The sequence below is a fragment of the Streptomyces sp. R-07 genome, assembly GCF_049913175.1.
Lineage (GTDB): Bacteria > Actinomycetota > Actinomycetes > Streptomycetales > Streptomycetaceae > Streptomyces.
The window spans coordinates 3,906,821-3,962,038 of record NZ_CP183978.1 but is presented as its reverse complement, the minus strand read 5'-3'; the positions used below and the strand labels follow the sequence as shown (position 1 = coordinate 3,962,038).

Sequence of the window (55,218 nt, the reverse complement as noted above, 5' to 3'; positions counted from 1 at the left end):
GCGGTCGGCGACGAACGCCGCGTATCCGAAGAGGGAGAGTCCGATCGCCATGTACAGCGGCCAGGCCACCCGGGCCGGGAGGAGCAGGAGGACGGAGCCGGCCAGGAAACCGCACATCGCTCCCCATGTCAGGTGGAACAGCGTGAGCGGTAGGTAGCAGCACACGGCCTGCAGGGCGAGGGTGGTGACGCGGAATCCGTACGAGCTCTGCCGGGCGTGCGGCCGGGAGTGCACGAGCTGGAGGCCGAATATCACGAGCAGGGCGAGGAATCCGACGCCGCTCTGGAGGGGTGAGGTTCCGGCGTCGAGGATGTTCACGGCGGTGACCAGGGAGTATCCGGCCATGGTGGCCAGCAGGACCGAGCGGGCCAGGCGGGGGGCCGGCACGGCGGAGCCGTCGTGAGAGAGGTGTGGCGCGGCTTCGTTCGGATCGTCCGACTGCTGTTCCGTCGAGTGCATCAGAGGTGACGACCTCTCTGTGGGGGAAGAGACATACCGGAAGGTATCGCGATGCCGATCATGGAAATATCGGACCGCGCTGTCCGGGTCTCCATCGGCTCCGACCTCGATGAACGGTCTCCGGACAGCGGCGGATTCCCCGCTGCCGGGAGGGTGATGGCCGAGAGGGGCGGTCGGGCCGGCCGGCGTCGCCGGTGTCAGACGAACAGCGGCAGGGGGTTGAGGAGTTCGTACGGGGTGGGGGCGGTGAGCCGGCCCAGTGCGACCGGCACGTCGAAGAGACGGCCCGGCGCGAAACGTGGCCAGAACTGGCGCATGCCGGGAATGATGATCTTCATCACGGGAAGCCCGATGTCCGGTCGCGTCTGGTCCAGGACCAGGACCTCCAGACCCCGTTCGGCGGCGAGCGCGGTGAGCGCCGTCACGTCGTCGGCGAGGTCCGCGCGCGGGGCGTACGGGTGGCTGTCGGGGCCGCTCGGGGCGAGCCGCGGGTCCGGCAGCAGATGGGGCTGGCCGGCGACGGTCGCGGTGCGCCACCAGGCCACCGCCTGGGGATCGTCCACGGTGTAGCCCGTGCCGTCCGGGCGCGCGTCGACGACCGCGGGCAGCAGCTGGCCCATCTCGGTGAGCGCGCGGCGTACCGCGATGCGCGGGTCGAGATGGGCGCCGAAGCCGAACAGGACGTCCTCGGAAGGGCGGTCGGTGCGCCGGGACAGGGCGGCCACCACCGGGATGCCGAAGTCGGAGGTCAGGTCCAGGGCCCAGACCTCGCGGCCGAGCGAGCGGTAGCCCGCGCGCAGCGGCTCGATCCACGTGTCGCCGGCGGCGACGAAGGCATCGAGGTCGCAGGCGGGGGCGAGGGTGCGGTTGTACCACCACAGGGCGACCGCGTCGCGTTCCACGAGTTCGAGGAAGCCCTGTACGAAGGCGTCTTCGCGGCTGGAACCGGCGGCGTTGCCGTTGGAGTCCGCGCGCAGCGGGGCCGCGGGGTCGGCGTCGAAGTAGAGGAGGGAGGTGGGCAGCAGGCGCTGGGTGTTCCCGGTCAGCGACCACACGGGGGTCCAGTCGAGCGGCGCCTCCTCGTCGAAGGGGCGGCCGACGTACTGGAAGGGCGAACCGGCCGCGTTCCAGGCGTCCCGCTCGCGCACCTGCCGGGGGTCGTACAGCCGCACCGAGTCCGGGTGGACGGCGGCGGGTCCGAGCGCGCGGTAGCTGTCGCGGACCACGGGCTCGTCGCCGTGCCGCGAGCCGCTGTAGCGCTCGACGGCCTCGCACAGGGCACTGACCGTGGCCTCCTCGGGCGTGAGGCCCTTGCCGCCGCTGAGCGCGCGCAGCCCGGCGCTGTGCCCGGCCAGCGTCGACGCCCGCATCGCCAGGTTGTGCCCGGAGAGGAAGCTGTGGGTGAAGTCGGGGCTGCGCGGGTCGCGCCGCACCTCGCGTACGACTCCGGTGACGCGGCCCACCAGATGGCCGTAGCGGTCCAGCATCTGACGGGGGGACAGGGTGCGGTGGCCGTTTCCGCCGTCCGCCGCCTTGGGGCGGGACCGGGGGACGAAGGGCTCGCGCACCCGGGTGCCCACGAGCCCGGGGTCGCCGCAGGCCGGGCACTGCGGGCGGCGGGTCACCGGATGCAGCTCACCGGCGAGGGTGAGGGAGTCGAAGGTGTGGACGGCGTCGCGGGTGGGGCCGGGCACGCCGGCCAGCCACTTGGCGGTCTCCAGGACGGCGGTGTGCAGGCCGGCCGCACGGCTCGCGGCGAGCGAGGCGTCGGGGCGGAGCACCGGGTCCGTACTGCCGAGCGCGCGGTGCAGGGGTGCCTCGGAGCCGCGGTGGAGACGCAGGCGTTCGGCGAGGCAGTGCCAGCAGGGACCGTCGCCGGGGCGCAGGACGGGGCCGGTCCACGCCTCGGGGCCGCCGGGCCTGGCGAGGATCCAGGGCCGGCCGGCCGCGCGCTGCCGCGCGTCGACGTCGGCGAGCCGGGGATCCAGATAGTCGGCGCAGAGCACCAGGGTGACGTCGGCGTCCTCCGCTTCCGCGGTGGGGGGCGCGAGGGCGAGCCCGGAGGCGGCGCAGGCGTCCCGTGCCTCCGCCGCGGAGACGGGGCCGTCGAGGACGACGAGCCGTACGACCGCCGTCGCGGGCGGGGCCGCCGCCGCTCCGGCCAGGTCCCAGAAGGCCTCGGCCGAGGGGCCGGGGGCGGTGGGTGCGCTCGGAGACGGGTGGGCGTGCGCGCGGAGCAGGTTCGCGGACCAGAGTTCGGCGAGCGCGCGGCGCAGGTCCTCCGGGCCGGCACCGGTGGCGGCGGCCTCCCGCAGCACCTGGTCCGGGGTGCGGCTGCCGTCGAGCAGGGGGGCCAGGGCCTCGGCCGGGGCGCCGCGCACGGCGCGGACGCCCCGCGCGGAGACGAGGTAGACCGCCTCGCCGGGCACGACGAGGCTGCGCAGATGGCTGCGCCAGCCGATCCGCGGTCCGCCGTCCACGGCCACCGGTCCCCCTGCTCGTGTGCCGGGGCGTCAGGCCGCGACGGCCTCGGCCGGCTCGGGAGCCAGGACACAGAGGGTGAACAGCGCCGCCGCGTCGGCGGGGACCGTGTCCAGGTCCTCGATCGACAGCGTGTTCACGGACTCCTCGGGGGCCGGGGTGAGGACGGCGGCCCAGGCGGGGTTCTCGGCGAGGACGTGGTTCATGGGGGTTCCTTCCAGGAGCCTTCGAATGTTCCAAGAGGACGTTCGAACTGTGGGCGCGGTGACGCAGCGCTCGCTGGATTGTGCGAATACCTGATGATCGCCGACCAGTGTTCCCGTCACGAATCGGACGTGACGGATTCACATCCCCGCGCGCGCCCGGACCATGTCGGCGATGGCGACCGTCACGTCGTGGGGTGTGGGAAGCCCCGCGATCTCCCGGCTCAACTCCTCGGTCCTCGCCCGGTAGGACGGGTCTTCGAGCAGCTCCCGGCACATCTTGGCGACGTTCTCGGGGGAGTCGTCCTCGCCCGCCGTCAGCATGATCGCGGCGCCGTACTCCGCGAGCCGGGCCGACATCCCCACCTGCTTCGGCATCGCCGGGATCAGCAGCTGCGGGACGCCGCACACGATCGCGTGCAGCATCGTGTTGCCGCCGGCCCGGTGCACGAGCAGATCGCAGGTGCGCAGCACGACGTCGAGCGGCAGCCAGCCCGCCCGTACGTTCTCCGGCAGGTCGCCCAGGGCGTCCGCGATCTCCTGCGGCGCCGCGATGAGCAGCTCCACGTCGAGCCCGGCGACCTTCTCCACCAGGGCGGACAGGGCGTCGGCCTCGTAGTCGGCGGTCACCCGGCTGCCGGCCGAGACCAGGACGCGCGGCCGGTCCCCGCTCCTGGAGTACATCCAGGGTTCCAGCGCCCGCTGGGTGTTGAAGGGCACGTACCCCATGAACTGCGCGGGCCCCGCGTCCGGGCGGCGGGCGCCGGGCGGGCAGATCTCCACGTACATGTCCGGGTCGGGGATGGCGGACAGGCCCATCTCCTCCAGCTCCGGCGCCAGTTCGGCGGCGGCGGACAGGTCGATGATGGACGGCTCGCCCATGTTGAGCGCGTGCCGCACCCAGGGCAGGCCGAAGCGGTGGGCGACGAGCGGGGCGGCGTACGAGAGGGCTCCGGCGACCAGGACGTCGGGCCGCCAGCGTTCGACCAGCGGGACGAGGCCTTCCATGCTGCCCAGGGCGAGGCGGGCCATGCCCCGGCCGTTGAACAGGTTCCGCTCGTGGGGGTCCTTGGGGATCTCCAGCGGATTGCCGTGCCGGTCGCGCTGCATGAAGTCGAACATGGTGCGCGAGGTGATCGGGGCGCCGGGCAGACCCGTCGCGGCGACCAGCGGCATCACGTTCTCCGTGGCCCCGACGATCACCTCGTGGCCGGCGTTGCGCGCCGCGAGCGCCAGCGGGGTGATGGGGAAGACCGCCCCCGCGCTTCCTCCGGACACAAAAAGGAATCTCATGGCCGCGGACGCTAGGGAGCGGGGGTCGAGCGCTCCTGGAGCGCTGCTGGAAGCGGTACGGGGCAGACGAGGCGGTACGCGGGCGGCGGGGGCGGTACGGGGTCAGGCGCGGGCGGTACGCGGGTGGTGAGGGCGGTACGGGGTCAGGCGCGGGCGGTACGCGGGTGGCGGGGGCGGTACGGGGTCAGGCGCGGGCGGTACGCGGGTGGCGGGGGCGGCGGTACGGGGGCAGGCGCGGGTGGCGTGGGCCGTGCGGTGCGGCGTGCGGGAGCGCGAGGAGCTCTGTAGTCGGGCCCTAGCGAGGCGCCGCACGATGCCCCTTGACCTCCAGCGCGCTAGAGGTTTCATCCTGGTCCGGACGCAGCGGCCGACCCCCCTCCCGACGTCCCTTCCGAATCCGAAGGAAGAAACTCCCGATGACAGACACAGCGAAGCCGGAATCCCCCGCGCCCGATTCCGGTACCGACGCGGCCGGGGCGGTGGACAAGCGCAGGATCCGGCTGATCATGACGGGTCTGCTGCTCGGCCTGTTCATGGCCGCGCTCGACCAGACGATCATCTCCGCGGCGCTGCGTACCATCGCCGACGACCTGGACGGCCTCTCGGAGCAGGCCTGGGCGAACACCTCGTACATGATCACCTCGGTGATCACGACGGCCCTCTACGGCAAGCTCTCGGACATCTACGGCCGCCGGCCCGTCTACATCACCGCCGTCGGCGTCTTCGTCCTCGGCTCCGTGCTCTCCGGCCTCGCCCAGTCCATGACGACCCTCGCCGTGTTCCGCGGCATCCAGGGCATCGGCGCGGGCGGTCTGATGAGCCTCGCCTTCGCGATCCTCACCGACCTGGTGCCGCTCACCGAACGCAGCCGCTACCAGGCGTGGTTCGGTGCGGTCTTCGGTGTCTCGGCCGTCATCGGCCCCGTCGCGGGCGGATTCTTCGCCGGGCTCGACTCCTTCCTCGGCGCGACCGGCTGGCGCTGGGCCTTCTTCATCAACGTGCCGATCGGCCTGGCCGCCGCGCTCCTCATCGGCACGCTGGTGCGCGTCCAGCCGAACCGCACCCAGCACAAGTTCGACATCGCGGGCCTGCTCGCGCTGATCGCCTGCCTGCTGCCGCTGCTCTTCGCGGTCGAACAGGGCCCGAAGTGGGGCTGGACCGACCCGGGAACGCTTCTGCTGTTCGGTCTGGGCGCGGTCGGCCTGGTGCTGTTCCTGCTGGCGCAGAAGCGGGCGGCCGACGCCGCCCTGCTGCCCACACCGATGTTCCGCAACCCGCTCTTCTCCGTCTACAACGGCGTCAACGTCCTCATCGGCGCCGCCGTGTTCGGCGCGCTGTCCGTCCTGCCGCTGTACTTCCAGATGGTCAAGGGCCTGTCCCCCACCGAGGCCGGCCTGATGATGCTGCCGCAGACGCTGGGCATCGTCGCGGCGGGCCGGATCGCCGGTCCGTACGTCACCAAGACGGGCCGCTACAAGGTGGTCCTGCTGACCGGCCTCGTCCTGATGGTCGTCGCGACCCTCTGGTTCGGGATGCTCACCGTCGACACCTCGCTGTGGCTGACGGGCGTCGCCGCCGGACTGATGGGCTTCGGCATCGGCCTGTGCTGGCAGGTCATGCTCATCGCGATCCAGACGGGCGTCGCGCCGCAGTACATGGGCGCCGGCATGGGCTCGTTCACCTTCTTCCGGCAGATCGGCGGCACCGCCGGCATCGCCGTCTTCCTGTCGATGTTCTTCGGCGCGGTCGGCGAGAAGGTCGCCGCGGCCTACCGCGACGCCGCCTCCGACCCCGCCTACGCGGCCGCCGTGAACGACCCGTCCGTGACCGGGCAGGCCGCCAACAAGGTGCTGCTCGCCGCCCGGGACGGTGCCGTACCGATGGACGACAGCTCCTTCCTCGACCAGGCCGACCCGCGGCTCGCCAAGCCGTTCCTGGAGGGCATGGCCGAGGCGATGCAGACCGTCTTCGTGGTCAGCGGGGTCATGCTCCTGATCGCCCTGGTCCTCGCGGCCGTGCCGAAGGAGAAGCGCCGCGAGCCCGCCGCCGGAGCGCCGGGCGGCGCCAAGGAGCAGGGGAAGCAGCCCGCGGGCAAGAGCTGACCGACCACCGCGCCGGGACCTCGGGGCCAGGACCCCGGAACCCCGGCCGCGCACCCGCGTGCCCCCCGCCCCATTGGCGGGCGAGCACGCCCCCGTACGGACGCGCGCTCATCCCCCGTTTGCGCGTGTCCTCGAAGGGGGCCGGCCCCGTGCCGGCCCCCTTCTCCGCGTTCGCTCCGGCAACCTCGTACAGGACGGTTCCGCGCCGGGTCCAGCTGGATTGGACCGGCTCTCTAGGTCGACTTCGCAGAATCGCCCCGTAACGAAGGCAAGGGCCGAAGGCGGGAGTGAAGGGTTGCCATGAAGGCACTGATTCTGTCCGGAGGGATGGGGACCAGACTGCGTCCCTTCACCTATTCCATGCCCAAACAGCTGGTGCCCGTCGCCAACAAGCCGATCCTGGTGCACTGCCTGGAGAACGTCCGCGCCATCGGTGTCGAGGACGTCGCCGTCGTCGTCGGCGACCGCGCCGAGGACATCCGCGCCGTCGTCGGAGACGGCTCCGCCTACGGGCTGAACGTCACCTACCTCCAGCAGGAGGCCCCGCTCGGCCTGGCGCACGCCGTCGCCATCGCCGAGGAGTTCCTCGGGGAGGAGGACTTCGTGATGTACCTGGGCGACAACATCCTCGCCGACGGCATCGCCGAGTCCGCCCGCGACTTCCGGGCCGACCGCACCGCCGCCAGGCTGCTGCTCACCAAGGTGGACGACCCGCGCGCCTACGGCGTCGCCGAGGTCGACGCCGAGGGGCGGGTCCGCGCGCTGGTCGAGAAGCCGCGGCAGCCGCGCAGCGACCTCGCCGTGATCGGCGTGTACTTCTTCACCGCCGCCGTGCACGAGGCGGTCCGCGCCATCGAGCCGAGCGCCCGCGGAGAGCTGGAGATCACCGACGCGATCCAGTACCTGGTGGAACGAGGCGACCGCGTCGTCGCCGGCGAGTACTCCGGCTACTGGAAGGACACCGGCAGCCCCGACGACCTGCTCGACTGCAACCGGGTGCTGCTGCGCGGACTCCAGCCCGGCGTACGGGGCGAGGTCGACGCGGCCAGCACGCTCGAAGGCCACGTGGTCGTCGAGGCCGGGGCCCTCGTGGAGCGCTCGCACCTCGTCGGACCGCTCGTGGTGGGGGCGGGCAGCGTCGTGCGCGACAGCGAGCTCGGCCCGTACACCGCCCTCGGCCGCGACTGCGTGCTGGAGGACGCCGGCATCCGCGACTCGATCGTCCTCGACGGCGTGTCCATCCAGGGCGTGCGCGGCCTGTCCGGCTCGCTCATCGGCCGCTCGGCCGACGTGCGCTGCGGCGAGTCCGCCGGGCGCCGGCTCATCATCGGCGACCACACCCGGGCGGAGGTCGCCGCATGAGGCTCCTGGTCACCGGCGCCGCCGGGTTCATCGGCTCGCACTACGTCCGCCAGATCCTCGCGGGCGCCTACCCCGAGACCGAGGACGTCCACGTCACGGTCGTCGACCGGCTCACCTACGCGGGCCGCCGCGACAACCTCCCCGAGGAGCACGACCGGCTCGACTTCGTCCGGGGCGACATCTGCGACCGGGTCCTCCTCGACCGCGTCCTCCCGGGCCACGACGCGATCGTGCACTTCGCGGCCGAGTCCCACGTCGACCGCTCCCTCACCGGACCCGGCGAGTTCGTCCGTACGAACGTCATGGGCACCCAGCAGCTGCTCGACGCCGCCCTGCACGCCGGGGTGGACCGGGTCCTGCACGTCTCCACCGACGAGGTGTACGGCTCGCTGGCCAGCGGCACCTGGACCGAGGACAGCCCCCTGCTGCCCAACTCGCCCTACGCCGCTTCCAAGGCCTCCAGCGACCTGATCGCCCGGGCCTACCACCGCACGCACGGGCTCGACGTCCGCGTCACCCGCTGCTCCAACAACTACGGGCCCCGCCAGCACCCCGAGAAGCTCATCCCGCACTTCGTCACGCGGCTGCTGACCGGCCGGAAGGTCCCGCTGTACGGCGACGGCCGCAACGTGCGCGAATGGCTGCACGTGGACGACCACTGCCGGGCGCTGCACCTGGTCCTCACCAAGGGCCGGGCCGGCGAGATCTACAACATCGGCGGCGGCAGCGGCATGAGCAACCGCGAGATGACCGCCCGCCTGCTCGGCCTCCTGGGCGCGGACTGGGACATGGTGCGCCATGTCGAGGACCGCCTCGGACACGACTTCCGCTATGCGATCGACGACTCCAAGATCCGCGAGGAGCTGGGCTACGCGCCCCGCTGGTCGATCGAGAGCGGACTGGGGGCGGTCGTGGACTGGTACCGCGACCACCCCGGATTCTGGCGCGCGCCCGCCTCCTGACGACGGGACCGCCGTGTGCCGCCGGTCGGCACCGGCGCGCCTTCCGACCATCCACCCAGCCGCCGGCACCCGGCCGGCGGAACGCTGTCGACGAGAACGGAAACCCATCACCATGTCCGCACTGCGCAGCCGTGCCCGCACCGCCGCGATCGCCGTCCCGCTGGCCCTGGCCGGTGTCGCGGCCACCACGTCCGGCGCCCAGGCCGCTCCGGTGAAGACCTACTTCGACTGCCGGGTCGGCACCGTCACCGGCCTCGCCTACTCCACCTACGTGGACGCCGTCGCCCCCGCGACCGTCCGCCCCGGGGCGACCTTCGACGTCACCCTCGACCCGGCCCCGATCACCCCGAACCCGGCCTACAACAAGGAGGTCAAGAACGTCGCCCTGCAGTTCAAGCTGCCGGCCGGCGCGACGGTCGTCTCCTACCAGGTCGCCGACGGCGGCGCCGCGGGCACCCCGGAGCTGCAGATAGACGGCACCAAGGCCGTGCTGCGCGCCGCGGGCCCGTACGTCTCCAGCACCCCCTTCGACCTGCCGAAGATCACCATCAAGCTGAAGGCCCCCAACACCCGGGCCACCCTGGAGACCCGCTTCGGCGGCACCTCGCACGACGACCCGGGCTTCAGCTGGACCTTCATCTCCCCGAACTGGGAGGGCGAGGCCCAGCTCGCCTGCTGGCCCGACCAGCCGATCGCGCTGACCACGACGGTCGTCAAGTAGCCGCTTCGCGGGTGCGCCGCGCCGGCCGGTCCCCGAGCGGGGCCGGCCGGCGCGTTTTCGCTGCACGCGACCTCGAGTGCGCTTGACCTCCAGCGCACTCGAGGTTGCAGCCTGAGAGCTATTACCGGAAGTGGGGAGAGAGCGTCCGTGAAGATCGAGATCTGGTCCGACATCATGTGTCCGTGGTGCTACATCGGCAAGGCACGCCTCGACAAGGCGATCGAACGCCTGGGGGACCGCGAGACCCATGTGGTGTGGCGAAGCTTCGAACTCCGTCCCGACCAGCCCCGTACGCCCGGTGCTACGCTCGGCGAGATGATGCGGGAGAAGCTCGGACTCCAACCCGGGGAAACGGTCGAGCTGTTCGAGAAGATCCGGGTCCTGGGCGAGGCCGAGGGGCTGGACATCCGCCTCACCGGCGTACGCCCCGTGAACTCCTTCGACGCGCAGCGCCTGGTGCACCTCGCCGCCGAGGACGGTCTCTCGCACCGGATGAAGAGCGAGCTGTTCCGCACCTATCTGACGGAACAGCGGAACGTGGCGGACCACGAGGTCCTGCTGCGCACCGCGACCGACGCCGGGCTCGACGCCGACCGCGTCACGGCCGTCCTGGCGACGGACGCCTACGGCGAGGCCGTACGCGAGGACGAGCGGGCCGCCGCCCGCCGCGGGGTCACCGGCGTACCGACGATCTTCGTCGACGGCGTACGGGTCACCACCGGCGTCCCCTCGGTGGACCAGCTGCACCGGGCCCTGGTGGAGGCCGGCTGACATGACCGTCGCCCGGCCCGCGTACCACCTCACCGAGCTCACCGTCGGACAGCTGTCGGCACGCAGCGGCGTCGCGGTCACGGCCCTGCACTTCTACGAGTCGAAGGGGCTCATCAAGAGCCGCCGCACGCCCGGCAACCAGCGCCGCTACACGCGGGACACGCTGCGCCGCATCTCGGTGATCCGGGTCGCCCAGCGCATGGGCATCCCCCTGAGCACCGTCCGCGACGCGCTGGCCGAGCTGCCCGAGGAGCGCACGCCCAACCGGGACGACTGGGCGCGGCTCTCGCAGCGCTGGCGCGCGGATCTCAACGAGCGCATCGAACAGCTCCTTGCGCTGCGCGACGGCCTGGAGGACTGCATCGGCTGCGGCTGCCTCTCGGTACGGGACTGTCCGCTGACGAACCCGTACGACGAGCTCGGCGAGGAGGGCCCCGGGCCGCGCAGGCTCCTGCGCGAGCCGACGGGGGCCGCGGCCCGCGGCCTCCGGCACCGCGCCCCCACGGAGGACCCGTGCGGCGGCACGAGCCCGAGCTGCCAGGACGGCCCGCAGGACTGAGGGACGCGGGGCGGGGCGGCGCGGGCGCGTGGCCGGGCGGGTGCTGGGCCGGGCCGGGCCGGATCGGGTGCCGGGCCGGAGGATGCCGGGCCGGGGTCGGTTGGCGGCGTCGGTTCGCGGGGTGGCGCCTCCGGCGGTGGGCGCCGGGCCGGGTCCTGAGGGAGCCCGCGGCGGTGGGCGCCGGGCCGGGGCGGCGTGGGCGCCCGCGGCGGTGGGCGCCGGGCCGGGGCGGCGTGGGCGCCCGTGGTGGTGGGCGCCGGGCCGGGGTCAGTTCGCGGGGTGCGGCGGGTGGAGTTCGCGGGCGTACGACTCGGCCGCCGCGGAGAAGGCCAGGACCACGTGGCCGGACGCCGTGTGGGCGTCCCGCCAGTGGCGCTGGAGCGGGGCCGCGTCCTGGTGGGCGCGGGTCCCCGCGGAAGCGAACAGGCGGTCCACGGCGGACGTGGCGAGTTCGGCCGCGAGCGCGCAGTCCCGGCCGTTGCGGGCCACGTCGAAGGCGGTGACCTCTCCGGCGTCGGCGGTACGGGCCGCCGCCTCCAGGAGCAGCGCCGCCGCGTCCGCCTCGCCCGCCGCGCGGCCGAGGACGACCGCCGCCGCGCTGTCCAGACCGCCGGACCCCGAGGTGTGGCGGGGCGCCGTGCCCTCCCGCCAGGCCGCCAGGGCGGCCCGCGCGGCGCCCAGCACCGGAGCCGCGAAGCACAGCCCGTTGACGGCCTTCAGGGGCACACGGTGGCAGGGCGCCTCCGCGCCCTCGGCGATGCCGGTGGCGACGGCCTCACGGGTGAAGGTCAGCTCGTCCGGCACGAACACCCCGTCCACCGACAGCGTGTTGCTGCCGGTCCCGCGCATGCCGACCGACGACCACGTGTCCTCGGTGCGCCAGTCGCCGCGCGGCACGGCGAAGAACCGGGCGGTCGGCCGGTCCTCGGTCGTCATCGCGCACACCAGCGCCCAGTCCGCGTGGTCCACGGCGCTCACGTACGGCCAGGTGCCGCCGATCCGCCAGCCGCCCTCCTCGCGCCGGGCCCGGCCCAGCGGCATGAGCGCGCCCACGATCAGGGCGTCCGGGCCGCCCGCCCAGATCCGCCGCTGCCCCTCCTCGGGAAGGTACGCGGCCATCCGGCCGAGGGAGGCGGTCAGCGACGCCGCCCAGGCGGCCGAGGTGCAGCCCTCGCCGACCACGGACACCGCCCGCACGATCTCCTCGAAGGTCCCGGCCTCGCCGCCGTGTCGGCGCGGTACGAAATGGCGTGCGAAACCGGCGTCCAGCATGGACCGCACCACCTCGGGGGCGAGCCGGCGAGCACGCTCGGCGTCCCGCGCGTGCTCCGCGGCGATCTTCGCGACATCGGCGGCCGCGACCACCACGGCCGCGGATTCGGTGCGGGACGACGTCTGCCGTGCCGTCAACTGCTGAGTCGGCATCCTGGTCTGCTCCTTGTGAGTGCCTGCGGCTGGTGCCGGTTGCCCGGTCCCGTGCTCTTCGCGCCAGCCTCACGCGGGCCGCTCGAGCGGGACTACAGGCCGCCCTGGAAGGCTCGGGCCCCCGGCGGCAGCCCTGAAGGAGGCCCTGACATGGCATCCCGTCCCGTCCCCGCGCCGCGCGTGCTCGTCCTCGGCGGCAGCGGATTCGTCGGAGGACATGTGTGCGCCGCGTTCCTGGCCGGCGGCTGGGAGGTGCACGCCTGGTCCCGGCGCGCCCGGGCACCCAGAGGGGTCACGGCGCACACCGTCGACCTGGTGCGGGCCGGGCCGGAACGGCTCGCGGACGAGCTGGCCGCCCTGGCACCGCAGGTCGTGGTCAACGCCGCCGGCGCGGTGTGGGGCGCGAGCGAGGAGGAGATGGCGGAGGCCAACGAAGCCGCCGTGCTCCGGTGCATGACGGCCGTGACCGCCCTGGGGGTCCGCGCGCCCCGGTTCGTCCAGCTCGGCAGCGTGCACGAGCACGCGGCGACGACCGTCTACGGCCGTACGAAGGCGGCCGCCACCGCGTGTGTGACCGGGGCGGGCGGCACGGTGCTGCGGCTGCCGAACCTGCTGGGCCCGGGCACCCCCGAGGGCAGTTTCCTGGGCGGGGTCGGCGCGCGGCTCGCCCGGGCCGCGCGCACCGGCGAAGCCGTGACCGTGACGACCCTCGCCCGGCGCGAGCGCCGAGAGTTCCTCGACGTACGGGACGCCGCCGACGCCGTGCTCGCGGCCGCCGCACCGCCCGCCGCCGCGCGAGTGGGCGGCCGGGTCCTCGATCTGGGCACGGGCCGCCCGGTCGACGTACGGGAGCTGCTCGACACGCTCATCCGGCTCAGCGGCGTGCCCGCGCGCGTCGAGGAGCGCCTCCCGGAGCCGGGGCACACGCCGCCCGGGGGCCTGTCCGGGGTGGCACCGGGCCCGTCCCACGAGCTCGCGGGGGAGCTCCTCGGCTGGCGAGCGGTGCGCGACCCGGAGGAATCGCTGCGGGGGCTGTGGGAGGCGGTGGCCGGGACTTCCGGCGGGGCTTCCAGCGGGGCTCGAGCAGGGACCCAGCGGCGGGCTAGCGACCGGCTAGTCGGCGGCTAGCGGACGGCTCCAGGGTGACGGGGTCCGCGGTGGCACGTCCGCGCCGCGCTCCCTGTCAGCCCAGCGAAAGGCCAGTGGATCCGATGGACGCGGAGAAGACGCACATCCTGGCGATGGTGCGCGAGTACCACCGGGCCACGGAGGACCTGGAGTTCGTGCCGGGAGTGACGCCGGTGCAGCCGGCGGGCGCGACACTCGACGCGAACGACCGGGTGGCGCTCGTCGAGGCGGCGCTCGACCTGCGGATCGCGGCCGGGCCCAGCAGCCGGCGCTTCGAGCGCGACTTCGCCCGCTACTTCGGGCTGCGCAAGGCGCACATGACCAACTCCGGTTCGTCGGCGAACCTCCTCGCCCTGACCTCGCTCACCTCCCACACGCTGGGCGAGCGCAGGCTGCGCCCCGGCGACGAGGTGATCACCGTGGCGGCCGGGTTCCCGACGACGGTCAACCCGATCATCCAGAACGGCCTGGTCCCCGTCTTCGTCGACGTCGAGCTCGGTACGTACAACACGACGGCGGAGCGGGTCCTCGCCGCGGTCGGCCCGCGGACGAAGGCGATCATGATCGCGCACGCGCTGGGCAATCCGTTCCCGGTGGCCGACATCGCCGCGATCGCCGCCGAGCACGGCCTGTACCTCGTGGAGGACAACTGCGACGCGGTCGGCTCGTACCACCACGGCCGGCTGACCGGCACCTTCGGCGATCTGACGACGACCAGCTTCTACCCGGCGCACCACATCACCACGGGCGAGGGCGGCTGCGTCCTGACCCGGAACCTGGCGCTGGCGCGGATCGTGGAGCAGCTGCGGGACTGGGGCCGGGACTGCTGGTGCGAGCCGGGCCAGGACAACACCTGCTTCAAACGCTTCGACTACCAGCTGGGGACGCTGCCGCACGGCTACGACCACAAGTACATCTTCACGCACCTCGGCTACAACCTGAAGGCCACCGACATCCAGGCGGCGCTCGGCGTCAGCCAGCTGACCAGGCTCGACGCGTTCGGCAAGGCCCGCCGGGCCAACTGGCAGCGGATGTACGAGGGTCTCGCGGAGGTCCCCGGGCTGCTGCTGCCCCGGGCGACGGAGCACAGCGACCCCAGCTGGTTCGGTTTCGTGCTCACCGTGCGGCCCGACGCGCCCTTCACCCGGCGCGACCTGGAGGGGTTCCTGGCCTCCCGGGCCATCGGCACCCGGCGCCTGTTCGGCGGCAACCTGACCCGCCACCCGGCCTATCAGGGCCGTGATTTCCGGGTGGTGGGCGAGCTGACCAACTCCGACGTCATCACCGAGCACACCCTGTGGGTGGGCGTCCATCCGAGCCTGACGGACGCCATGATCGACCATGTGACGGACAGCGTCCGGGAGTTCGCCGCCTCGGCGCGATGAACCGCACGGGGCCCGTTCTCCTGGCTCAGCCCAGGCGGCGGACGGCCTCCGCGAAGATCTCCGGCACGGCGGGCAGCGCGTCGAGCGCGGCCAGGTAGCGGGCGCGTCCCTCCGCGAGCCGGGCGCGCTCCCCCGGGTCGTTCAGGACGGCGTCGACGGCCGCCACCGTCCCGTCGGTGTCGAGGAGCTCGGCCTGCCGGAAGGTCCCGGTCAGCGGGTTGTCCGCGAGCAGCGGCCGGACGACGGAGTTCCAGCGCAGCGGCCACATGCTGTACGGGGCGAGGGCGTCCGGCCCCTCGGCGTGCGGGCCGCTGTGGCCGACGTACACGGCGGGCAGGTCCGAGAAGACCGAGCGGACCAGTGCCGAGGCGGGCACGTGCAACGAGAGCACGGCGTCCGAGGCGTCCAGGAGGTCCTGGTAACGGTCGGGCGGGCAGGACGGCACCCGCAGGGTGCGCTCGTCGGGCAGCCCTTCGAGACCGTCCAGGTCGGGCCCGACGACCAGGAAGCGGGTGGTGCCGGGCAGCCGGCGCAGTGCGGCGGCGACGCGCTCGGGCACCCGCCGGGCGAGGCCGCGCGTCACCGGGTCCTCGACCGACTGGGCGTGGCGCTGCCAGCCCGAGACGGACAGGGAGAGCAGCCGGTCCCCTTCGCGCAGTCCGAGGGAGGACCGCACGGCGCGGCGCGCCCCCTCGTCGGGGCGGGGCAGCGGACGCATGAACGGGTAGACCAGGGCGCGGCTGCCGGGGCCCGGGTCGGGGCGGGACCACGGCGCGGGCCGCAGCGCTACCGGCATGTCGAGGATCCGCCGGTCCACCTCCAGGCCCAGCCCGAAGTGGTCGATGCGGAAGTCCGTGTTCTCCCACTCGTACAGGTCGAGCGGGATCACCGGGACGCCGAGCCGCTCCACGAACCAGGGGTCGGTGCGGTAGACGCGGTGCATCATCAGCCAGTACGAGAGGTAGTCGCTGAGCACGATCACGTCGGGCCGCTCGGTCCGTACGGCGTCCTCGACGACCGCGCGGACACCCGCACCCATCGACGCGTCGATGACGGTGCCGGGCACGCCGGCCGCTTCGAGCTGGGGTGCGTTGTGGGTGTCCACCACGAAGTGGGCGGTGATGCCGGCGGGTGCCAGGAGCCGGGCCAGGCCCAGACCGGTGGTGACCTCGCCGTGGGTGCCGACGACCGGCGCGAGAAACAGCAGCTTCATGGTGTCCCGTTCTTCGGGTGGGCCCCGGAGGGCACGGTGCCGGGCCAGTGCGGGAGGATGCCGCGCTCCAGAGCGGTGCGCAGCGACGGTGCCCGGGCGTCCTTCTCGGACAGCAGGGGCGGTTCCTCGTGGCCCCAGGGCAGCGCCAGTTCGGGGTCGAGCGGGTCGATCTCGAACTGGGTGCCGGGGACGTGCGCGGTCGACAGGGCGTAGGAGATGCAGGTGTCGTCGGTGAGGGCGAGGAAGCCGTGGCCGAGACCTTCGGTGACGTGCACGGCCACCCCGTTCTCGGGGGTGAGCAGGGTGCTCGCGCTCTGCCCGAAGGTCGGCGAGCCGACCCGCAGGTCCACCACCATGTCGCGCAGCGCGCCGCGCACGCAGCTGACGTACTTCGCCTGACCGGGCGGGATGAGCACGCCGTGGATGCCGCGCAGGGTGTTGCGGCGCGAGGTCGAGTAGTTGATCTGCCGCACCTCGAAGGGGCGCCCGACGGCCTCGCTCACCAGGTCGGTGCGGAGCGACTCGAAGAACGTGCCGCGCGGGTCGGGCCACTGGTGCGGGGTGATCACATAGGAGCCCGGGACCTGCCGGATCTCTCGGATGTCCATGTCCGTCGTCCGTTCCTCCGCTCAGACCTTCACGACGTGCGCGGTCCTGCGGATCTCGTCCACCAGCCGGGCCTGGCGCAGCACGGCTGCCGCGGCGCCCGCGTCGGCCGTGTCGCCCTCGTCGCCCGTGCCGGCCGTGCCGGTCGCGTCGTGCGTGCTTCGGTGCCGTACGGACGCGGCGAAGGCGGCGACCGCGGCGGTCGCCTGGTCGTGCGCGGGCAGGACGCGTTCCTCGACGCCGCCCGCACGCTCGATCCGCAGCACCGGGCAGTGCTCCGCCGGAGGGGAGTAGGCGCGGTCGAGGGTCAGGCTGCCCTCGCTGCCGAGCAGCCGCCAGCCCGCCGTGTATCCGTGCTCCATGCCGAAGACCAGCTGGGCGCTCGCCCCCGTGACGGGATCGCCGAGCAGCGCGCCGCCGCCGAGGTCGACGCCGCGCGCGGTGTCGTGGCGCAGGACGGCGCCGTGCACGCGCAGTGCGGGACCGAGCAGCAGGGAGGCCAGCCGGACCGGGTACACGCCGATGTCGAGGAGGGCCCCGCCGTCCAGGTCGGCGCGGTAGCGGATGTCGTCGGCGGGGCGCGGCGGGATCGTGAACGAGGCGTGCAGCGCCCGTACGCCGCCGATCGCCCCCTCGGCCACCAGCTCCCGTACGGCCGTGTACGCGCTGTGGTGGACGAACAGGTAGTTCTCGGCGAGGACGACACCGTGCTCGCGGGCGAGGCCGAGCAGCCGGGCGGTGTCGTCGGCCCGCGCGGTGAGCGGCTTCTCGGCCAGGACGTGCTTGCCCGCGCGCAGCGCGCGCTCGGTCCACCGGGCGTGCAGGGCGACCGGCAGCGGTACGTACACGGCGTCCACGTCGGACCGTTCGAGCAGTGCGTCGTACCCCACGACGGCCGCGCAGCCGAAGGTGTCGGCGGCGGCCCGGGCCTTGTCGGCGGTGCGGCTGGCGATCGCCGTCACGACCGTGTGGGGGGAGGCCGCGAACGCGGGCAGCATGCGGCGCAGCGCGATGTCGGCACAGCCCACCACACCGATCCTCAGCGCGCTCACCGGGACGCCCCGTGGCCGGGCAGCGTACGGACGCAGGCCAGGAGGGTGCGGGCCTCGACGTCGACGAGGTTGCCGATCCGGCCGGCACGGGTGAGCTGGCGGACCGTCATCCATGTGTGGTCCTCGGGGACGTCGAGGGGGACGTCGGTCCCGTCGACCACCAGGTAGCGGTTCTCCGCGTGGTAGAACCGGCCGCCCTCCTCGGAGTGCACGGTGTCGAACAGCACCTGCTCGGGACGGGCGGCCAGCACCGCGTCCAGGTACGGCGGCCGTGGCGCGGACTCGGTGAGATTGCCCGGGTTGCACTGCACGCTGGGCCCGATCTCGGCGACGTCGAAGGTTCCCGCCTCCGCGCGGGCCTGCACCAGCAGATGGCGCTCCCCGTGGATCTCCTTGCTCACGAAGGCGATGACCCCGCGTCCTGCCGGTGCCAGCATCGGCTGGGACCAGGAGGGCACCTCGCGGCTGTCGGCCTCGACGTCGACGCCGATGATCCGGAAGTACCGGCCCGCCTCGTGGGAGATCTCGCCGCGCTCGCCGTCGCGGTGCCAGCCGTCGACCCGGCTCAGCGGGATCGTCGTACGTTCGGGGCGGTGACGCACCTTGGCCTCGGTGAACCAGTGCAGCAGCGCCGCGGTGTCGTGCAGCGGCTTCTCCGGCGCCCGCCCGGAGAGCGGAGTCTCGCCGGAGCCGTCGCCGGGCACGTCGTCGGGCAGTCCCGCGAGTACCGTGCGGGAGTCCATGTTGACGAGGTTGTCGACCCGCAGCAGCTCCGCCATCACCGGGCGCGGCACCCAGCAGAAGTCCTCGTGGACGGGGACGTCGGCGGTCGTCTCGACGACGATGTTGCGGTTGCGCTTGCCCAGGAACCACGAGCCCTGCTCGCTCTGCAGGGCGTCGTAGTGCACCCGGTCCGCGGCGCCCGGGGTGAGGAAATGGTCGATGTAGCGGACGGCGGCGCCCCGGTGCACTCGCGTGTAGTTGCTGAAGGTGGCCTGCACGGTCGGCGAGAGCTGGAGCGTGGTGATGTTGCCCGGCTCCATCTTGGCCTGCATCAGCAGATGGGGGATCCCGTCGAACCGCTTGAGCAGCACGCCGAGGATGCCGGTCTCCGGCTGCCGGATGATGGGCTGCGTCCAGGCCGGTGCGCCCGGTGCGGCCGGCTCGAACCGCAGGCCCTCGATCGAGAAGAACCGGCCGCTGCGGTGCCGGACGTCGCCCGTGGCGGGGTCGGTGTACCAGCCGTCCAGCTCGTGCAGCGGGGTCGGGGTGATGCGGTACCGGTGGGCGGCGCCTCGGCCGGCGAACCAGGAGTGGAAGCCGGCCGCGTCCTCGATGTGCGTCACGACGCCACCCCGTCGGCGACCGACAGCGCGCCCACGGTGAGACGCAGCCCCTGTCCGTGCGGACGGTCGCAGATCATCGCCAGTCCGGGCACGAGCGTCGTGGGCCGCACGGAGCCGAGCGGGCCCGGGGTCACCGAGTCCGGTCGTACCTCCTCCGGCAGGCCCTGGCCGAGGCGTTCCACGGAGAACACCTCAATGCCGTCGAGGTACCAGCGGGCCACGGCCGCCGCCGTGTCCACCGCGATCGCGCAGCGGTGCGTGTCCAGGGGGCCGCGCGGGGCGAGCGGCACGCTGTACGAGAAGCCGCCCCGTGTGCCGTCCGGGCCGGGCACGCGACCGTACAGCGCCCACACCCGGCCGCCCGTCAGCGCGAAGTCCAGGATCAGACCGGCGTCACGGTCCAGTACGACGAGGGCGCCCGCCCCGTCCCGTATGTCGTCCGCCGCCTCCCCCAGCGGCTCGGCCGAGAGCGTCGCGGACACGGTCAGCGTGGCGCCGCCGGTCGGGCACGCGGGACCGAAGGCGGCCCAGCGCAGATGGTCGAGGGGCTCGCTGCCGGGCGGCACCACGAAGGCCGGGTGCCCGGTGCCGGGGGCCGTCCCGGTCGGCTCCACCACGAGGCCGGCGTCCGTGCCGCGCGTGATCCCGTCCCCGGCCGTCAGCGCGCCGGCGGGCCGCAGCGACCAGGGGCCGTCGGGTCGGGCTTCCGGGGTGCGCACCCGCAGCCCTTCGGTGAAGTCGTCGTGGAAGAGGATCGTCATGGCGTTCTCCGTGCGGTGAGCCGGGCGGGGACAGGGGACGACGTGGGCGGCCCTGTTTCACGTGAAACGGGCCAGGTCCGGGGCGGGGGCCCGTTTCACGTGAAACGGGCCAAGTCCGGGGCGGGGAACTCGTTTCACGTGAAACGGCCAGGTCAGGGGCGCTCCTGTTTCACGTGAAACACGGCAGCGGCCGACGGTCCTGTTCCACGTGAAACAGGCCGGAGTCAGCCGGTGGCCGTGCCGGATCGTTCCAGGGCCCGGGCGGCCGCTTCGACGATGGCCAGACGGCCCTCCAGGCCGGTCGCGGCGGCCGAGACCATGACTCCGAGGGTGGTCACGCCCGCGTCCGCGTAGGCGCGCATCCGGTCCGCGATCCGGTCGACGGGGCCGATCAGCGCCGTGCGGTCGATGAAGCCGAGCGGGAGCACCGCGCCGGCGCCCGCGCGGTCGCCCGTCGCGAGCCGGTCGAGGAAGGCGGTGACCTCGGCCTCGTATCCCATCGAACGGGCCATCGCGCAGTAGAAGTTGCGCTCGGGGTCGCCGATGCCCATGAGGTAGACGTACTGGCCGCGCAGCGCGTCCGCCGCCTGTTCCGCGGTGTCCGCGACGGCGGTGGGCAGGCTGGGCAGCACCTCGAACCCGCTCAGGTCGTCCGTGCCCCGGCCCTTGCGGATCTCCGTGACGGCTCCGGCGACGGCCTCCGGTGAGGTGAAGACCCCGAGCCAGCCGTCCGCGATCTCGCCCGCGAGTTGGAGGTTGCGCGGGCCGACCGCCGCGAGCAGCACCGGCAGCCGGCCGGGGGGCCGTTCGGTCAGCAGGTGTAGGGGGGCGGGCCCGCCGACCTCGAAGTGGGTGCCCCGGTGGGTGACGGGCCCGCCGTCCAGGGCGCGGCGGACGATGTCGACGTACTCCCGGGTGCGTTCGAGCGGCCGGGTGAACTCGACGCCGTACCAGCCCACCGACACATCGGGGTTGGACACTCCGAGGCCGAGCCGGAAGCGGCCGCCGCTCAGCGAGTCGAGCGTGGCGGCGGTCAGGGCGGCCATGGCCGGCGGGCGGCCGGGGATCTGCATCACGCCCGAGATCAGGGCGATGCGTTCGGTCACCCCCGCCACGAGGCCCAGCACACTGGCCGCGTCGGAGCGGTAGCCCTCGGGGGCCAGCGCGGCGGCGTAGCCCAGCCGTTCGGCGGCGCGGGCGAGTTCACCGGCACCTTGGTGGACGAGGTTCACGGCGAGCCGCACGGTGGAACTCCTCGGAGAGACGGGGGTGGACGGTTCAGAGCAGGTGGGCGCCACCGTCCACCAGCAGGACCTGCCCGGTGGTGTACGTGGCGCGGAGCAGCCCCAGGACGGCTTCCGCGACGTCCTCCGGCCGGCCCGTGCGGCGCAGCGGAGTGGTCTGCCGCACGTGCTCGGCGATCGGCGCGAAGAAGTCGCTGTTCTGTGTCCAGGGCGTCTCGATCAGCCCGGGCGCGACCGCGTTGACCCGGACGGCCGGACCCACCGTGTTCGCGAGGAGCCGGGTCATGTGCTCGATGGCCGCCTTGCTCACGGCGTAGGGGATCGAGCTGCCGGCCGGGCGGCTGCCCGCGATGGAGGACACGTTGACCACGGCGCCGGCGCCCGAGCGGGAAAGGTGCGGCATCGCGGCGACGGTGGTCTGCCAGGTCCCGATCACGTTGAGTCCGAGGATCTCCCGCCACACCTCGGGCGTGGCGGCGGACAGGTCGGCGTGCGGGATGGCGCGGGTGCGTCCGGCGTTGTTGACCAGGACGTCCAGCCGGCCGTAGTGCGCGACGGCCGTGTCGACCAGGCGGCGCGCGTCCGCCTCGTCGGCGACGTCCGCCCGGACGTAGAGGGCGTCGGGCAGGGCGGCGGCCGTCTTCTCGCCCTCCTCCACGGAGCGGGCGGAGTTGACGACCACGCGGTAGCCCGCGGCGGCCAGCCGCTGGGCGACGGTCCGCCCGATGCCGGAGGAGGAGCCGGTGACCAGCGCGACGGGTGCCGCGGACGCCACGGGTGCCACCCGTGCGGCCGGGGCGGGCGCCGTGTCCTGTGTCGTGGGAGCTTCGGCGGCCATCAGTAGTTGCCCAGCCCACCGCAGACGTTGAGCGCCTGCGCGGTGACCGCCGCCGCGTCGTCCGCCACCAGGTACTCGACCATCGCGGCGACCTCGCGGGTCTCGACGTACCGGCCCATCGGAACCCGGGCGGTGATGCGGTCGAAGGTCTCCTGCTCGGACACCTGCCAGATGCCGGCGTAGTGCTCGCGCACCTTCTCGGCCATCGGGGTCTCCACGAAGCCGGGGCACACGGCGTTCACGGTGATGCCGGTGCGGGCCAGCTCCAGGCCGAGGGCCTTGGTCAGACCGACGACGCCGTGCTTGGACGCCGAGTACGGCACCGCGTGCACCACGCCCTGCTTGCCGCCCGTGGACGCGATGTTGATGATCCGGCCGCGCTTCTTGGCCAGCATCCCACCGGCGCCCAGCACCTCCTTCGTCATGAGGAAGACGCTCGTCAGGTTGGTGTTGATGACGTCGAGCCACAGCTCGTCGGGGATCTCGGCGGTGGCGCCGCCGCCGCTGCGGCCGGCGTTGTTCACCAGGATGTCGACCGTGCCGTAGCGCTGGACCGCCGCCGCCACGTAGGCGCGGATCTGCGCCGGGTCCGCCACGTCGCAGACCGTGCCGTCCACGTCGAGGCCCTCGGCCTGGAGCTCCTTGACCGTCTCCGCGAGTCGCGCCTCGTCCCGGGCGCACAGGAAGGTGCGCGCGCCGAGGGCGGCGAGCCGCCGGGCGATCGCCAGACCGATGCCGCTGGTGGCGCCGGTCACCAGCGCCACCGGCTTCGCCGGAGCGTTGGCCTCGGCCGTGTCCGTGGCTGTCTGCGTCGTCATCCTGCTCGTCTCCCTTGGGTCCCTCGGGCGGGTGCGGGGTGGGTGTGCGGGGCGTCCTGCCGCCCACCCGAGAGCGTGGTCGCGGCCCCTTGAGCGGGGCTGGAAGGCGGCTCGCGGGCGCCCGCGAGCGCACCATCGGCCCGCGAGCAGCTCTCGAGCCGGGCGGGGGAGTGTGCCGCTGTGTCAGAGAGGTACGGCGGGCGAAAGGAGCCCCACGCGATGCCCAGCAGCACAGGAGGACGACGGTGACCCGACGCGTAGTGATCACCGGGGTCGGGGTGCGCGCCCCTGGCGGCTCGGGGACGAAGGAGTTCTGGGACCTGCTCACCTCGGGCCGCACGGCCACCCGGCCCATCAGCTTCTTCGACGCCGCCCCGTTCCGGTCCCGGATCGCCGGCGAGGTCGACTTCGACGCGCGGGCCGAGGGCTTCTCGCCGCGCGAGGTCCGGCGCATGGACCGCGCCACCCAGTTCGCCGTCGCCTGCACCCGGGAGGCGCTCGCCGACAGCGGCCTGGAGAAGGGCGCGCTCGATCCCTCGCGGATCGGTGTCGCCCTGGGCAGCGCGGTCGCCTCGGCGACCAGCCTGGAGAACGAGTACCTCGTGATGGCGGACGCCGGCCGTGAGTGGCTGGTGGACCCGGCGCACCTGTCGCCGTACATGTTCGACTACCTCAGCCCGGGGGTCATGCCCGCCGAGGTCGCCTGGGCGGCCGGCGCCGAGGGCCCGGTCACCATGGTGTCCGACGGCTGCACCTCGGGTCTGGACTCGGTCGGCTACGCCGTCCAGCTGATCCGCGAGGGCAGTGTGGACGTGGCGGTCGCGGGTGCGGCCGACACCCCCGTCTCCCCGATCGTCGTCGCCTGCTTCGACGCCATCAAGGCGACGACTCCGCGCAACGACGACCCGGAGCACGCCTCCCGGCCCTTCGACGGCACCCGCAACGGCTTCGTCCTCGCCGAGGGCGCCGCCATGTTCGTCCTGGAGGAGTACGAGTCCGCCAAGCGGCGCGGGGCACACATCTACGCCGAGGTCGGCGGCTATGCCACGCGCTGCAACGCGTACCACATGACGGGTCTGAAGAAGGACGGCCGCGAGATGGCCGAGTCCATTCGGGCGGCCCTCGACGAGGCCCGTCTCGACCGCACCGCCGTCGACTACGTCAACGCGCACGGCTCCGGCACGAAGCAGAACGACCGCCACGAGACGGCCGCGTTCAAGCGCAGCCTCGGCGACCACGCGTACGCGGTGCCCGTCAGCTCCATCAAGTCCATGGTGGGCCACTCGCTCGGCGCGATCGGCTCCATCGAGATCGCCGCCTCGATCCTGGCGATCGAGCACAACGTCGTCCCGCCGACGGCGAACCTGCACACCCCCGACCCCGAGTGCGACCTGGACTACGTGCCGCTCACCGCGCGTGAACTGCGCGTCGACACCGTCCTCACGGTGGGCAGCGGCTTCGGCGGCTTCCAGAGCGCGATGGTCCTGCACCGCCCGGAGGTGGCCGCATGAGCACGCCGTCGAGCGCCCCGGCCGGCGCCTCCGGCCACAAGAGGGTCGTCGTCACCGGTCTCGGCGTCACCGCGCCCGGCGGCATCGGCACCGAGCGCTACTGGAAGGCCCTGCTGACCGGCGAGAACGGCATCGCCGAGCTGTCCCGGTTCGACGCCTCCCGCTACCCGTCCCGGCTGGCGGGCCAGATCGACGACTTCGAGGCCTCCGAGCATCTGCCCGGCCGGCTGCTGCCGCAGACCGACGTGTCCACCCGTTACGCGCTCGTCGCCGCGGACTGGGCGCTCTCCGACGCGGGCGTGGGCCCCGACGCCGGCTTCGAGGACTACGACCTCGGCGTCGTCACCTCCACCGCGCAGGGCGGCTTCGACTTCACCCACCGGGAGTTCCACAAGCTGTGGAGCCAGGGACCCGAGTACGTCAGCGTGTACGAGTCGTTCGCCTGGTTCTACGCCGTCAACACCGGCCAGATCTCCATCCGCAACACCATGCGCGGTCCCAGCGCCGCGCTGGTGGGCGAGCAGGCCGGCGGCCTCGACGCGATCGGCCACGCCTGCCGAACGGTCCGCCGCGGCACCCGGCTGGTGCTCACCGGCGGCGTCGACTCCGCGCTCGACCCCTGGGGCTACGCCTCCCAGCTCGCCGGCGGCCTGGTCAGCACGGTCGCCGACCCGGAGCGCGCCTACCTGCCCTTCGACGCCGAAGCCTCCGGCCACGTGCCCGGCGAGGGCGGCGCCGTGCTCATCGTCGAGGACGCCGACTCGGCGCGCGAGCGCGGCGTCGAGCGGATCTACGGCGAGATCGCCGGCTATGCCGCGACCTTCGACCCGGCGCCCGGCTCCGGCCGGCCGCCCGCCCTCGGCCGCGCCGCCGAACTCGCCCTCGCGCAGGCGGGTCTGACGCCCGCCGATGTCTCCGTCGTGTTCGCCGACGGCGCGGGCGTCCCGGACCTCGACCGGGCCGAGGCCGAGGCGATCGGCCGGCTCTTCGGGCCGCACGGCGTTCCCGTGACCGCTCCCAAGGCCCTCACCGGGCGCCTGTGCGCGGGCGGCGGCCCCACCGATCTCGTGGCCGCTCTGTTCGCCCTGCGCGACCAGGTGATCCCCGCGACCGGCCGGACCGCGCGGGTGCCCGACGCCTACCGGCTCGACCTGGTGACCGGGCAGCCCCGCGAGGCAGCCCTGAGCACCGCCCTGGTCCTGGCCCGAGGCCGACACGGCTTCAACTCGGCCGTCGTCCTCACCACCCACCGACCCTGAACCCAAGGAGACCCACGATGGCACCGCTGACCCTCGACGCACTGCGCACCATCCTCGTCGCCTGCGCCGGAGAGGACGACAGCGCCGACCTCTCCGGCGACATCCTCGACACCACCTTCGAGGACCTCGGCTACGACTCCCTGGCCCTCATGGAGAGCGCCTCCCGCATCGAGCGGGAGTTCGGCATCACCCTCGACGACGACGACGTCAACGAGGCGCTCACCCCGCGCCTCCTGCTCGACCTCGTCAACGGTTCCGAGGTGCGGGCCGCCTGACGCGACCTCACCACCGGTCGGCCGGTCGGCCGGCCCCGGGGGCACGGCCCGCACCACCCGTGCGTGAGGTGCCCCCGGGGCATCCCCAGCGCCGTCCCCGCACGAATCCCCCGCCCAAGGAGTACGCCCCATGGCCCGCACCGCCGCCCTCCCCACCCCGACCGTCCACCGCAGTGAGCACTCCGTGACGGTGGCCGCGCCCGCCGAGACGCTGTACGCCCTCGTCGCCGACGTGACGCGGTGGCCCGCCGTGTTCGAGCCGACCGTGCACGTGCGGCACCTCGCCCGGGACGGACGGACCGAACGGTTCGAGATCTGGGCCGAGGTGAACGGCGAGATCGCGCACTGGCGCTCGCGCCGCGTCCTCGACCCGCGGCGGCTGTACGTGTCCTTCCGCCAGGAGCACAGCAGGCCGCCCGTCACGTCCATGTCCGGCGGCTGGCTCTTCCGGCCGCTGGCCGACGGCCGCACCGAGATCGTGCTGCGCCACCGGTTCACGGTCGCCGGCGACGACCCGGCCGCCGCGGCCCGGATCGAGGAGGCCCTCGACCGCAACAGCGCCCGCGAACTGGGAGCCCTCGCGGCGCTCGCGGAGACCGGCCACCCCGTGGACGACCTGGTCTTCTCGTTCACGGACACGATTCCGCTCACCGGCGCGGCCCGCGACGCCTACACCTTCGTCGAGCGCGCCGAACGCTGGGCGGAGCTGCTGCCGCACGTCGCCCGCGTCACACTGACCGAGCCCGAACCGGGCCTGCAGTGGCTGGAGATGGACACCGTCACGGCCGACGGCTCGGCCCACACCACGCGCTCGGCGCGGATATGCCGCGCGCCGGAGTGGATCGCGTACAAGCAGCAGCGCACCCCCCGGCTGCTGTCCGGCCACAGCGGCGAGTGGACGTTCGCGCAGACCCCCCAGGGGGCGGTGGCGACCGCACGTCACACGGTCGCCGTCGATCCGACGGGCATCACCGAGGTGCTCGGCCCCGACGCCACACTCGCCGATGCCCGTACGTACGTGCGCGAAGCCCTCGGCCGCAACAGCCTGACGACCCTGCGCCACGCGGCCGAGGCGTCCGGTGCGGCGCAGACGGCGGACGCCGCCGAAGCGGCCGAGGCCGGCTGACCGCCGCGCCCGGGGTCAGGGCGCGTCATGGCCCTGCGAGCCCGCCGCCAGCGCCACGCGGCGGGCTCGCAGGCGCACCCCCTGGCCGTACGCCGCCGTGGCGAGCAGCCCGAGGCCGACGGTCAGCCGGTCCGGGGCCACCTCGGCACGGGGACCCGGCGTGGAACGCTCCAGGTGGCGCCCGTACCGGGCGTCGAGCTCCAGGCCCGTACGGTCCACCGCGAACACCTCCTCGCCCGCGAGCAGCCAGCGGGCCCGCCCCGCCGACGCGTCCACCTCGACCGCACACCGATGCCATGCCTCGGGAGTGCGGGGCGCCACCGGAACGGCGTACGCGAACGAGCCGTGCGCCGCGCCGGGGCGTGGCAGCCGCTCGTACAGCGCCCACACGAACCCGTTCGTCAGCGCGAAGTCGAAGGCCAGGCCCGAGACCATGTCCACGCAGATCAGCGCGGCCATCGCGCACGCCGGGCCGTCCCCCTCCGGGTGCCGGTCCGCCGACAGCACCCGCGCCGACAGGTCCGCCTCCGCCCGGAACGGCCCGGGCCCGCGCGCCTCCGGCTCCGCGAACGCGGCCCACCGCAGATGCGGCTCCTGCTGCCCGGCCGGCGCCCGGGTGAACGCGGGCCGCTCCCCGTGCCCCGTGCCGTACCCCGACGCCACGCACAGCCCGTCGCCGTCGCCGGGCGTCCGCACCCGGGCGTCTCCCTGCGCGAGCCACGGCAGCGGCCGCAGCCGCCAGCGGGCCGCCCGACCCGGAGCGGCCCAGTCCTCGTGGAAATCGTCCTCGAAAAGCATGCCCGGCTCCTGTGTCGGCTCGGTGGCGACGCGTCGTGACGGAGCGAGGTTCGTCGGCCCGGCTCAAGCCGCAGTGGAGCCCCCTTCGAGCCCGCCCGGCTCAAGCCGCAGTGGAGCCCCCTTCGAGCCCGCCGGGCGAGGGTGACGCCATCGACCGTCTCGCGCTCTGGAGGAACCGGTGACCGACACCGCCGTCCGTACCGATGTCTACGCCCAGGTCCAGCACTTCTACGCCCACCAGATGCAGGCCCTCGACGGGGGCCACTTCGCCGACTACGCGGCCACCTTCACCGAGGACGGCACCTTCCAGCACTCCCCCGGCGCCCGGCCGGCGGTGGGCCAGGCCGGGATCGTCGCCGAACTGGTGGAGTTCCACAAGCGCTTCGAGGGCGACCCGGTCCAGCGCCGCCACTGGTTCAACCACATCGCCCTGGAGCCGCAGAGCGACGGCTCGCTGCGCTCCACCGTGTACGCCCTCGTCGTCACCGTCCGCCCCGGCGGGAAGCCCGAGATCACGCCCAGCTGCGTCGTCCACGACGTCCTGGTCGTCACCGACGAGGGGGTACGGACCCGCTCCCGCCAGATCACCCACGACCAGCTGGCCTGACCGCCCGCGCCGCCGTGCGGACACCACGGGGCCCGGACCCCGGCCCCGCTCCCCGTCCCGGGCGGCCGCTGCTGGTGCACGGCACCGTCGAGGAATGGGCACGGGCCGCCGAATCCCGCGGCGGCCCGCCGCATCCCGGGGACACCGCCCGCCTGCGAGGCCTGCGCGACGACCGGCTGCGACGCCGCTTCCAGGCCTCCAGGCTGCTGCTGCGCACCACACTCGGCGCGCTCGCGGGCCGCGACCCCGACGGGATCGCGCTCGCCCGCACCGCGCTGGGCCGCCCCTACGCCCCCGACCTGCCGGAGCTGGACTTCAGCCTCAGCCACACCGGCTCCCTGCTGGCCGTCGCGGTCGTCCGCGGCGGCCGGGTCGGCGTGGACGCGGAACGGCCCGGCCGCCGCATGTCCGTACTGGAGCACCGGATGTGCACACCCCATGAACGGGCCGGACTCGACGCACGAGGGCTGCGCGGCACGGCGCGCGACGCGGAGCTGCTGCGCCTGTGGACCCTCAAGGAGGCCTACACCAAGGCGCTGGGCACCGGGCTGCGGCACCCGCCCCGCACCCTCGGCCTCGACCCGGCGGACCCGGCCGGCCGGCCCGCGCTACCCGGTGTGGCCGCCGGCACCCTGAGGACCGCCACCCACACCCTGCCCGACGGAACCGTGGTCGGCGTGGTCAGCGCGAGCGGGTTCGAGCGGGGCTCCAGCCGCTCAGCCGACGATGAGCCAGTTCCATGATGTCGAGGAGGAGACCCACATGACCGGAATCACCGCCGGCACCGTCCCGACCGAGCTGACGGAGGTCGCCGACGGGGTGTTCGCCCACGTCCAGCCGGACGGGGGCTGGTGCCTGAACAACGCCGGTCTCGTCGTCTCGGGCGACCGCGCCGCGCTCGTGGACACCGCGGCCACCGAGGCGCGCGCCAGGGCCCTGCGCGAGGCGGTGCTCCGGGTCGCCCCGGCCGTCCCGCAGGTCCTGGTCAACACCCACTTCCACGGCGACCACACCTTCGGCAACTTCGTCTTCCCGGAGTCCCTCGTCGTCGGCCACGAGCGCACCCGTACGGAGATGACCGAGGCGGGCCTGCACCTGACGGGCCTGTGGCCGGACGTCGAATGGGGCGACCTGCGCCTCGTCCCGCCGGCGCTGACCTTCCGCGACCGGCTCACCCTGCACATCGGCGAGAAGACGGCCGAGCTGCTGCACCTGGGCCCGGCGCACACCAGCAACGACACGGTGCTCTGGCTGCCGGCCGAACGGGTGCTGTTCACCGGCGACCTGGTGATGAACGGAGTGACGCCGTTCTGCCCCATGGGCTCGGTCGCCGGCTCCCTCGAAGCCCTGGACACGATGCGCGCCCTCGCCCCGGAGGTGGTCGTCACCGGCCACGGCCCGGTCGCGGGCCCCGGCGTGTTCGACGAGACCGAGGGCTATCTGCGCCTGCTCCAGGACCTCGCCGAGCAGGGTCTCGCCGAGTCCCTCGACCCGGTCGAACTGGCCCGCCGTACCGACCTGGGCGAGTACGGGCGCTGGCTCGACGCCGAGCGGCTCGTCCCCAACCTCTTCCGCGCGTACGCCGAGAAACAGGGCGAGCCCCGCGGTTCCCGCGTGGACATGAGCGAGCTCTTCGCCCGCATGATCGACTACCACGGCGGCCTGCCCACCTGCCACGCCTGAGCGTCCGGCGGGTTCTCCACCCGCCACGCCTGAGCGTCCGGCGGGTTCTCCACCCGCCACGCCTGAGCGTCCGGCGGGTTCCCCACCCGCCGCACCCGGGCGGGGAACCCGCCGCCGCCCGGTCACGCGCCCGCGGCGATCTGCGCCGGTGTGGCCGCGGCCGGCAAGGAGTCCCACGCGGCGAAGGCCCCCCGCCGGTACAGCAGCGGGCGGGCCTCCTCGCGTAACAGCACCCGCTCCATGCGGCCGATCAGCAGCCGGTGGTCACCGGCGACCAGGCTCCGTTCCAGCGTGCACTCCGCGTGGCCCAACACCCCGTCGAGCAGCACCGGGCACGCGGGCACGGACTCACCGCGCCGCCACGCCACGCCGTCGAACTTCCGGTCCGAGCGACCCGCGAAGGTGCGCGCGAGCTCCTCGCCCCCCTCGGCGTCCAGCAGATGCAGCGCGAAGGCCTGCGCGCCGAGCACCGCGGGCAGCGTGCGGGAGCCCTCGTCCACGCAGACCAGCAGCTGGGGCGGGTCGAGGGAGACCGCGCTGAACGCGGTGCAGGTGAAGCCGAGTGGTCTGCCGTCAGGGCCGGCCGTGGTCACCACCGCGACGGCCGCCGGTACGGATCCGAAGAAGTCGCGGAATGCCTCGGGCCCCAAAGCCATGCCTCTCACCGCCGTCGTCTCGCACGTGCGCAGCACCGGGGCGGACCCCCGGGGCCCTGCCAGCGTCTACGCGACGTCTGGAGGCCGTCTGGACTCCCGCTGGAGAAGCCGATGCCCGGCACTGGGCCGGACGGGTGGTGTTCATCGGAAGAACTGCGCGGCGGCGGCGTCGGTCCATGGAAATCCGAAGCGCATCCACATCATGAGGAAAGTACGTAAAGCGCGCAAACCGAAATGAACCATCTGAGAACGCCACGAAAGTGAGGGGTCATGGCCACCGCCAAGGTCAAGCAGTTCTGGACCGCCTTCATCTCCGTCCTCTTCGCCCTGCTCGCCTCCGTCGGCCTGGCGAACACCGCCGCCGCGGCCGGGCAGCCCGCCGTCCAGCAGCCCGAGGAGCCGGCCGCGCCCGCCGCCGCCGTCCGCGCCGCCACCACCGGGGAGCGCGCCACCGCCTCCGTACCGGCACAGCGGGCGCACCGGTGGCCGCTCGTCGGGGACCGCTCCCTGCCGCCCACCATCAAGCAGCGCATCGCCGCCGAGGCCCACGGTTCCTCGCCCGCCGCGCGTCAGCGCTCGTCGGCGACCGGCGCGACCGCGACCGAGAGCGACCCGGCCGCGCTGACCGAGCTGGCGCTCGCCGCTGCGGCGTAGGGCGCGGGGAGACGACGACGCGTACTCCCCGCACCCCCGCACCGCACTCGTACGACCTGCACATACGGCCGGCACCTACGGCCTGCTCGTACGGCCTGTTCGTACGACCGGCACAGACGGCCTGTTCGTACGGCCGGCACCTACGGCCTGCTCCTACGGCCTGTTCGTACGACCGGCACAGACGGCCATCACTCGCAGTACGCAGAACCTGGTAGGTCAGCGACGCTCGTCGCGCTCCGTGGCCTCGGCCTCGGTCTCCTTGGCCTCCACCTCCGGATCGCGGGAAGACCCACTGTCGTCGACGGACGGCAGAGCGGACTCCTCGTCCATCTCGGTGGGAGCGGGAGGTTCGACCAGCCAGTCGGGATTGGCCTGCTTGTCCCACCACTTCCAGGCGGCGAACGCGCCGCCGACCAGGACGCCGAGGACGACGAGTCCCTTGGCGAGGCGTCCGGCCCTGGCCCGACGCTCGTGCTTCTTCACGATCTTGTTGATTTCCTTCGGTGTCACCTGACCGCGCAGCGCGGCCCAGGCGGCAGTGGAACGCGACCCGGCCTCCTCGAAGACAGGACCGGTCGCGGCGACCGCGCTCTCGACGCGCGGAACGGTGTAGTCGGCCGCCTGACGGGCGGCCCGGCGGGTCTGGACCGCCGCACGGTGTGCGGCCGCGTCGACCCGTGGCGGTACGTGCGGTGCGACATAGCAGTCGTACTGCGAGCGAGCCTGCGTACGGGCCTGCTGAGCGGCCTTCGAGAGCTTCGGGCCGATCACCACCCGCGCCTCGTGCGCGTAATGCGTGGCCTGGTCCTTGGCCGTTTCGGCGTACGGCGCCACCACTTCCGCGGCGTGCAGGACGCTCTCCTTCGCCGAACCTGTCGCGGCGCGCACGCTGTCCATGCGGGTCACAGGATTCCTCCTCCTCGGTGGCGATGTCGGTTTTTCACCTTTCCATCCTTTTCGGAATCATGCCCCCCGGAGCGAGGTCCGGCATGCGGGGCTGGCATCCGGGGCATGCGAGGATCGGACACGCCAGAGACAGACGTGACATGACGCGACATGACGTGGACGGAAGGCGACCGTGGCCGAGCAGCTGTACGCGATCCTCAAGACGAGCCTGGGCGACATCGAGGTGCGGCTGATGCCGTTCCACGCCCCGAAGACGGTCCGGAACTTCGTCGAACTCGCCTCGGGCGAGCGTGAGTGGACGCACCCCGCCACCGGCACGGTCTCCTCGGACCCGCTCTACGACGGAACGGTCTTCCACCGGGTCATCAAGGGCTTCATGATCCAGGGCGGCGACCCGCTGGGGAACGGCACGGGCGGACCCGGCTACGAGTTCGCCGACGAGTTCCACCCGGAGCTCTTCTTCGACCGCCCCTACCTGCTGGCCATGGCCAACGCGGGCCCGGGCACGAACGGCTCGCAGTTCTTCGTCACCGTGGGCGCCGCGACCTGGCTGAACCGCAAGCACACCATCTTCGGCGAGGTCGTGGACGGGGAGAGCCGGAAGGTCGTGGACGCGATCGCGACCACCGCGACCGACCCCCGCACCGAGCGTCCGCTCCAGGACGTGGTCGTCGAGTCCGTGGTGATCGAGAAGCGCTGAGGCGGAAGGGACGGGACCTCCCATGGACACGCAGCCCGGTCTGCTGCGCTGCTACCGCCACCCGGAGGCCGAGACCGGCATCCGCTGCGCCCGCTGCGAGAGGCCCATCTGCCCGCAGTGCATGATCTCCGCCTCCGTCGGCTTCCAGTGCCCCGAGTGCGTGCGCAAGGGCTCGGGGACCGGCCACGCCGCCGACGCCAACCAGCCCCGGACGCTCGCCGGCGGCCGGGTGGCGTCCGACGGGCGTCTCATCACCAAGATCCTCGTCGCGATCAACCTGGCGCTGTTCATCGCCGTCCAGGTGGTCGGCGACCGGCTCCTCGACGACCTCGCGCTCATCGGCGGCGCCTATCTGCCGAGCGGTGAGCTGGTCGGGGTCGCGGACGGCGAGTGGTACCGCCTGCTGACCTCCGCCTTCCTCCATCAGGAGATCCCGCACTTCCTCTTCAACATGCTGGGCCTGTGGATGATCGGCGGGATCGTCGAACCCGAGCTGGGGAGGATCCGGTACGCGGCCCTCTGTCTGCTCTCCGGGCTCTCCGGTTCGGCGCTCGCGTATCTGCTCTCCCCGCAGAACCAGTTCTCGCTCGGCGCCTCCGGCATCGTCTACGGCCTGATCGGCGCCTGGATCGTGCTGGCCCGGCGCAGGCGGCAGGACATGCGGCCGGCGGTCCTGTTCGTGGCGCTGAACCTGCTCATCACGTTCACCCGTCCGGGGATCTCCTGGCAGGCGCACATCGGCGGTCTGGTCGCCGGCGTCCTCGTGACGTACGCGATGGTGCACGCGCCCCGGGCCCGGCGGGACCTCGTGCAGTACGGGGCCTGTGCCCTGGTGCTCCTGATCGACCTGGGGATCGTGCTCGCCCGTTCGGCCGCGCTCAACTGAGCACACAGCACTGCGAAAGAGCTCTTCTGTGAGCTTTCCCCAGAGTTATCCACAGTGCGTGGCGGATCCTCCCCGCTCTGTGGGGAAAGACTACGCCCCTCGCCTCTGACCTGGTGTTTCTCCAGGGAGGCGAGGGGCGTTGCCCATTTCACAGGGGGTGATTCCGGTCATACCGGCGTCAACCCCGTGCGAGTTATCCACAGATCTTCGTAAGTTATCCAGTGCTGTGTACAACGCTGTGGATAAGCTCGGGGGAGAGCTTGACGAGCGACCCGTGCGACCGCTAGATCGCCCGGACCGCGGCTCGTCCCGCTACTTCCACTGCGTGGAGACGCCGAAGCCGGCCGCGATGAAGCCGAAGCCCACCACGATGTTCCAGTTCCGGATGGACTCGACCGGCATGGAGCCGTCGGTGACGTAGAAGACCACGATCCACACCAGCCCGATGGCGAACAGCGCCAGCATCACGGGTGCCACCCAGCTGCGGTTGGTCAGCTTGATATTGGTGGCCTGCTTGGCGGGCGGAGGCGTGAAGTCGGCCTTCTTGCGGATCCGTGACTTCGGCACGAGGGACTCTCCTGTCGATGCGCTGCGTGACCGCGCAGGGAACTGTGGCTGGCGCCGGGATGTGACGAAGGAGGACGACTGCGTCCCCCAGGCGTCCGTTAGCGTAGTGGTTCCGCGGCACCGAAGGGGATCAGGGTACGTTGAGCAATTCCGCCGACACTCCCGAAGGGCCGGGCCGCACCACGAGGTGGCGCCCCGTCCGAGTGCTCACCCTTGCCGTTTTCGCCCTCGCCGGACTGATCTTCGTCACCAGCTTCAACACCGCCAAGGGCACCAACCTCCGTACGGACGCCTCGCTCCTCAGGCTGTCCGACCTCATCGAGGAGCGCAGCCACAAGAACGCCGGCCTCGACGAGTCCACCGCCGCCCTCCGCGCCAAGGTCGACTCCCTCGCCGCCCGCGACGACGGCTCCACGCGCGCGGAGGACGAGAAACTCGACGCGCTCGAAGCGGACGCGGGAACCACCGAGGTCTCCGGCTCGGGCCTCACCGTCACCCTCGACGACGCCCCGCCGAACGCCCAGGCCGCCCCCGGCTACCCCGAACCGCAGGCCAACGACCTGGTCATCCACCAGCAGGACCTCCAGGCCGTCGTCAACGCCCTGTGGCAGGGCGGCGCCGAAGGCATCCGCGTCATGGACCAGCGGCTCATCTCGACCAGCGCCGTGCGCTGCGTCGGCAACACCCTGATCCTCCAGGGCCGCGTCTACTCGCCGCCGTACAGGATCACCGCTGTCGGTGACCGGGGGAAGCTGACGAAGGCCCTGGCCGGCTCCCCCGCGCTCCAGAACTACCAGCTGTACGTCAAGGCCTACGGGCTCGGCTGGAAAGTCGACGAGCACAGGGCGGTGACTCTTCCCGGCTACTCGGGCACAGTGGACCTCCACTACGCGAAGCCGGTGAGCTGAGGGGCGACCCCGCCGGCGTGCCGACCGGGGGGAGCCGGGGCCGTGACGGTACGACTGGTCGTACGGAGCCTCAGCGAGCTGTGCATCACCGCCGGCGCCCTCGTCGTCCTCTTCGTCGCGTACCTCCTGTACTGGACCGGCATCCAGGCCGACAGCGCCAGCGCCGCCCAGATCGACACCCTCCAGCGGGAGTGGGCCGGCACGCCCGTCGCCGCCGCACCCGCCCCCGCGCGCGTACCGGCGCCGTACGCCACCGGCAAGGGCATCGCCGTGATGTACGTCCCCCGGCTCGGCCGGGACTGGAAGTGGCCCGTCCTCGAAGGCACCGGGCCCGACGTCCTGAAGGAGGGCCTCGGGCACTACACCCGCACCGCCGCGCTCGGCGGCACCGGGAACTTCGCCGTCGCCGGCCACCGCCGGACCCACGGCGACCCCTTCAAGGACTTCCCCCGGCTGCGCCCCGGCGACGCGATCGTCCTCACCGACGGGACCACCTGGTTCACGTACCGGATCGACCGCGGCCCCTACCGGACCGTCCCCACCGACACCGCCGTCGTCGACCCCGTCCCGCGGAAGTCGGGCTTCGACGGGCCCGGCCGCTACCTCACCCTCACCACCTGCGACCCCGAGTGGGGCAGCAGCCACCGGCTGGTCGTCTGGGCGCACCTCGACGCCACCCGCCCGGCGACCGACGGCCGTCCACAGGCTTTGGACAGCTGACCCCCCACGGCCCCCTCGCCCCGTACTCTGGTCCCCGTAACGAACGGAAGGGGCGGTCGACGTCATGTACGGCTGGATCTGGCGGCATCTGCCGGGCAACGCGTGGGTGCGGGCGCTGCTCTCGATCGTGCTGGTCCTCGCGGTCGTCTACGTCCTCTTCCAGTACGTGTTCCCCTGGGCGGAGCCACTGCTTCCGTTCAACGATGTGACGGTGGACGGCCAGTGAGCGCGCGAATTCTCGTCGTCGACAACTACGACAGCTTCGTCTTCAACCTCGTTCAGTACCTCTACCAGCTCGGCGCCGAGTGCGAAGTCCTCCGCAACGACGAGGTCGAGCTGAGCCACGCCCAGGACGGCTTCGACGGCGTCCTGCTGTCCCCGGGGCCCGGCGCGCCCGAGCAGGCCGGGGTCTGCATCGACATGGTCCGGCACTGCGCCGACACCGGTGTGCCCGTCTTCGGCGTCTGCCTCGGCATGCAGTCGATGGCCGTGGCGTACGGCGGCGTCGTCGACCGCGCGCCCGAGCTGCTGCACGGCAAGACCTCGCTCGTCACGCACGAGGGCCAGGGCGTCTTCGCCGGGCTGCCCTCGCCGTTCACCGCGACCCGCTACCACTCGCTGGCCGCCGAGCCCGCCACCGTGCCGGCCGAGCTCGAGGTCACGGCGCGGACCGAGGACGGCATCATCATGGGGCTGCGCCACCGGGAACTCCCGGTCGAGGGCGTGCAGTTCCACCCCGAGTCGGTCCTCACCGAGCACGGGCACCTGATGCTGGCCAACTGGCTGGAGCAGTGCGGCGACAAGGGGGCGGTGGGCCGGTCGGCGGGACTCGCTCCGGTGGTGGGCAAGGCCGTCGCGTGACGACGGGCTCGCCGTGGTTCCGGGCGACGAACGGGCCGCAGCCCGAGCCGATACCCGAGGACCCGTACGCGACGACCGCCGAACCGTACGCGCCCGCTGAACCCTACGTACCCGGCGACGCGTACGTACCCGGCGACGCGTACGCACCGATCGAGCAGTACGTACCTGCCGAGCCGTACGCGCCCGCCGACTCGTACGCGCCCGCCGACTCGTACGCGCCCGCCGACTCGTACGCGCCGCCGGCCGAGCCGTACGCGTACGAGGAGCCCGCATCTCCCGCGGGCGTCGCCCAGGACCACCCCTACGAGCCCTCGTACGGGCCGTACGAGGCCCAACAGGCCACGCAGGCCCCGGCGGACGAGACGATGCCCCTGCGGGCCCTGGAAGAGGTCTCCGAGCCGATTTCCGAACCGCCCGCGGGGCCGGGCCGGGCCGAGCGCCGTCGCGCCGCCAAGGGCGGCCGGGGCAGGACCCGCGGCGCCGCCCCCTCGGCCTCCGCGTCGGCCGCCCCCGAAGGCCGGCCGCTCTCCCGCGTCGAGGCCCGGCGGGCCGCCCGCGCCGCCAAGGACAGCGCCGGCGTCGTCGCCAGCCGCGTCGTCGGGGAGGTCTTCATCACCTTCGGCGTCGTCATGCTGCTCTTCGTCACCTACCAGCTGTGGTGGACGAACGTCCGGGCCGGCCAGGAGACGGACCGGGCGAAGGCGCAGATCGAGGACACCTGGGCCAAGGGCGGCGGCGACGACAACGAGCCCGGGGCCTTCGAGCCCGGCAAGGGCTTCGCCATCATGTACATCCCCAAGCTGGACGTCGTCGTCCCCATCGCCGAGGGCATCAGCAAGACCGACGTCCTCGACAAGGGCATGGTCGGCCACTACGGCGAGGGCAAGCTCAAGACGGCCATGCCGGCCGACAAGCAGGGCAACTTCGCGGTGGCGGGCCACCGCAACACCCACGGCGAGCCGTTCCGGTACATCAACCAGCTGAAGCCCGGGGACCCGATCGTCGTCGAGACCCAGAACGCGTACTACACGTACGAGATGGCCAGCGTCCTGCCGCAGACCTCGCCCTCCAACGTCTCGGTGATCGAACCCGTGCCGAAGCAGTCCGGCTTCAAGGGCCCCGGCCGGTACATCACGCTGACCACCTGCACGCCGGAGTTCACCAGCACGTACCGCATGATCGTGTGGGGCAAGCTGGTCGACGAACGCCCGCGCAGCAAGGGAAAGCCGGAAGCGCTCGTAGGCTGAGCCCCCACACCTCCGGACGGGACGACGGGACGACCTAGTGGCACGCGCGCGCAACCGGATCGCCGGGATCATCAGCCTCTTCGGCGAACTCCTCATCACGGCGGGCCTGGTGCTCGGCCTCTTCGTCGTCTACTCCCTGTGGTGGACCAACGTCCTCGCCGACCGCGCCGCCGACAAGGACGGCGCCCAGGTCCGCGACCACTGGGCCGACCAGAGCCCCGGGGCGCTCGACACCAAGGACGGCATCGGCTTCCTCCACGTACCCGCCATGCAGAACGGCGAGGTCCTGGTGAAGAAGGGCACCGGCACCGACGTCCTCAACCACGGCGTCGCCGGCTACTACACCGACCCGATCAAGTCCGCGCTGCCGCAGGACGAGAAGGGCAACTTCACGCTCGCCGCCCACCGGGACGGGCACGGGGCCAAGTTCCACAACATCCACAAGGTGAAGACCGGGGACGCGATCGTCTTCGAGACCAAGGACACCTGGTACGTCTACAAGGTCTACAAGACCCTTCCCGAGACCACGAAGTACAACGTGGACGTCCTCCAGCCCGTCCCGGAGGAGTCCGGCAGGACCAAGCCCGGCCGCTACATCACGCTGACCACCTGCACCCCGATGTACACCTCCGACTACCGGTACATCGTCTGGGGCGAACTGGAACGCACGGAGAAGGTCGACCGCGACCGCACCCCTCCGGCGGAACTGCGCTGAAGCCCAGGAACACGAAAGAGCCCCGGCATCCTGTACGGATGCCGGGGCTCTCCCCTTGTGCGTGCCGGTTACGGCCGGGCGTCAGCCGAAGAAGCCGCCGCCGCCGGGGTTGCCGTTGTTGTCCCCGCCGCCACCCATGGTGAAGACGTTGACGGTCTCACCGGTGTTGACCGTCGACCCCGCCGCCGGGACCGAGTTGACCACGGTGGCGTCCTCCTTGTCGGAGCCCTGCTGGACCACCACCAGGCCCAGGCCCTCCAGCTGCGCCTTGACGTCCTTGAACTTCTTGCCGCCGATGTCGGCCGGGATCTGCACCTGGGTCTGCTGCGGACCCTTGGACACCTTCAGCACGACCTGGACGTCCTTCGGCTGGTTCGACGGGCCCTGCGGGGTCTGGTCGACGACCGTGCCCGCGGGCTCGTTCGAGTCGACCGGCTCCTGGGTCACGTTCGTGAAGCCGATCGCGTTCAGCTGCTGGACGGCCTGGTCGTAGTTACGGCCCTTGAAGCTGGGCAGCTCGGACAGCTGCTTCTTCGCGACCGTGATCGTGATCTCGGAGTTCTTCTCCGCCTTGGTGCCGCCGTCCGGGTTCTGCTTCAGAACCGTGCCGGGGTCCTCCTCGGACTCCTCCTGCTCGACCTTGACCTTGAAGCCCTTGTCCTTGAGGCTCTGCTCGGCCCGGTCCTGGGACTGCTCGACGACGTCCGGGACCTCGATGAGCGGGGCGCCCTCGGAGAGGAACACCTGGATCGTGCCGCCGGTGGCCATCGTCGCGGTGCCGTCCGCGACCGGATCCTGGCGGCAGATGGAGTTCTTGGGCTGGTCGCAGCGCTCGGTGCCGGACTGCGCGACCTTCACCTGGGTGTTGCGCGCGAGGCCCTGCGCCCCTTCCATCGTCTGGCCGACCAGCTGAGGGACCTTGACCTGCTGCGGCCCCTCCTTCTTGTCGAAGATCGAGACACCGATGAAGATCGCGCCGACGAGCACCAGGATGCCGGCGAGGACCAGGAGGATCGTCGAGGTGTTCGACTTCTTCTGGCCACCGCCGCGGCGCCGGTCAGGACGGTCGTCGTAGCCGTAGCCGTAGCCGCCGTCGTCCGGGTTGATCGGCGGCATCATCGACGTCTGGCCGGCCGGGTCGGCCTGGCGCAGCGCCGTCGTCGGCTGGTCCTCCGGCGGATAGCCGTAGCCCCCGCCGTACGCGGGCGCGCCCGCCATGCCCATCCCCATGCCCATCGCGGCGGCGGCCGCGACCGGCTGACCGTCGAGGCAGGCCTCGATGTCCGCGCGCATCTCGTCGGCGGACTGGTAGCGGTAGTCGGGGTCCTTGACCAGCGCCTTCAGGACGATGGCGTCCATCTCGGGCGTGATCTCGGGGTCGAAGTTGCTCGGCGGCTGCGGCTCCTCGCGGACGTGCTGGTACGCGACCGCGACCGGGGAGTCGCCGAGGAACGGGGGCCGGACGGTCAGGAGCTCGTAGAGCAGGCAGCCCGTGGAGTACAGGTCGGAGCGGGCGTCGACCTGCTCGCCCTTGGCCTGCTCCGGGGAGAGGTACTGGGCCGTGCCGATCACCGCGGCGGTCTGCGTCATGGTCATGCCCGCGTCGCCCATGGCGCGCGCGATGCCGAAGTCCATGACCTTGACCTGGCCGGTGCGCGTCAGCATGACGTTCGCCGGCTTGATGTCACGGTGCACGATGCCGGCGCGGTGCGAGTACTCCAGCGCCTGGAGGATGCCGACCGTCATCTCGAGCGTGCGCTCGGGCAGCAGCTTGCGCCCGGAGTGCAGCAGCTCACGCAGGGTCGACCCGTCGACGTACTCCATCACGATGTACGGGATGGAGACCTGGTCGACGTAGTCCTCGCCGGTGTCGTAGACCGCGACGATCGCCGGGTGGTTCAGCGAGGCGGCGGACTGTGCCTCACGGCGGAACCGGGCCTGGAAGGACGGATCGCGGGCCAGGTCGGCCCGCAGCGTCTTCACGGCGACGGTGCGGCCGAGCCGGGTGTCCTGGGCGAGGTACACCTCGGCCATGCCACCACGGCCGAGCACCGGGCCCAGCTCGTACCGGCCGCCGAGGCGACGCGGCTCTTCCATAGCTAATCCAGCCCTCTCCGTCTGTCCCGACCGCACCCATGGGTGGTCCGGCGGTGTGTGCTGTTCGCGCATACGCTACCGGCCCCGGGGAGGCGTTCCGTCCGGGGCCGGTAGCTGATACCTGACCGGTACCTGGCTCGCACGGGGTCCCGGGGGTCAGCCCCGGGTCTTGACGACCGCCTTCATCACGGCCTTCGCGATCGGGGCGGCGAGACCGCCACCGGTGATGTCCTCGCGGTCGGTGCCCGCGGAGTCCTCGACGACGACGGCGACCGCGACCGGGGAGCCCTCGGAGGTCTTCGCGTACGAGATGAACCAGGCGTACGGACGCTTGGCGTTCTTCTCGCCGTGCTGGGCCGTACCCGTCTTGCCGCCGACCTTCACGCCGTCCATGTTCAGGTCGGCGTTGCCGCCGGTGCCGTTGGTGACGACGCTCTCCATCATCTGCTGGAGCAGCTGCGCGTTCTCCGGGGAGACCGGGCGGCTCATCTCCTCCGGCTCGTTCTGCTTGATGATGTCGAGGTTCGGGGCCCGCAGCTGGTCGATCATGTACGGCTTCATCAGCTTGCCGTCGTTGGCGATCGCCGCTGTGACCATCGCCATCTGGAGCGGCGTGGTCGCGGTGTTGAACTGGCCGATGGAGGAGAGCGCGTTGCCGCCGCGGTCGGCGTTCTTGTCGAAGACGGACGCCGAGGAGCGGACCGGGGTGAACTGCTCGGCGTTGAAACCGAACTTCTCGGCCATCTCGACCATCTTGTCGCGGCCGACGTCGTCGCCGAGCTTCGCGAAGACCGAGTTGCAGGAGATGTCGAGGGCACGCTTCAGGCTGGCGTTGGCGCAGCCCTTGGCATGGTTGACCATCTCCCGGTTGGAGAGCGGGATCTTCCAGCCCTCGGGGGTGTCGGTCGCCGCGTTGATGTCCTTGACCTTGCCGTTCTCCAGCGCGGCGGCGGCGGTCACGACCTTGAAGACGGAGCCGGGCGGGTAGATCTCGCGGATCGCGCGGTTCAGCTTCGGCTTGTTCTTGTCGTTCTCCAGCGCGAGCCAGGCCTTCTCGTCCTTGCCGGAGTAGCCGGCGAAGGTGGAGGGGTCGTACGAGGGCGTGGACGCCATCGCCAGGATCTTGCCGGTCTTCGGCTCGAGGGCGACGACGGCGCCGGTCTTGTCGCCGAGCCCCTCGAAGGCGGCCTTCTGCGCGGCGCCGCTGAGGGTGGTGATGACATCGCCGCCCTTCTTCTTCTCGCCGGTGAACATGGCGAGGGTGCGGTCGAAGAAGAGCCGGTCGTCGTTGCCGGTGAGGATGCTGTCCTCGATCTTCTCGATCTGGTTGGCGTCGTAGGCCTGGGAGGCGTACCCGGTGACCGGGGCCCACATGGGGCCGTCCACATAGGTCCGCTTGAACTTGTAGTACTCGTCCTTGGAGTCGATCGAGCGGGTGATCGGCTTGCCGTCGACGATGATGTTGCCGCGCTCGTTCGCGTACCGCGCGATACGGACACGGGTGTTCTTGGGGTTGGTGTTCAGCTCCTCGGCCTGGACGAACTGCACCCAGTTGTCCCGCAGGAGCAGGGCGAGGATGAGCAGGCCGCAGAAGATCGCGACCCGCCGCAGCGGCTTGTTCACGGACGGACCACCTGGGTCATCTCGGCGTCGGGGGACGGTGCGGGCGCGGGCGCGGGACGGCGCGCGGTGTCGCTGATCCGGATCAGGATGCCGATCAGGGCCCAGTTGGCGATGACGGAGGATCCGCCGTACGCGAGGAAGGGCATGGTCATACCGGTGAGCGGGATGAGGCCCATCACACCGCCGGCGACGACGAAGATCTGCAGCGCGAAGGCGCCGGACAGGCCCATCGCGAGCAGCTTGCCGAAGGGGTCACGGGCGGCGAGCGCGGTGCGGACGCCTCGCTCGACGATCAGCCCGTAGAGGAGCAGGAAGACCATCACACCGGTGAGGCCGAGTTCCTCGCCGACCGTGGCGAAGATGAAGTCGGAGTTGGCGGCGAAGCCGATGAGGTCCGAGTTGCCCTGGCCGAGGCCGGTGCCGAGGATGCCACCGGAACCGAGGGACATCAGCACCTGGGTCATCTGGTCGCAGGCCATGGCCATGTTCGAAGCCTCGGGAGCCGTCTTCAGGCACTCGAAGGGGTCGAGCCACGCGGCCACACGCGACTGCACGTGGCTGGCCGTGGAGCCGACGACCACCGCGCCGGCCACGGCCATCAGCAGACCCATGACGATCCAGCTGGTCCGCTCGGTCGCCACGTACAGCATGATCACGAACATGCCGAAGAAGAGGAGCGACGTACCGAGGTCGTTCTCGAAGACCAGGATGAGGAGGCTGACCGCCCAGATCGTCAGGATCGGGCCGAGGTCCCGGCCGCGCGGCAGGTAGAGCCCCATGAAACGGCGGCTGGCCAGTGCCAGCGCGTCCCTTTTCACCATCAGGTAGCCGGAGAAGAACACGGCGAGGACCAGCTTCGCGAACTCACCGGGCTGGATCGAGAAGCCGCCGACGTTGATCCAGATCTTGGCGCCGAAGACGTCCGCGCCCAGGCCGGGGACGAGCGGCAGCAGCAGCAGGACGAGGGAGACCGCCATGGAGATGTACGTGTAGCGCTGGAGGACACGGTGGTCCTTCAGGAGCATCAGCACACCGACGAACATGGCGATGCCGATCGCCGAGTACATCATCTGGCTGGGGGCGTCGGGGCTGAAGCTGTGGTACCGGCGCATCGACGTGGCGATCAGCCGGGGCGACTGGTCGAGACGCCAGATCAGCACCAGACCCATGCCGTTCAGCAGGGTGGCCAGCGGCAGCAGCAGCGGGTCCGAGTACGGCGCCCACTTCCGCACCACCAGGTGCGCGACGCCCGCGAGGAGGGCCAGGCCGAGGCCGTACCCGGCCATTCCGGCCGGGACCTTGCCGTCGATGGCCAGGCCCACGTTGAGGTACGCGAACACCGGGATGACGACGGCGAACGCGAGCAGCGCCAGCTCGGTGTTGCGGCGGCTCGGCGCCTCGATCGCGCCGATGGTGGTCGTGTTGGTGACAACGCTCATGGTGGTGAAAGGCCCCCTACGGGTGCTTACTGCTTGCCGCAGTTCGAGGCCAGCTTCTGCTCCTCCGCGGTGAGGCTGGGACCCGGGGACGGAGCGGCTGTGGTGGGCTTGGAGTCAGGGGTGGCGGCGTCGCCGGGCTTCTGGGTGGCCGGCGGCTTGCTCGCCTGGTCGGCGGCCTTCTCGGCGGCGGCGTGACGCTGCTCGGCCTTCTTGCAGGCCGAGGCCTGCACGGCCAGCTCGGCGATCTTCGTCTGGGCCTTGCCGAGGCTGCCGCCCGCGATCGTGTCCTCGACCTGCTTCCGCTGGTAGGCGGGGAGGTACTTGAGTTCGATCTCGGGGTGGTCCTTCTCGACCTTCGAGAGCGACACCCACGCCAGGTCCTGGCTGATGCCCTGGTACAGCGCCACGTGCTGGTCCTTGGAACCCACGAAGTACTGCGTCTGCGTCCAGCGCCAGCCGCCGTAGAGGCCGCCGCCGACGACGGCGAGGGCGAGGACGAGGAAGAACGAGCGCTTGAGCCACTTGCGGCCGGTGCGCGGCTTGACGAAGTCGTCGTCCGTGTACGACTCGAAGGAGCCCTGCGGAGGCATGCCGCCGTAGCCGTGGTCGTCGCCGCTGCCGGGCGGACCGAAGCCGCCGGCGGGCGGCTGCTGGTGCGGTGCGGGGCGGCCGAGGCCGGAGGCGCGGCCGGCCGGGGTCTGCATCGCCCCGCCGTCGTTCAGCTGCGCCTGGTTCTCGGCGACGGCGCCCACGATGACCGGGGTGTCGCTGAGGTGACCGGCGAGGGTGTCGCCGCCGTCGACGTCGAGGACGTCGGCGACGATCACCGTGATGTTGTCGGGGCCGCCGCCGCGCAGCGCGAGCTGGATCAGCTCCTGCACGGTCTCCTGCGGGCCCTGGTAGCTGGCGAGGGTGTCCTCGAGCGTCTGGTGCGAGACCACGCCGGACAGACCGTCGGAGCAGATCAGGTAGCGGTCGCCGGCCCGGACCTCACGGATGGAGAGGTCGGGTTCGACGTGGTCGCCGCTGCCGAGCGCGCGCATGAGGAGCGAGCGCTGCGGGTGGGTGGTGGCCTCTTCCTCGGTGATCCGGCCCTCGTCGACGAGGCGCTGGACCCAGGTGTGGTCCTGGGTGATCTGGGTGAGGACACCGTCGCGCAGCAGGTAGGCGCGGGAGTCTCCGACGTGCACCAGACCGAGCCGCTGGCCGGTCCACAGGAGGGCGGTGAGCGTGGTGCCCATGCCCTCCAGCTGCGGGTCCTCCTCGACCATCATCCGCAACTGGTCGTTGGCGCGCTGCACCGCCGTACCGAGCGAGGTGAGGATGTCGGAGCCGGGGACGTCGTCGTCGAGCGTGACGAGCGTGGAGATCACCTCGGAGGAGGCGACCTCACCGGCGGCCTGGCCGCCCATGCCGTCGGCGATGGCGAGCAGCCGGGGCCCGGCGTAACCCGAGTCCTCGTTGCCCTCGCGGATCATGCCCTTGTGCGAGCCCGCGGCGAATCGCAGAGACAGAGTCATGCGCACCTGCCCTGTCGACGCTGCATCGGGGTACAGCCGGTCTCGACCCACACTGCCCACCCTCCGGTCGCTCCGGTCACGCCGGTCGCTTCAGTCGCTCCGGTCGGGAGCGCGGCACGGCCTTTGGCGGGGCCCGTCCCGGCTCGCTCGCTGCGCTCGCTCATTTTCGTACTACTTCCGCAGCTCGATGACGGTCTTGCCGATGCGGATCGGCGCGCCCAGCGGAATCGGTGTGGCGGTGGTGAGGCGGGTCCGGTCGAGATAGGTGCCGTTGGTGGACCCGAGGTCCTCGACGATCCACTGGCCGTCCCGGTCCGGGTAGATCCGGGCGTGGCGACTGGACGCGTAGTCGTCGTCGAGGACGATCGTCGAGTCGTGCGCCCGGCCCAGCGAGATCGTCTGGCCCTGGAGGGCGACGGTCGTGCCGGTGAGGGTGCCCTCGGACACGACCAGCTTGGTCGGGGCGCCGCGGCGCTGGCGCCCGCCCCCCGCGCTCTGCTGGCCACGCTGCTGCGGAGGCGCGGCGGCCTGGCGCGCGTTCTGCTGAGGTCGCGCCTCCTGGCGCCGCGAACCGCGCTGGGTGACCCGCGTACCGAACAGGTCGCTGCGGATGACCTGGACGGCCACGATGACGAACAGCCACAGAACGGCCAGGAAACCCAACCGCATGACCGTCAGGGTCAGCTCTGACATTGCCCCCGCTTCACCCTTCGGCTTGCCGGTAAACGATGGTGGTGCTGCCCACGACGATCCGCGAGCCGTCGCGGAGCGTAGCGCGGGTGGTGTGCTGCCCGTCCACCACGATGCCGTTGGTGGATCCCAGATCCTGGATCGTCGAGGGCGTTCCGGTCCGGATCTCGCAGTGCCGGCGGGAGACGCCGGGATCGTCGATCCTCACGTCCGCGTCGGTGCTGCGGCCGAGGACCAGGGTCGGGCGGGAGATCTGATGGCGGGTGCCGTTGATCTCGATCCAGCGGCGCACCGCGGAGCCCGCTCCGGCGTGGGTGCCGGGGCCGGGCATGGATCCGGGGCCGCCCGCCGGGCGTCCCGCGGGCGCCGTCGGCCGGTGGCCGGGCGCGCCGGGAGGCGGCGAGGCGGGCATGGGCGGGGCGCCGGCCGGGGGGTACCCGTAGCCGCCGCGGCCCTGCTGCTGCTGGTGCTGCTGCTGCCCCGCGGAGGGCGGCTGCGGCTGTGACGAACTCGACGCCAGCGTGCGGCTGCGGACGCGGTACAGACCGGTGTCGAGGTCCTCGGCCTTCTCCAGGTGGACCTTGATCGGGCCCATGAAGGTGTACCGCTGCTGCTTCGCGTAGTCCCTGACCAGGCCGGCGAGCTCGTCGCCGAGCTGGCCCGAGTAGGGGCTGAGACGCTCGTAGTCCGGCGTGCTCAGTTCCACGATGAAGTCGTTGGGGACGACGGTCCGCTCGCGGTTCCAGATCGTCGCGTTGTTGTCGCACTCGCGCTGGAGCGCGCCGGCGATCTCGACGGGCTGGACCTCGGACTTGAAGACCTTGGCGAAGGTGCCGTTGACCAGACCTTCGAGACGCTGCTCGAAACGCTTCAGGACTCCCATGGGGCACCTCCTCCGTCGTTGTCGCCCTGGTACTGCTTACTGATCGTATCCACGCGTCGGGAAATCGGCTGGTTCCCCTTCTCTGCCCTGTGGACGAGTGTCACCTCTCACAGGCTTTCCCCACGGATCGTAGAGGCGGCCTGTGGACAGTGTCCCGCACCCGGCTGTGGGAGCCGAGGCTCGGGCCGGGGTTCCGGGATGGTCCGTCCCCTTCCGCCCTCCTTCTTCCTTCCTCTCCTCCCACGCGTTCCTCACTCCTCCCCGCTTGCACCCTTCGTGGTCGCGTCGTAGGTCCCTCCCTCTCCTTGTTCTCCGGGAGCGGGGGCGAAACAACGGATGTGAATCCACGGTCTGCGACGTGCTAATCTTCAGATGTCGCCAGGCGCTCCCACCGAAAAGTGAGAGTGCAGGGAGATCACCCAATGCGCGGGTGGCGGAATAGGCAGACGCGCTGGATTCAGGTTCCAGTGCCCGAAAGGGCGTGGGGGTTCAACTCCCCCCTCGCGCACCAGACGGAAGCCCCGTAGGTCATCGACCTACGGGGCTTCCGCGTATGCCGGCACGGATGTGAGGCTTCCCACGTCGGGGCGGCGCGGCGAACATGCTCTCCGTCTGCCGGAGACCGGGTATGCACGACTTTTGTCTTCGGAGGGCGAGACGAAAGAGAGACGTCCGGGGTACCCGCCGCTGCCTAGGGTTCGAGCGTGGACGCTATGTCGAAGTCGCGGACCCGGACCGCGCGGGAGATCGGGGCCAGGGCCGCCGCCTGGTGGAACTGGTTCGCGGTGCCCGGGCAGTGGTCGCGCCGCAGGATCACCGGCGAGGTGGCCCTCGCCGTGGTCGTCGCGCTGCTCGCAGCCGGGACCGAGGAGCTCCTGGGCGGCGAGGGATGGCGGCTGGCCGCGGTCGCCGCCGGCGCGGCCGTGCTGTCGCTGCTGCGGCGCAGACTCCCCGCGAGCGTGCTCGTCCTCACCGCCGGGCTCACACCCTTCGTACCCGGCCTCGGGCCCCTGCTCATCGTGCTCGGCTGGTCGTCCGGCCGGTACATCACCAGTGCCGGGCAGGCGCTGGTCGCGTTCATCGCCGCCTACGTCCTGAACGTCGGCGGGACGCTCCTGGAGACCTGGGACCGGCAGCGGCTGCTCACCGTCGCCTTCATGGCGACCCTCTACTACCTGGGCACCACGCTGGCCCCCGGCCTCGCCCACCGCTACTGGACCCAGCGGCGGACCCTGCTGCACGCGCTCCAGGAGCGCAACGCGCAGCTGCTGCGCGAGCGGACCATGGTGGTCTGGCAGGCGCGGCTGCGCGAGCGGCAGCGGATCGCCCAGGACATGCACGACAGCCTCGGTCACCAGCTGGCGCTGATCGCCGTGCACACGGGGGCTCTCGAGGTGGACCGGGACCTGGGCGATCGGCAGCGCGAGGTGGTCGGCGTCCTGCGAAACGCCTCGGTGACCGCCATGCACGAGCTGCGGGAAGTCGTCGGGATACTCCGCGACGGGGTCGCGGCGGAGGACGGGTCGGCGGCGGCGCCCGCGCCGGCCGGGGACGAGACGGGGCGGGCAGCGCGCGGGATCGCGGGCATCGAGGGGCTCGTGGCGGCCGCCCGGGCGGCCGGCACCTCGGTCGGGCTGCGGCGGCTGGGGGAGGAGAGACCGCTGGCGCCGGCCGCCGACCACGCCGCGTACAGGGTCGTGCAGGAGGCCCTGACCAACGCCTACAAGTACGCGCCGGGGGCGCCGATCGGCGTCGAGCTGCGGTACGAGCCGGACACCTTCGTCGTGGAGGTCGTCGACGGGGAGCCGCTGGACGGACCGGTGAAGGACGTCGTGAGCGGCGGGCAGGGGCTGGCAGGGCTCGCCGAGCGGGCCCGGCTGGTGGGCGGCATGTGCCACGCGGGTCCGGCCGACGGCGGGGGTTTCCGGGTGGCCGGGATGCTGCCGTACGGGGCGGCGCCGGTCGCGGAGGCAGCGCCTTTGGTCGATGCGGCCGACGACTTCCGGCAGCAGACCACGAAGCCGCTGGTGGGCGACGGTCGTCCGGTCACGGTCGGACCGGCCGACTGGACGTTCACGGAGCGGGAGCTGGCGATGGCGGTGCGTGGGGGCAGGGGCAGGAGCACGGGCGGGGCGATCGCCCTGGGCTGTGGGATCGCGTTCGCGGCGCTCGTCCTGCTGGTGGTGGCCGCGGGCTTCGGTCTCTACTTCCTGATGGGTTCGCTCAAGGACGGGATGATCGACCCCGCCCAGTACGAGGCGGTGAAGGTCGGGATGAGCGAGAAGGAGGTCCGCGACCAGCTGCCCTCGGGCGACACCATAGCCACGGCAGGACTGGGCGGCACGGGGCCCGCCCGGCCGGAGGGCGCCAGCTGCCTGGTGCTGATGTCCTCGGAGACGGGCGAGACCTTCGAGGAGGAGCCTGTTTTCCGGTTCTGCTTCAAGGACGGCAAGCTGATCGAGAAGAAGTCGTACGTGGTCGAGCAGCGGTAGCGCTGAACCACCCGTACCGGAGGCGTGGGGGAGAAGCTGTGGCAGGGCAGCCCATCAGGGTCGTGATCGCCGACGACGAGCCTCTGATCAGGGCCGGGATCCGGATGATCCTCATCTCGGACCCGGAGATCGAGGTCGTGGGGGAGGCGGCCGACGGTCGGGCGGCGGTCGAGGCGGCGCGGGCGCACGCCGCCGACGTGGTGCTGCTCGACATCCAGATGCCGGTGCTCGACGGCCTCTCGGCGCTGCCGGAACTGCGCAGGGCGGCGCCCGCGGCCCGCGTGATCGTCCTGACGACCTTCGGCGAGCGGGAGAACGTGCTGCGGGCCCTGGAGCACGGGGGTGCCGGGTTCCTGCTCAAGGACACGGCGCCGGCCGAACTGATCCGGGCGGTACGGGCGGCCGCGGCGGGGGACGCCTATCTGTCACCGGCCGCGACCCGGCACGTGGTGGAGCGGCTGGCGACGGGCCGGGAGGCGGCGCGCGCCGAGGAGGCGCGAGCCCGGGTCGCGGCGCTCAGCGAGAAGGAGCGCGACGTCCTGGCGCTGCTCGGCGAAGGGCTCTCGAACGCGGACGCCGGGAAACGGCTGCACATGAGCGAGGCCACGGTGAAGACGTACGTGAGCCGGATCCTGGCCAAGCTGGACTGCGAGAACCGGGTGCAGGCGGCGCTCCTCGCGCGCGACGCGGGACTGTAGCCGCAGCCGTGGCCGAGGGGCGCCCGGAGGCTGTGGGAGCGGCGGCGGTTCAGCCCGTCGAGGGGATGCCGGGGACGGGGCTCGTGGCCGTCGCGTTGTACCGCAACAGGTACGCGGCGAAGCGGGCGAGGTCCTCGGCCGGCCAGTCCTCCAGACGCTCCTGGAAGGCGGCCAGGCGGCTCGTCTGTGCCGCGGCGAGGACCCGGGTGCCGGCCTCGGTGGGGTGCAGGACCTGCACCCGGTGGTCCTCGGGAGCCGGGCGGCGCTCGACGAAGCCGAGCTTCTCCAGGCCCGCGAGCTGGCGGCTGACCGTCGACTTGTCCAGGAGGTAGTGGGCCGCGAGGTCGGTGGCGCGGCAGCCGCGCTGCTCCTCGATGTGGGCGAGGAGCGTGTACGAGACCAGCGGGAGCTCGGGGTGGACCCGGGCGGCCGCGGCACGGGCCCGGCGGGCGAAGGCCGTCAGCTCGCGCTGGATGACGTCCACGGACGCCTCACGGGGTGGCTGTGCGCCGCCGGTCATCGTGCGCTCCCGTCGTCGTTCGGGCGCTGTTCGCCCGCTGCGAGCTTTCGGTTGTATAGTACAACGGTTCTTTAGTTGTAAAAGCCAACCATGGAGGTCTCGGTGTCCGCAGGACCGAACACCAGCGGTGCGTTGCGACATGTCCTCGGACATCTGCTCACCCCGCTGTTGATGTGCATCGGCATGGGGCTCGCCTACCTCGGTGCCTTCCACGCGCCCGAACCCCACGATCTGCGCGTCGACGTCGTCGGCTCCGGCCCCACCACGCAGGTCCTCGCCCAGACGCTCCAGGACAAGGGCGCCGGCGCCCTCGACGTCCGTACCGTCACCGACCGGGACACGGCCGTCTCCGCTCTGCGCGAGCAGCGCAGCTTCGGCGCCTACATCCCCGGCGAGAAGCCCGAACTGCTCGTCGCCTCGGGCTCCTCCGACACGAGCGCCATGGCGGTCGAGAAGGTCTTCACCAAGGTCGCCGCCACCCACGACGCCCCGCTCAAGGTCACCGACATCGCCCCCACCGCATCCGGCGACCCCACGGGCCAGGGCGTCTTCTTCCTGCTCGTCGCCCTCAGCATCGGCGCGTACGCCTCGGTCGCCGTCATCGGCGGAGCCGGAGCCGTCCTCCCCATGCGGATCAGGGCCCTCCTCGCCGCCGGCATGTCGCTCGTCGTCAGCCTGATCGGCACCCTCTTCGCCGGGCCGCTCTTCCACCTGGTCGACCAGGGGCTCGGCGGAGTGTGGGCCATGTCCTGGCTGTACGCGGCGGGCATCCTGGCCGTCGGTGTCGGCCTGCACACCTTCCTGCGCCGCTGGACCACGCTCGGCGTGATGGTGCTCTTCGTCATGCTCAACTTCACGAGCTCCGGAGGCATCTACCGGCCCGAGCTCCAGCCCGGATTCTTCGGCGCGCTGCACGCCTTCTGGAACGGCGCGGGCTTCGTCGAGGGAGTGCGCGGCCACGTCTACTTCGACGGCTACGGGCTCGGCGGGAACGTCCTCGTCCTCGCCCTCTGGCTCCTCGCCGGTGCCGCACTCGTCGTCCTCGCCGGGCTCACGGAGGCCCGGCGCGGGAAGACGGCCGGTCAGGGGCAGGTATCGGGAGGTGTTCGCAGCGCGGCAGCCGGGGCGGGTGCCGGCGGCGGCGGTGCTGGTGGCGGTGGCGGTGCTGGTGGCGTTGCCGGTGTCGACCGCGATGCCGATGCCGATGCCGATGCCCGGGCCAGGGAAGAGGTCGAGGAGGAGATGGAGGAGGCCGTCGCGGTCTGAGGGCTGGGCCTGAGGGCGGGGTCCGAGGGCTCGGCCCGCGGGTGGGTTCCGGGGTTGTCCACAGGGTCCTGGGCGCGTTGTCCACAGGGGGAGACGGTCGATCCGGAACGGCGGTACGGTCGGGGCCGGATGATGTTGGACATCGCATCGGGGGAGGGCGTCCCATGGACGAGATCCGGGCCGTCGTGCCAGGACAGCGCGGTACGGACGGCGGGCAGGGCGGGGCGCGCATCCCGCACGTGCCGGGGTTCGCGCGCCGCGCCGCCACCGGCACCGGGATCTCCCCCAGGGACCGGGGCAAGCAGCTGCGCGAGCGGGTGCCCCGCTCCTCGCACGACCGGCCGGGCCTCGGCGCCGACCGCCCGGACGCCGTGCGCGCCGTCGAGGAATCGAGCCGGGGCCGCGTCCCCGGACTCGCGCCGATACGGGTCGGCAGGATGGCGGCGAGCCCCTTCGCCTTCCTGCGCGGTTCCGCCGGGCTGATGGCCCAGGACCTCGTCGGGACGCCCGTCACCGGGATCACGGCCCAGATATGCGGAGACGCGCACGCCGCCAACTTCGGCCTCTACGGTGACGCGCGCGGCCGGCTCGTCATGGACCTCAACGACTTCGACGAGACCGTCGTCGGCCCCTGGGAATGGGACCTCAAGCGCCTCGCCACCTCGCTCGTCCTCGCCGGGCGGGAGGTGGGAGCGAGCGAGGACCTGTGCCGGGCCGCCGCCTTCGACACCGTCGGCGCGTACCGGCGCACCATGCGCCTGCTCGCCCGGCTGTCCGCACTCGACGCCTGGAACGCGATCGCCGATGAGGAACTCGTCTCGCACACCGACGCCCGCGACCTCCTCGGCACCCTGGAGCGGGTCTCCGCCAAGGCCCGCAACAACACGAGCGCCCGGTTCGCCGCCCGGTCGACCGAGGTGGTGACGGACGCCGAGGGCGGCGGCCGCAGGTTCGTGGACGCTGCCCCGGTGCTGCGCAGGGTCCCGGACGCCGAGGCGGCCGAGGTCGCCGACTCCCTCGGCGCGTACCTGGAGACCGTGTCCGAGGACAGACTGCCGCTCCTCGCCCGGTACGCCGTCCATGACGTGGCCTTCCGGGTGGTCGGCACCGGGAGCGTCGGCACCCGCTCCTATGTGGTCCTGCTCCTCGACCACCGGGGCGAGCCGCTGGTGCTCCAGGTGAAGGAGGCCCGGCCGTCGGCCCTGCTGCCCCACCTGGCGGCCGCCGGGTTCACGGTCCCGGACGCCGGCCACGAGGGGCGGCGCGTGGTGCTCGGACAGAAGCGGATGCAGGTCGTCAGCGACATCCTGCTGGGCTGGACCACGGTCCAGGGGCGGCCGTTCCAGGTGCGTCAGTTCCGCAACCGCAAGGGCAGCGTCGACCCCGCCGCCCTCACCGAGGACCAGCTCGACGACTACGGGCGGATGACCGGCGCCCTGCTCGCCCGCGCACACGCGCACAGCGCCGACCCGCGCCTGATATCCGGCTACTGCGGCAAGAACGAGGAGCTCGACGAGGCCGTCGCCTCCTTCGCCGTCACGTACGCGGACCGCACGACCGCGGACCACGCCGACCTGCTCTCGGCCGTGCGCACGGGCCGAATAGCGGCGGAACTGGGCGTCTGACGTCCATCGGGGGCGTGGAGCAGGACAAGGGGGGAGGGGAGGGAGGGGGAGGGAGGGGGGGAGGCCCCCCCCGAGGACCGTAGGCTGAGTGGGACGAGGCGGAACGAGGACTTGGCGGGCGTGGACGTGAGCGTGGACCAGGGTGTGAACGAGGGACCCGGGGACGAGCGGCCCGAGGCCGAGCAGTCCTCGGAGCAGCAGGCTGGTGACCAGCAGCCTGTGGAGCAGCAGGCCGGTGACCAGCAGCCTGTGGAGCAGCAGGTTGGGGATCAGCGGCCTGAGGCTCGGTTGGAGCGGGCTGTGCGGGTGGCCGAGCAGGCGCTGATCGAGTTCGAGATCGCCGTCGAGACCTTCCGGGTCGAGGTGGAGAACTTCTCGCGGCTGCACCATCAGAAGCTAGGGCCGATGTACGCGCGGCTCGACGAGCTCGACGCGCGGATCGCCGAGGCGCGGGCGGCGCGTACCGGCGATCCCGAGGATCTGCGGCGGGCGCAGGAGGCGCGGGCGGCGGTGCTGCCGATGCCCGGTGTGGACGAGCTGTTCCACGAGTGGATCGACACCGACGGCCTCTCCCCCGAGGCCGCCGCGATGCTCACCGACCGGCCGGTGCAGCCGCCGAAGCGGGTGCGCCCCGGTGAGGAGGCCCGCAGGCTCTACCGCGAGCTGGCCCGCAAGGCCCACCCCGACCTGGCGCGTGAGGACGACGAGCGGCGGCGGCGCGAGGAGTTCATCACGCGGGTGAACGCCGCCTACGCCCGGGGCGACGAGGCGCTGCTGCGTGAGCTCTCCGCGGAGTGGGAGGCCGGACCGGTGCCGGCCGAGGAGCGGCTCAGCGAGAGCGAGGAGCTGTACGCGCGCCTGGAGTGGCTGGCCGAGCGCAAGGACATGCTGTCGGCGGTGGCGCGCGAGCTGGAGGAGAGCGCGATCGGCGCGATGCTGCGGATGGCGCCGGACGACCCGGACCGGCTCCTGGAGGAGATCGCCGAGCAGCTGCTCGCGCAGGTCTCCGAGCGGGAGGGCGAGCTGGCGGAGCTGGTGCAGTAGATTTTTTGTGCGCCCGATTCCTTCGGGCGGTTCTGACGAGAGAAGGCCTGTCCCATGAATTTCTCCCCGCTGCCCTCGGTGGACGCGGCTTCCGTGCCGGCGGATGCCCTGGTGCTGGATGTCAGGGAGGACGACGAGTGGACGGCCGGTCATGTCGAGGGCGCGCTGCACGTGCCGATGAGCGACTTCGTGGCCCGCTTCGGTGAGGTGACGGAGGCCGTGGCCGAGCGCGGTCGCGCCTTTGTGATGTGCCGGGTGGGCGGCCGTTCGGCGCAGGTCACGCAGTACCTGGTGCAGCAGGGCTTCGACGCGGTGAACGTCGACGGCGGGATGCTCGCCTGGGACGGTGCCGGGCGGCCGATGGTGACGGAGAGCGGCAGCCCGGCCTTCGTTCTCTGACGCTTTCCGGGGCGTCAGCCGAGGGGGTGGGCGGCCAGGAGGTCGCCGAGGGCCTCCTCGTGGGCCGCGGCGGGGCCGAGGGACAGTTCGAGGTGCTTGGCCCAGGCGTGGTAG

At 72.3% G+C, this 55,218-nt stretch carries 55 protein-coding genes and 1 tRNA gene (2 of these 56 only partly in view); 31 read left to right on the top strand and 25 right to left on the bottom strand.

All coding sequences use genetic code 11. The features are described from left to right. From ACN9M0_RS18060 to ACN9M0_RS18045, 4 genes are all read right to left on the bottom strand, one after another. Positions 1 to 459, bottom strand: the start of a protein-coding gene (locus tag ACN9M0_RS18060; RefSeq protein WP_399696231.1) for a sensor histidine kinase. It extends 798 nt beyond the left edge of the window; the window shows 459 of its 1,257 coding nt (coding positions 1-459); the start codon lies at positions 457 to 459; the stop codon falls past the left edge of the window. 197 nt (positions 460 to 656) lie between these two features. Continuing rightward, complete coding sequence (locus ACN9M0_RS18055) at positions 657 to 2,939, bottom strand: TOMM precursor leader peptide-binding protein (protein WP_366037050.1); 2,283 nt, start codon at positions 2,937 to 2,939, stop codon at positions 657 to 659. A 33-nt stretch (positions 2,940 to 2,972) separates the two neighbouring features. Next, positions 2,973 to 3,146, bottom strand: coding sequence for a hypothetical protein (locus ACN9M0_RS18050; RefSeq protein WP_366037049.1), 174 nt, complete (start codon positions 3,144 to 3,146; stop codon positions 2,973 to 2,975). 138 nt (positions 3,147 to 3,284) lie between these two features. After that, on the bottom strand, positions 3,285 to 4,436 hold the full coding sequence (locus ACN9M0_RS18045; RefSeq protein ID WP_366037048.1) for a glycosyltransferase: 1,152 nt from the start codon (positions 4,434 to 4,436) through the stop codon (positions 3,285 to 3,287). A 416-nt stretch (positions 4,437 to 4,852) separates the two neighbouring features. On the opposite strand from ACN9M0_RS18045, the gene ACN9M0_RS18040 reads away from it, so the two are divergent. The 6 genes from ACN9M0_RS18040 (at position 4,853) to soxR (ending at position 10,913) form a co-directional block, all read left to right on the top strand. Continuing rightward, a complete protein-coding gene (locus ACN9M0_RS18040) occupies positions 4,853 to 6,538 on the top strand; it encodes an MDR family MFS transporter (protein ID WP_366037047.1) in 1,686 nt (561 codons plus the stop codon). Between the two features lie 300 nt (positions 6,539 to 6,838). Further along, entirely contained in the window at positions 6,839 to 7,900 is a 1,062-nt protein-coding gene (locus ACN9M0_RS18035; protein ID WP_366037046.1) for a glucose-1-phosphate thymidylyltransferase, read from the top strand. Further along, positions 7,897 to 8,862, top strand: a complete 966-nt coding sequence (gene rfbB / locus ACN9M0_RS18030) for a dTDP-glucose 4,6-dehydratase (RefSeq protein WP_366037045.1) — start codon at positions 7,897 to 7,899, stop codon at positions 8,860 to 8,862. The genes ACN9M0_RS18035 and rfbB overlap by 4 nt, the downstream gene beginning before the upstream one ends. Positions 8,863 to 8,974: 112 nt before the next feature. After that, positions 8,975 to 9,583 carry a hypothetical protein gene (locus ACN9M0_RS18025; protein WP_366037044.1) on the top strand — a complete coding sequence of 203 codons (609 nt, stop codon included), beginning with the start codon at positions 8,975 to 8,977 and terminating at the stop codon, positions 9,581 to 9,583. Between the two features lie 147 nt (positions 9,584 to 9,730). Beyond that, positions 9,731 to 10,354 (top strand): DsbA family oxidoreductase, encoded by a 624-nt coding sequence (locus ACN9M0_RS18020; protein ID WP_366037043.1) that lies wholly within the window; start codon positions 9,731 to 9,733, stop codon positions 10,352 to 10,354. A 1-nt stretch (position 10,355) separates the two neighbouring features. Next, positions 10,356 to 10,913, top strand: coding sequence for a redox-sensitive transcriptional activator SoxR (soxR, locus tag ACN9M0_RS18015; RefSeq protein ID WP_426403902.1), 558 nt, complete (start codon positions 10,356 to 10,358; stop codon positions 10,911 to 10,913). 267 nt (positions 10,914 to 11,180) lie between these two features. Here the strand turns inward: soxR and ACN9M0_RS18010 are convergent, their stop codons facing one another. Beyond that, the gene (locus tag ACN9M0_RS18010; protein ID WP_366037041.1) at positions 11,181 to 12,338 is read right to left on the bottom strand and encodes an acyl-CoA dehydrogenase family protein; all 1,158 of its coding nucleotides are present in this window, start codon (positions 12,336 to 12,338) and stop codon (positions 11,181 to 11,183) included. A gap of 150 nt (positions 12,339 to 12,488) precedes the next feature. Here ACN9M0_RS18010 and ACN9M0_RS18005 point away from each other — a divergent pair, with 150 nt between their 5' ends. After that, positions 12,489 to 13,466, top strand: a complete 978-nt coding sequence (locus tag ACN9M0_RS18005; RefSeq protein WP_426403901.1) for an NAD-dependent epimerase/dehydratase family protein — start codon at positions 12,489 to 12,491, stop codon at positions 13,464 to 13,466. An 83-nt stretch (positions 13,467 to 13,549) separates the two neighbouring features. After that, positions 13,550 to 14,851: a lipopolysaccharide biosynthesis protein RfbH gene (rfbH, locus tag ACN9M0_RS18000; protein ID WP_426403900.1), complete on the top strand. Its 1,302-nt coding sequence runs from the start codon at positions 13,550 to 13,552 to the stop codon at positions 14,849 to 14,851. A 25-nt stretch (positions 14,852 to 14,876) separates the two neighbouring features. Here the strand turns inward: rfbH and ACN9M0_RS17995 are convergent, their stop codons facing one another. The 8 genes from ACN9M0_RS17995 to ACN9M0_RS17960 all read right to left on the bottom strand — a co-directional run bounded on the left by ACN9M0_RS17995 (position 14,877) and on the right by ACN9M0_RS17960 (position 22,729). Further along, complete coding sequence (locus tag ACN9M0_RS17995; RefSeq protein ID WP_426403899.1) at positions 14,877 to 16,064, bottom strand: DUF6365 family protein; 1,188 nt, start codon at positions 16,062 to 16,064, stop codon at positions 14,877 to 14,879. Next, positions 16,061 to 16,672: a dTDP-4-dehydrorhamnose 3,5-epimerase family protein gene (locus tag ACN9M0_RS17990; RefSeq protein ID WP_366037036.1), complete on the bottom strand. Its 612-nt coding sequence runs from the start codon at positions 16,670 to 16,672 to the stop codon at positions 16,061 to 16,063. The genes ACN9M0_RS17995 and ACN9M0_RS17990 overlap by 4 nt, the downstream gene beginning before the upstream one ends. A gap of 21 nt (positions 16,673 to 16,693) precedes the next feature. Further along, positions 16,694 to 17,722, bottom strand: coding sequence for a Gfo/Idh/MocA family protein (locus ACN9M0_RS17985; RefSeq protein ID WP_426403898.1), 1,029 nt, complete (start codon positions 17,720 to 17,722; stop codon positions 16,694 to 16,696). Then, positions 17,719 to 19,068 (bottom strand): NDP-hexose 2,3-dehydratase family protein, encoded by a 1,350-nt coding sequence (locus tag ACN9M0_RS17980; RefSeq protein ID WP_426403897.1) that lies wholly within the window; start codon positions 19,066 to 19,068, stop codon positions 17,719 to 17,721. Before ACN9M0_RS17980 ends, ACN9M0_RS17985 begins: the two co-directional genes overlap by 4 nt. Then, on the bottom strand, positions 19,065 to 19,829 hold the full coding sequence (locus tag ACN9M0_RS17975; protein ID WP_426403896.1) for a DUF6081 family protein: 765 nt from the start codon (positions 19,827 to 19,829) through the stop codon (positions 19,065 to 19,067). Before ACN9M0_RS17975 ends, ACN9M0_RS17980 begins: the two co-directional genes overlap by 4 nt. 224 nt (positions 19,830 to 20,053) lie before the next feature. Next, positions 20,054 to 21,073, bottom strand: coding sequence for an LLM class flavin-dependent oxidoreductase (locus ACN9M0_RS17970; RefSeq protein WP_366037032.1), 1,020 nt, complete (start codon positions 21,071 to 21,073; stop codon positions 20,054 to 20,056). A gap of 34 nt (positions 21,074 to 21,107) precedes the next feature. Further along, positions 21,108 to 21,848, bottom strand: coding sequence for an SDR family NAD(P)-dependent oxidoreductase (locus ACN9M0_RS17965; RefSeq protein WP_366037031.1), 741 nt, complete (start codon positions 21,846 to 21,848; stop codon positions 21,108 to 21,110). A gap of 62 nt (positions 21,849 to 21,910) precedes the next feature. Next, positions 21,911 to 22,729 carry an SDR family NAD(P)-dependent oxidoreductase gene (locus ACN9M0_RS17960; protein WP_366037030.1) on the bottom strand — a complete coding sequence of 273 codons (819 nt, stop codon included), beginning with the start codon at positions 22,727 to 22,729 and terminating at the stop codon, positions 21,911 to 21,913. 245 nt (positions 22,730 to 22,974) lie between these two features. Between ACN9M0_RS17960 and ACN9M0_RS17955 the strand changes: the two genes are divergently transcribed. From ACN9M0_RS17955 to ACN9M0_RS17940, 4 genes are all read left to right on the top strand, one after another. Further along, positions 22,975 to 24,240 carry a beta-ketoacyl-[acyl-carrier-protein] synthase family protein gene (locus tag ACN9M0_RS17955; protein ID WP_366037029.1) on the top strand — a complete coding sequence of 422 codons (1,266 nt, stop codon included), beginning with the start codon at positions 22,975 to 22,977 and terminating at the stop codon, positions 24,238 to 24,240. Next, positions 24,237 to 25,499, top strand: a complete 1,263-nt coding sequence (locus ACN9M0_RS17950) for a ketosynthase chain-length factor (RefSeq protein ID WP_366037028.1) — start codon at positions 24,237 to 24,239, stop codon at positions 25,497 to 25,499. The genes ACN9M0_RS17955 and ACN9M0_RS17950 overlap by 4 nt, the downstream gene beginning before the upstream one ends. Before the next feature lie 17 nt (positions 25,500 to 25,516). Then, entirely contained in the window at positions 25,517 to 25,774 is a 258-nt protein-coding gene (locus ACN9M0_RS17945) for an acyl carrier protein (RefSeq protein WP_366037027.1), read from the top strand. A gap of 130 nt (positions 25,775 to 25,904) precedes the next feature. Further along, positions 25,905 to 26,900, top strand: coding sequence for an aromatase/cyclase (locus ACN9M0_RS17940; RefSeq protein WP_366037026.1), 996 nt, complete (start codon positions 25,905 to 25,907; stop codon positions 26,898 to 26,900). A gap of 15 nt (positions 26,901 to 26,915) precedes the next feature. Here the strand turns inward: ACN9M0_RS17940 and ACN9M0_RS17935 are convergent, their stop codons facing one another. Then, positions 26,916 to 27,698 (bottom strand): DUF6081 family protein, encoded by a 783-nt coding sequence (locus ACN9M0_RS17935; protein WP_399696224.1) that lies wholly within the window; start codon positions 27,696 to 27,698, stop codon positions 26,916 to 26,918. 178 nt (positions 27,699 to 27,876) lie between these two features. Between ACN9M0_RS17935 and ACN9M0_RS17930 the strand changes: the two genes are divergently transcribed. The 3 genes from ACN9M0_RS17930 to ACN9M0_RS17920 all read left to right on the top strand — a co-directional run bounded on the left by ACN9M0_RS17930 (position 27,877) and on the right by ACN9M0_RS17920 (position 29,988). Beyond that, the gene (locus ACN9M0_RS17930) at positions 27,877 to 28,305 is read left to right on the top strand and encodes a nuclear transport factor 2 family protein (protein ID WP_366037024.1); all 429 of its coding nucleotides are present in this window, start codon (positions 27,877 to 27,879) and stop codon (positions 28,303 to 28,305) included. Positions 28,306 to 28,379: 74 nt separating this feature from the next. Then, positions 28,380 to 29,048: a 4'-phosphopantetheinyl transferase family protein gene (locus tag ACN9M0_RS17925; protein ID WP_366037023.1), complete on the top strand. Its 669-nt coding sequence runs from the start codon at positions 28,380 to 28,382 to the stop codon at positions 29,046 to 29,048. Between the two features lie 19 nt (positions 29,049 to 29,067). Beyond that, complete coding sequence (locus tag ACN9M0_RS17920) at positions 29,068 to 29,988, top strand: MBL fold metallo-hydrolase (RefSeq protein ID WP_366037022.1); 921 nt, start codon at positions 29,068 to 29,070, stop codon at positions 29,986 to 29,988. Between the two features lie 122 nt (positions 29,989 to 30,110). On the opposite strand, the gene ACN9M0_RS17915 is transcribed toward ACN9M0_RS17920, so the two are convergent. Beyond that, positions 30,111 to 30,644 carry a flavin reductase family protein gene (locus tag ACN9M0_RS17915; protein ID WP_366037021.1) on the bottom strand — a complete coding sequence of 178 codons (534 nt, stop codon included), beginning with the start codon at positions 30,642 to 30,644 and terminating at the stop codon, positions 30,111 to 30,113. Positions 30,645 to 30,914: 270 nt separating this feature from the next. On the opposite strand from ACN9M0_RS17915, the gene ACN9M0_RS17910 reads away from it, so the two are divergent. Next, positions 30,915 to 31,298 carry a DUF6344 domain-containing protein gene (locus ACN9M0_RS17910; protein WP_366037020.1) on the top strand — a complete coding sequence of 128 codons (384 nt, stop codon included), beginning with the start codon at positions 30,915 to 30,917 and terminating at the stop codon, positions 31,296 to 31,298. A 216-nt stretch (positions 31,299 to 31,514) separates the two neighbouring features. Here the strand turns inward: ACN9M0_RS17910 and ACN9M0_RS17905 are convergent, their stop codons facing one another. Further along, the gene (locus ACN9M0_RS17905) at positions 31,515 to 32,204 is read right to left on the bottom strand and encodes a DUF5324 family protein (RefSeq protein WP_366037019.1); all 690 of its coding nucleotides are present in this window, start codon (positions 32,202 to 32,204) and stop codon (positions 31,515 to 31,517) included. A 172-nt stretch (positions 32,205 to 32,376) separates the two neighbouring features. Between ACN9M0_RS17905 and ACN9M0_RS17900 the strand changes: the two genes are divergently transcribed. Beyond that, positions 32,377 to 32,904: a peptidylprolyl isomerase gene (locus tag ACN9M0_RS17900; RefSeq protein WP_399696222.1), complete on the top strand. Its 528-nt coding sequence runs from the start codon at positions 32,377 to 32,379 to the stop codon at positions 32,902 to 32,904. A gap of 22 nt (positions 32,905 to 32,926) precedes the next feature. Continuing rightward, entirely contained in the window at positions 32,927 to 33,790 is an 864-nt protein-coding gene (locus ACN9M0_RS17895; RefSeq protein WP_366037017.1) for a rhomboid family intramembrane serine protease, read from the top strand. 312 nt (positions 33,791 to 34,102) lie between these two features. Here ACN9M0_RS17895 and crgA read toward each other — a convergent pair whose 3' ends face one another. Further along, a complete protein-coding gene (gene crgA, locus ACN9M0_RS17890; protein ID WP_056565215.1) occupies positions 34,103 to 34,357 on the bottom strand; it encodes a cell division protein CrgA in 255 nt (84 codons plus the stop codon). 140 nt (positions 34,358 to 34,497) lie between these two features. On the opposite strand from crgA, the gene ACN9M0_RS17885 reads away from it, so the two are divergent. The 6 genes from ACN9M0_RS17885 (at position 34,498) to ACN9M0_RS17860 (ending at position 38,808) form a co-directional block, all read left to right on the top strand. Further along, positions 34,498 to 35,265, top strand: a complete 768-nt coding sequence (locus ACN9M0_RS17885) for a DUF881 domain-containing protein (protein ID WP_366037016.1) — start codon at positions 34,498 to 34,500, stop codon at positions 35,263 to 35,265. A 42-nt stretch (positions 35,266 to 35,307) separates the two neighbouring features. Continuing rightward, positions 35,308 to 35,985 (top strand): class E sortase, encoded by a 678-nt coding sequence (locus ACN9M0_RS17880; protein WP_426403895.1) that lies wholly within the window; start codon positions 35,308 to 35,310, stop codon positions 35,983 to 35,985. 64 nt (positions 35,986 to 36,049) lie between these two features. Further along, a complete protein-coding gene (locus ACN9M0_RS17875) occupies positions 36,050 to 36,211 on the top strand; it encodes a hypothetical protein (protein WP_017240377.1) in 162 nt (53 codons plus the stop codon). After that, entirely contained in the window at positions 36,208 to 36,846 is a 639-nt protein-coding gene (locus ACN9M0_RS17870; protein WP_190106396.1) for an aminodeoxychorismate/anthranilate synthase component II, read from the top strand. Before ACN9M0_RS17875 ends, ACN9M0_RS17870 begins: the two co-directional genes overlap by 4 nt. Then, positions 36,843 to 38,093 carry a class E sortase gene (locus ACN9M0_RS17865; RefSeq protein WP_426403894.1) on the top strand — a complete coding sequence of 417 codons (1,251 nt, stop codon included), beginning with the start codon at positions 36,843 to 36,845 and terminating at the stop codon, positions 38,091 to 38,093. Before ACN9M0_RS17870 ends, ACN9M0_RS17865 begins: the two co-directional genes overlap by 4 nt. Positions 38,094 to 38,130: 37 nt before the next feature. Further along, complete coding sequence (locus tag ACN9M0_RS17860) at positions 38,131 to 38,808, top strand: class E sortase (protein WP_366037013.1); 678 nt, start codon at positions 38,131 to 38,133, stop codon at positions 38,806 to 38,808. 81 nt (positions 38,809 to 38,889) lie between these two features. On the opposite strand, the gene pknB is transcribed toward ACN9M0_RS17860, so the two are convergent. The 6 genes from pknB to ACN9M0_RS17830 all read right to left on the bottom strand — a co-directional run bounded on the left by pknB (position 38,890) and on the right by ACN9M0_RS17830 (position 47,060). Next, positions 38,890 to 40,905, bottom strand: a complete 2,016-nt coding sequence (gene pknB, locus ACN9M0_RS17855; RefSeq protein ID WP_366037012.1) for a Stk1 family PASTA domain-containing Ser/Thr kinase — start codon at positions 40,903 to 40,905, stop codon at positions 38,890 to 38,892. Positions 40,906 to 41,061: 156 nt separating this feature from the next. Beyond that, a complete protein-coding gene (locus ACN9M0_RS17850; RefSeq protein ID WP_366037011.1) occupies positions 41,062 to 42,528 on the bottom strand; it encodes a peptidoglycan D,D-transpeptidase FtsI family protein in 1,467 nt (488 codons plus the stop codon). Beyond that, the gene (locus ACN9M0_RS17845; RefSeq protein WP_366037010.1) at positions 42,525 to 43,967 is read right to left on the bottom strand and encodes an FtsW/RodA/SpoVE family cell cycle protein; all 1,443 of its coding nucleotides are present in this window, start codon (positions 43,965 to 43,967) and stop codon (positions 42,525 to 42,527) included. The genes ACN9M0_RS17850 and ACN9M0_RS17845 overlap by 4 nt, the downstream gene beginning before the upstream one ends. Before the next feature lie 26 nt (positions 43,968 to 43,993). After that, positions 43,994 to 45,487: a Stp1/IreP family PP2C-type Ser/Thr phosphatase gene (locus ACN9M0_RS17840; protein ID WP_366037009.1), complete on the bottom strand. Its 1,494-nt coding sequence runs from the start codon at positions 45,485 to 45,487 to the stop codon at positions 43,994 to 43,996. Positions 45,488 to 45,658: 171 nt separating this feature from the next. Continuing rightward, a complete protein-coding gene (locus ACN9M0_RS17835; RefSeq protein WP_366037008.1) occupies positions 45,659 to 46,180 on the bottom strand; it encodes an FHA domain-containing protein FhaB/FipA in 522 nt (173 codons plus the stop codon). Between the two features lie 10 nt (positions 46,181 to 46,190). After that, entirely contained in the window at positions 46,191 to 47,060 is an 870-nt protein-coding gene (locus ACN9M0_RS17830) for an FhaA domain-containing protein (protein WP_426403893.1), read from the bottom strand. 424 nt (positions 47,061 to 47,484) lie between these two features. Here ACN9M0_RS17830 and ACN9M0_RS17825 point away from each other — a divergent pair. From ACN9M0_RS17825 to ACN9M0_RS17815, 3 genes are all read left to right on the top strand, one after another. Beyond that, positions 47,485 to 47,571 (top strand) — tRNA-Leu (locus tag ACN9M0_RS17825). Positions 47,572 to 47,773: 202 nt separating this feature from the next. Next, complete coding sequence (locus ACN9M0_RS17820; RefSeq protein WP_426403892.1) at positions 47,774 to 49,552, top strand: sensor histidine kinase; 1,779 nt, start codon at positions 47,774 to 47,776, stop codon at positions 49,550 to 49,552. Positions 49,553 to 49,590: 38 nt separating this feature from the next. Continuing rightward, positions 49,591 to 50,250 (top strand): response regulator transcription factor, encoded by a 660-nt coding sequence (locus ACN9M0_RS17815; RefSeq protein WP_366037006.1) that lies wholly within the window; start codon positions 49,591 to 49,593, stop codon positions 50,248 to 50,250. Positions 50,251 to 50,299: 49 nt separating this feature from the next. On the opposite strand, the gene ACN9M0_RS17810 is transcribed toward ACN9M0_RS17815, so the two are convergent. Next, positions 50,300 to 50,770 carry a MarR family winged helix-turn-helix transcriptional regulator gene (locus ACN9M0_RS17810; RefSeq protein ID WP_366037005.1) on the bottom strand — a complete coding sequence of 157 codons (471 nt, stop codon included), beginning with the start codon at positions 50,768 to 50,770 and terminating at the stop codon, positions 50,300 to 50,302. Between the two features lie 90 nt (positions 50,771 to 50,860). Between ACN9M0_RS17810 and ACN9M0_RS17805 the strand changes: the two genes are divergently transcribed. The 4 genes from ACN9M0_RS17805 (at position 50,861) to ACN9M0_RS17790 (ending at position 55,104) form a co-directional block, all read left to right on the top strand. Beyond that, entirely contained in the window at positions 50,861 to 52,036 is a 1,176-nt protein-coding gene (locus ACN9M0_RS17805) for a hypothetical protein (RefSeq protein WP_399696217.1), read from the top strand. Between the two features lie 164 nt (positions 52,037 to 52,200). Continuing rightward, positions 52,201 to 53,661 (top strand): DUF2252 domain-containing protein, encoded by a 1,461-nt coding sequence (locus ACN9M0_RS17800; protein ID WP_399696216.1) that lies wholly within the window; start codon positions 52,201 to 52,203, stop codon positions 53,659 to 53,661. Between the two features lie 249 nt (positions 53,662 to 53,910). Continuing rightward, positions 53,911 to 54,705: a hypothetical protein gene (locus ACN9M0_RS17795; RefSeq protein ID WP_399696337.1), complete on the top strand. Its 795-nt coding sequence runs from the start codon at positions 53,911 to 53,913 to the stop codon at positions 54,703 to 54,705. A 54-nt stretch (positions 54,706 to 54,759) separates the two neighbouring features. Then, positions 54,760 to 55,104 (top strand): rhodanese-like domain-containing protein, encoded by a 345-nt coding sequence (locus ACN9M0_RS17790; protein WP_366037002.1) that lies wholly within the window; start codon positions 54,760 to 54,762, stop codon positions 55,102 to 55,104. 14 nt (positions 55,105 to 55,118) lie between these two features. Here ACN9M0_RS17790 and ACN9M0_RS17785 read toward each other — a convergent pair whose 3' ends face one another. Then, positions 55,119 to 55,218, bottom strand: partial view of an acyl-CoA dehydrogenase family protein gene (locus ACN9M0_RS17785; RefSeq protein WP_426403891.1) — the end only. Its footprint extends 1,034 nt past the window's final position; 100 of the gene's 1,134 nt are visible here — the last part of the coding sequence; the start codon falls outside the window, past its right edge — the gene reads right to left on this strand; its stop codon occupies positions 55,119 to 55,121.

Excerpts from the sequence above, each read along its gene's own strand:
- ACN9M0_RS17960 (WP_366037030.1), bottom strand. The coding sequence starts at position 22,729 with ATGACGACGCAGACAGCCACGGACACGGCCGAGGCCAACGCTCCGGCG.
- ACN9M0_RS17875 (WP_017240377.1), top strand. The coding sequence starts at position 36,050 with ATGTACGGCTGGATCTGGCGGCATCTGCCGGGCAACGCGTGGGTGCGG.
- ACN9M0_RS17940 (WP_366037026.1), top strand. The coding sequence starts at position 25,905 with ATGGCCCGCACCGCCGCCCTCCCCACCCCGACCGTCCACCGCAGTGAG.
- pknB (WP_366037012.1), bottom strand. The coding sequence starts at position 40,905 with ATGGAAGAGCCGCGTCGCCTCGGCGGCCGGTACGAGCTGGGCCCGGTG.
- ACN9M0_RS17805 (WP_399696217.1), top strand. The coding sequence starts at position 50,861 with ATGGAGGTCTCGGTGTCCGCAGGACCGAACACCAGCGGTGCGTTGCGA.
- ACN9M0_RS17975 (WP_426403896.1), bottom strand. The coding sequence starts at position 19,829 with ATGACGATCCTCTTCCACGACGACTTCACCGAAGGGCTGCGGGTGCGC.
- ACN9M0_RS17845 (WP_366037010.1), bottom strand. The coding sequence starts at position 43,967 with ATGAGCGTTGTCACCAACACGACCACCATCGGCGCGATCGAGGCGCCG.
- rfbB (WP_366037045.1), top strand. The coding sequence starts at position 7,897 with ATGAGGCTCCTGGTCACCGGCGCCGCCGGGTTCATCGGCTCGCACTAC.
- ACN9M0_RS17950 (WP_366037028.1), top strand. The coding sequence starts at position 24,237 with ATGAGCACGCCGTCGAGCGCCCCGGCCGGCGCCTCCGGCCACAAGAGG.
- soxR (WP_426403902.1), top strand. The coding sequence starts at position 10,356 with ATGACCGTCGCCCGGCCCGCGTACCACCTCACCGAGCTCACCGTCGGA.
- ACN9M0_RS17820 (WP_426403892.1), top strand. The coding sequence starts at position 47,774 with ATGTCGAAGTCGCGGACCCGGACCGCGCGGGAGATCGGGGCCAGGGCC.
- ACN9M0_RS17910 (WP_366037020.1), top strand. The coding sequence starts at position 30,915 with ATGGCCACCGCCAAGGTCAAGCAGTTCTGGACCGCCTTCATCTCCGTC.
- ACN9M0_RS18040 (WP_366037047.1), top strand. The coding sequence starts at position 4,853 with ATGACAGACACAGCGAAGCCGGAATCCCCCGCGCCCGATTCCGGTACC.
- ACN9M0_RS18035 (WP_366037046.1), top strand. The coding sequence starts at position 6,839 with ATGAAGGCACTGATTCTGTCCGGAGGGATGGGGACCAGACTGCGTCCC.
- ACN9M0_RS17790 (WP_366037002.1), top strand. The coding sequence starts at position 54,760 with ATGAATTTCTCCCCGCTGCCCTCGGTGGACGCGGCTTCCGTGCCGGCG.
- ACN9M0_RS17800 (WP_399696216.1), top strand. The coding sequence starts at position 52,201 with ATGGACGAGATCCGGGCCGTCGTGCCAGGACAGCGCGGTACGGACGGC.
- ACN9M0_RS18050 (WP_366037049.1), bottom strand. The coding sequence starts at position 3,146 with ATGAACCACGTCCTCGCCGAGAACCCCGCCTGGGCCGCCGTCCTCACC.
- ACN9M0_RS18045 (WP_366037048.1), bottom strand. The coding sequence starts at position 4,436 with ATGAGATTCCTTTTTGTGTCCGGAGGAAGCGCGGGGGCGGTCTTCCCC.
- ACN9M0_RS17915 (WP_366037021.1), bottom strand. The coding sequence starts at position 30,644 with ATGGCTTTGGGGCCCGAGGCATTCCGCGACTTCTTCGGATCCGTACCG.
- ACN9M0_RS17835 (WP_366037008.1), bottom strand. The coding sequence starts at position 46,180 with ATGTCAGAGCTGACCCTGACGGTCATGCGGTTGGGTTTCCTGGCCGTT.
- ACN9M0_RS17990 (WP_366037036.1), bottom strand. The coding sequence starts at position 16,672 with ATGGACATCCGAGAGATCCGGCAGGTCCCGGGCTCCTATGTGATCACC.
- ACN9M0_RS17895 (WP_366037017.1), top strand. The coding sequence starts at position 32,927 with ATGGACACGCAGCCCGGTCTGCTGCGCTGCTACCGCCACCCGGAGGCC.
- ACN9M0_RS17830 (WP_426403893.1), bottom strand. The coding sequence starts at position 47,060 with ATGGGAGTCCTGAAGCGTTTCGAGCAGCGTCTCGAAGGTCTGGTCAAC.
- rfbH (WP_426403900.1), top strand. The coding sequence starts at position 13,550 with ATGGACGCGGAGAAGACGCACATCCTGGCGATGGTGCGCGAGTACCAC.
- ACN9M0_RS17995 (WP_426403899.1), bottom strand. The coding sequence starts at position 16,064 with ATGAAGCTGCTGTTTCTCGCGCCGGTCGTCGGCACCCACGGCGAGGTC.
- ACN9M0_RS17810 (WP_366037005.1), bottom strand. The coding sequence starts at position 50,770 with ATGACCGGCGGCGCACAGCCACCCCGTGAGGCGTCCGTGGACGTCATC.
- ACN9M0_RS17920 (WP_366037022.1), top strand. The coding sequence starts at position 29,068 with ATGACCGGAATCACCGCCGGCACCGTCCCGACCGAGCTGACGGAGGTC.
- ACN9M0_RS18010 (WP_366037041.1), bottom strand. The coding sequence starts at position 12,338 with ATGCCGACTCAGCAGTTGACGGCACGGCAGACGTCGTCCCGCACCGAA.
- ACN9M0_RS18025 (WP_366037044.1), top strand. The coding sequence starts at position 8,975 with ATGTCCGCACTGCGCAGCCGTGCCCGCACCGCCGCGATCGCCGTCCCG.
- ACN9M0_RS17935 (WP_399696224.1), bottom strand. The coding sequence starts at position 27,698 with ATGCTTTTCGAGGACGATTTCCACGAGGACTGGGCCGCTCCGGGTCGG.
- ACN9M0_RS17840 (WP_366037009.1), bottom strand. The coding sequence starts at position 45,487 with ATGACTCTGTCTCTGCGATTCGCCGCGGGCTCGCACAAGGGCATGATC.
- ACN9M0_RS18005 (WP_426403901.1), top strand. The coding sequence starts at position 12,489 with ATGGCATCCCGTCCCGTCCCCGCGCCGCGCGTGCTCGTCCTCGGCGGC.
- ACN9M0_RS17945 (WP_366037027.1), top strand. The coding sequence starts at position 25,517 with ATGGCACCGCTGACCCTCGACGCACTGCGCACCATCCTCGTCGCCTGC.